General features: G+C 65.2%; 58 protein-coding genes and 2 tRNA genes (1 of these 60 running past the window's edge). 21 read left to right on the forward strand and 39 right to left on the reverse strand.

Annotated features, from left to right (window positions below):
• Nucleotides 1-244: 244 nt before the first annotated feature.
• The 5 genes from IAG41_RS21600 to infA all read right to left on the reverse strand — a co-directional run bounded on the left by IAG41_RS21600 (nt 245) and on the right by infA (nt 2330).
• Nucleotides 245-320: transfer RNA gene (locus tag IAG41_RS21600), tRNA-Phe, on the reverse strand.
• 31 nt (nt 321-351) lie between these two features.
• Entirely contained in the window at nt 352-534 is a 183-nt protein-coding gene (locus IAG41_RS21605; protein WP_187730773.1) for a DNA gyrase inhibitor YacG, read from the reverse strand.
• A complete protein-coding gene (locus IAG41_RS21610; RefSeq protein WP_187730774.1) occupies nt 524-1489 on the reverse strand; it encodes a ribonuclease in 966 nt (321 codons plus the stop codon). Before IAG41_RS21610 ends, IAG41_RS21605 begins: the two co-directional genes overlap by 11 nt.
• Complete coding sequence (locus tag IAG41_RS21615) at nt 1482-2051, reverse strand: Maf family protein (protein WP_187730775.1); 570 nt, start codon at nt 2049-2051, stop codon at nt 1482-1484. Before IAG41_RS21615 ends, IAG41_RS21610 begins: the two co-directional genes overlap by 8 nt.
• Before the next feature lie 60 nt (nt 2052-2111).
• Complete coding sequence (gene infA, locus IAG41_RS21620) at nt 2112-2330, reverse strand: translation initiation factor IF-1 (RefSeq protein WP_010162480.1); 219 nt, start codon at nt 2328-2330, stop codon at nt 2112-2114.
• Nucleotides 2331-2551: 221 nt separating this feature from the next.
• Here infA and IAG41_RS21625 point away from each other — a divergent pair, with 221 nt between their 5' ends.
• Both IAG41_RS21625 and IAG41_RS21630 read left to right on the forward strand, forming a co-directional pair.
• Nucleotides 2552-2758, forward strand: coding sequence for a molybdopterin-binding protein (locus tag IAG41_RS21625; RefSeq protein WP_187730776.1), 207 nt, complete (start codon nt 2552-2554; stop codon nt 2756-2758).
• Nucleotides 2755-3621: a TonB-dependent receptor gene (locus tag IAG41_RS21630; RefSeq protein WP_187730879.1), complete on the forward strand. Its 867-nt coding sequence runs from the start codon at nt 2755-2757 to the stop codon at nt 3619-3621. Before IAG41_RS21625 ends, IAG41_RS21630 begins: the two co-directional genes overlap by 4 nt.
• A gap of 10 nt (nt 3622-3631) precedes the next feature.
• On the opposite strand, the gene IAG41_RS21635 is transcribed toward IAG41_RS21630, so the two are convergent.
• The 6 genes from IAG41_RS21635 to hisG all read right to left on the reverse strand — a co-directional run bounded on the left by IAG41_RS21635 (nt 3632) and on the right by hisG (nt 11359).
• Nucleotides 3632-5602: an alpha/beta hydrolase family protein gene (locus tag IAG41_RS21635; protein WP_187730777.1), complete on the reverse strand. Its 1971-nt coding sequence runs from the start codon at nt 5600-5602 to the stop codon at nt 3632-3634.
• 154 nt (nt 5603-5756) lie between these two features.
• Nucleotides 5757-7937, reverse strand: coding sequence for a sodium-translocating pyrophosphatase (locus IAG41_RS21640; RefSeq protein WP_187730778.1), 2181 nt, complete (start codon nt 7935-7937; stop codon nt 5757-5759).
• 120 nt (nt 7938-8057) lie between these two features.
• Complete coding sequence (gene thiL, locus IAG41_RS21645; RefSeq protein WP_187730880.1) at nt 8058-8957, reverse strand: thiamine-phosphate kinase; 900 nt, start codon at nt 8955-8957, stop codon at nt 8058-8060.
• A complete protein-coding gene (nusB, locus tag IAG41_RS21650; protein ID WP_187730779.1) occupies nt 8954-9415 on the reverse strand; it encodes a transcription antitermination factor NusB in 462 nt (153 codons plus the stop codon). Before nusB ends, thiL begins: the two co-directional genes overlap by 4 nt.
• Nucleotides 9408-10712: a histidinol dehydrogenase gene (gene hisD / locus IAG41_RS21655; RefSeq protein ID WP_187730780.1), complete on the reverse strand. Its 1305-nt coding sequence runs from the start codon at nt 10710-10712 to the stop codon at nt 9408-9410. The genes nusB and hisD overlap by 8 nt, the downstream gene beginning before the upstream one ends.
• Nucleotides 10709-11359: an ATP phosphoribosyltransferase gene (gene hisG / locus IAG41_RS21660; RefSeq protein ID WP_187730781.1), complete on the reverse strand. Its 651-nt coding sequence runs from the start codon at nt 11357-11359 to the stop codon at nt 10709-10711. Before hisG ends, hisD begins: the two co-directional genes overlap by 4 nt.
• A 62-nt stretch (nt 11360-11421) precedes the next feature.
• Here hisG and IAG41_RS21665 point away from each other — a divergent pair, with 62 nt between their 5' ends.
• Entirely contained in the window at nt 11422-12504 is a 1083-nt protein-coding gene (locus IAG41_RS21665) for a DUF2332 domain-containing protein (RefSeq protein ID WP_187730782.1), read from the forward strand.
• A 1-nt stretch (nt 12505) separates the two neighbouring features.
• Nucleotides 12506-12886 carry a DUF6157 family protein gene (locus tag IAG41_RS21670; RefSeq protein WP_187730783.1) on the forward strand — a complete coding sequence of 127 codons (381 nt, stop codon included), beginning with the start codon at nt 12506-12508 and terminating at the stop codon, nt 12884-12886.
• Here IAG41_RS21670 and IAG41_RS21675 read toward each other — a convergent pair.
• The 4 genes from IAG41_RS21675 to IAG41_RS21690 form a co-directional block, all read right to left on the reverse strand.
• Nucleotides 12883-13782 (reverse strand): alpha/beta fold hydrolase, encoded by a 900-nt coding sequence (locus tag IAG41_RS21675; RefSeq protein ID WP_187730784.1) that lies wholly within the window; start codon nt 13780-13782, stop codon nt 12883-12885. The two genes, IAG41_RS21670 and IAG41_RS21675, sit on opposite strands and share 4 nt — an antisense overlap.
• 959 nt (nt 13783-14741) lie before the next feature.
• Nucleotides 14742-15641 carry a pirin family protein gene (locus IAG41_RS21680; protein ID WP_187730785.1) on the reverse strand — a complete coding sequence of 300 codons (900 nt, stop codon included), beginning with the start codon at nt 15639-15641 and terminating at the stop codon, nt 14742-14744.
• Nucleotides 15642-15723: 82 nt separating this feature from the next.
• Nucleotides 15724-16431, reverse strand: coding sequence for a glutathione S-transferase (locus IAG41_RS21685; RefSeq protein ID WP_187730786.1), 708 nt, complete (start codon nt 16429-16431; stop codon nt 15724-15726).
• Between the two features lies 1 nt (nt 16432).
• Nucleotides 16433-16717 (reverse strand): BolA family protein, encoded by a 285-nt coding sequence (locus tag IAG41_RS21690; protein WP_187730787.1) that lies wholly within the window; start codon nt 16715-16717, stop codon nt 16433-16435.
• A gap of 35 nt (nt 16718-16752) precedes the next feature.
• On the opposite strand from IAG41_RS21690, the gene IAG41_RS21695 reads away from it, so the two are divergent.
• Nucleotides 16753-17370, forward strand: coding sequence for a J domain-containing protein (locus tag IAG41_RS21695; RefSeq protein WP_316251203.1), 618 nt, complete (start codon nt 16753-16755; stop codon nt 17368-17370).
• Nucleotides 17371-17377: 7 nt separating this feature from the next.
• Here the strand turns inward: IAG41_RS21695 and IAG41_RS21700 are convergent, their stop codons facing one another.
• From IAG41_RS21700 to IAG41_RS21735, 8 genes are read right to left on the reverse strand one after another with little or no spacing between them, the layout of a single operon-like run.
• On the reverse strand, nt 17378-18016 hold the full coding sequence (locus IAG41_RS21700) for a glutathione S-transferase family protein (RefSeq protein WP_187730788.1): 639 nt from the start codon (nt 18014-18016) through the stop codon (nt 17378-17380).
• A gap of 5 nt (nt 18017-18021) precedes the next feature.
• Complete coding sequence (locus IAG41_RS21705; protein ID WP_187730789.1) at nt 18022-18804, reverse strand: VOC family protein; 783 nt, start codon at nt 18802-18804, stop codon at nt 18022-18024.
• 28 nt (nt 18805-18832) lie between these two features.
• Nucleotides 18833-19195 carry a DUF1428 domain-containing protein gene (locus IAG41_RS21710; RefSeq protein WP_187730790.1) on the reverse strand — a complete coding sequence of 121 codons (363 nt, stop codon included), beginning with the start codon at nt 19193-19195 and terminating at the stop codon, nt 18833-18835.
• A gap of 22 nt (nt 19196-19217) precedes the next feature.
• Nucleotides 19218-19871 carry a glutathione S-transferase family protein gene (locus IAG41_RS21715; protein ID WP_187730791.1) on the reverse strand — a complete coding sequence of 218 codons (654 nt, stop codon included), beginning with the start codon at nt 19869-19871 and terminating at the stop codon, nt 19218-19220.
• A gap of 17 nt (nt 19872-19888) precedes the next feature.
• Entirely contained in the window at nt 19889-20380 is a 492-nt protein-coding gene (locus IAG41_RS21720; RefSeq protein ID WP_187730792.1) for a VOC family protein, read from the reverse strand.
• A 26-nt stretch (nt 20381-20406) separates the two neighbouring features.
• Nucleotides 20407-20637, reverse strand: a complete 231-nt coding sequence (locus tag IAG41_RS21725; protein WP_187730793.1) for a DUF4287 domain-containing protein — start codon at nt 20635-20637, stop codon at nt 20407-20409.
• A 12-nt stretch (nt 20638-20649) separates the two neighbouring features.
• The gene (locus IAG41_RS21730; RefSeq protein WP_187730794.1) at nt 20650-21090 is read right to left on the reverse strand and encodes a VOC family protein; all 441 of its coding nucleotides are present in this window, start codon (nt 21088-21090) and stop codon (nt 20650-20652) included.
• Nucleotides 21091-21111: 21 nt separating this feature from the next.
• Nucleotides 21112-21804 (reverse strand): DUF899 family protein, encoded by a 693-nt coding sequence (locus tag IAG41_RS21735; RefSeq protein WP_187730795.1) that lies wholly within the window; start codon nt 21802-21804, stop codon nt 21112-21114.
• Nucleotides 21805-21963: 159 nt separating this feature from the next.
• Here IAG41_RS21735 and IAG41_RS21740 point away from each other — a divergent pair, with 159 nt between their 5' ends.
• Nucleotides 21964-22578, forward strand: coding sequence for a winged helix-turn-helix transcriptional regulator (locus tag IAG41_RS21740; RefSeq protein WP_262408823.1), 615 nt, complete (start codon nt 21964-21966; stop codon nt 22576-22578).
• Nucleotides 22579-22655: 77 nt separating this feature from the next.
• Complete coding sequence (gene cobS, locus IAG41_RS21745) at nt 22656-23660, forward strand: cobaltochelatase subunit CobS (RefSeq protein WP_187730797.1); 1005 nt, start codon at nt 22656-22658, stop codon at nt 23658-23660.
• 59 nt (nt 23661-23719) lie between these two features.
• Here cobS and IAG41_RS21750 read toward each other — a convergent pair whose 3' ends face one another.
• Both IAG41_RS21750 and IAG41_RS23385 read right to left on the reverse strand, forming a co-directional pair.
• Nucleotides 23720-24313, reverse strand: a complete 594-nt coding sequence (locus IAG41_RS21750; protein ID WP_187730798.1) for a PEPxxWA-CTERM sorting domain-containing protein — start codon at nt 24311-24313, stop codon at nt 23720-23722.
• Nucleotides 24314-24621: 308 nt separating this feature from the next.
• The gene (locus IAG41_RS23385; protein ID WP_262408824.1) at nt 24622-25326 is read right to left on the reverse strand and encodes a PEPxxWA-CTERM sorting domain-containing protein; all 705 of its coding nucleotides are present in this window, start codon (nt 25324-25326) and stop codon (nt 24622-24624) included.
• A gap of 315 nt (nt 25327-25641) precedes the next feature.
• Here IAG41_RS23385 and cobT point away from each other — a divergent pair, with 315 nt between their 5' ends.
• The 5 genes from cobT (at nt 25642) to IAG41_RS21780 (ending at nt 31903) form a co-directional block, all read left to right on the forward strand.
• Complete coding sequence (gene cobT / locus IAG41_RS21760; RefSeq protein WP_187730799.1) at nt 25642-27468, forward strand: cobaltochelatase subunit CobT; 1827 nt, start codon at nt 25642-25644, stop codon at nt 27466-27468.
• Nucleotides 27465-27713, forward strand: a complete 249-nt coding sequence (locus IAG41_RS21765; protein ID WP_187730800.1) for a ribbon-helix-helix domain-containing protein — start codon at nt 27465-27467, stop codon at nt 27711-27713. Before cobT ends, IAG41_RS21765 begins: the two co-directional genes overlap by 4 nt.
• A 250-nt stretch (nt 27714-27963) precedes the next feature.
• Nucleotides 27964-30519 (forward strand): TonB-dependent receptor, encoded by a 2556-nt coding sequence (locus IAG41_RS21770; protein ID WP_187730801.1) that lies wholly within the window; start codon nt 27964-27966, stop codon nt 30517-30519.
• A 101-nt stretch (nt 30520-30620) separates the two neighbouring features.
• Nucleotides 30621-31220, forward strand: a complete 600-nt coding sequence (locus IAG41_RS21775; protein ID WP_316251204.1) for a tetratricopeptide repeat protein — start codon at nt 30621-30623, stop codon at nt 31218-31220.
• Nucleotides 31220-31903, forward strand: coding sequence for a Fe2+-dependent dioxygenase (locus IAG41_RS21780; protein WP_187730802.1), 684 nt, complete (start codon nt 31220-31222; stop codon nt 31901-31903). The genes IAG41_RS21775 and IAG41_RS21780 overlap by 1 nt, the downstream gene beginning before the upstream one ends.
• A 126-nt stretch (nt 31904-32029) precedes the next feature.
• Here the strand turns inward: IAG41_RS21780 and IAG41_RS21785 are convergent, their stop codons facing one another.
• The 6 genes from IAG41_RS21785 to IAG41_RS21810 all read right to left on the reverse strand — a co-directional run bounded on the left by IAG41_RS21785 (nt 32030) and on the right by IAG41_RS21810 (nt 41262).
• The gene (locus IAG41_RS21785; RefSeq protein WP_187730803.1) at nt 32030-32923 is read right to left on the reverse strand and encodes an FAD:protein FMN transferase; all 894 of its coding nucleotides are present in this window, start codon (nt 32921-32923) and stop codon (nt 32030-32032) included.
• Between the two features lie 98 nt (nt 32924-33021).
• On the reverse strand, nt 33022-33903 hold the full coding sequence (locus IAG41_RS21790) for a DUF4198 domain-containing protein (RefSeq protein ID WP_187730804.1): 882 nt from the start codon (nt 33901-33903) through the stop codon (nt 33022-33024).
• 16 nt (nt 33904-33919) lie between these two features.
• Nucleotides 33920-34444: a DUF2271 domain-containing protein gene (locus IAG41_RS21795; RefSeq protein ID WP_187730805.1), complete on the reverse strand. Its 525-nt coding sequence runs from the start codon at nt 34442-34444 to the stop codon at nt 33920-33922.
• A gap of 13 nt (nt 34445-34457) precedes the next feature.
• Nucleotides 34458-35099: a PepSY-associated TM helix domain-containing protein gene (locus tag IAG41_RS21800; protein WP_187730806.1), complete on the reverse strand. Its 642-nt coding sequence runs from the start codon at nt 35097-35099 to the stop codon at nt 34458-34460.
• Nucleotides 35100-35290: 191 nt separating this feature from the next.
• Entirely contained in the window at nt 35291-39889 is a 4599-nt protein-coding gene (locus IAG41_RS21805) for an NAD-glutamate dehydrogenase (protein ID WP_187730807.1), read from the reverse strand.
• Between the two features lie 107 nt (nt 39890-39996).
• A complete protein-coding gene (locus IAG41_RS21810) occupies nt 39997-41262 on the reverse strand; it encodes a hypothetical protein (protein ID WP_187730808.1) in 1266 nt (421 codons plus the stop codon).
• Nucleotides 41263-41467: 205 nt separating this feature from the next.
• Here IAG41_RS21810 and IAG41_RS21815 point away from each other — a divergent pair.
• From IAG41_RS21815 to IAG41_RS21840, 7 genes are all read left to right on the forward strand, one after another.
• Nucleotides 41468-41543: transfer RNA gene (locus IAG41_RS21815), tRNA-Thr, on the forward strand.
• A gap of 152 nt (nt 41544-41695) precedes the next feature.
• The gene (locus tag IAG41_RS23520) at nt 41696-41917 is read left to right on the forward strand and encodes an Arm DNA-binding domain-containing protein (RefSeq protein WP_316251205.1); all 222 of its coding nucleotides are present in this window, start codon (nt 41696-41698) and stop codon (nt 41915-41917) included.
• A gap of 104 nt (nt 41918-42021) precedes the next feature.
• Nucleotides 42022-42912 (forward strand): site-specific integrase, encoded by an 891-nt coding sequence (locus IAG41_RS21820; protein WP_316251206.1) that lies wholly within the window; start codon nt 42022-42024, stop codon nt 42910-42912.
• A 250-nt stretch (nt 42913-43162) separates the two neighbouring features.
• Nucleotides 43163-43672, forward strand: coding sequence for an RNA polymerase sigma factor (locus IAG41_RS21825; protein WP_187730809.1), 510 nt, complete (start codon nt 43163-43165; stop codon nt 43670-43672).
• The gene (locus tag IAG41_RS21830; RefSeq protein WP_187730810.1) at nt 43669-44709 is read left to right on the forward strand and encodes a FecR family protein; all 1041 of its coding nucleotides are present in this window, start codon (nt 43669-43671) and stop codon (nt 44707-44709) included. Before IAG41_RS21825 ends, IAG41_RS21830 begins: the two co-directional genes overlap by 4 nt.
• Before the next feature lie 77 nt (nt 44710-44786).
• Nucleotides 44787-47360 carry a TonB-dependent receptor gene (locus IAG41_RS21835; protein ID WP_187730811.1) on the forward strand — a complete coding sequence of 858 codons (2574 nt, stop codon included), beginning with the start codon at nt 44787-44789 and terminating at the stop codon, nt 47358-47360.
• 67 nt (nt 47361-47427) lie between these two features.
• A complete protein-coding gene (locus IAG41_RS21840) occupies nt 47428-48984 on the forward strand; it encodes a M20/M25/M40 family metallo-hydrolase (RefSeq protein WP_262408825.1) in 1557 nt (518 codons plus the stop codon).
• Between the two features lie 5 nt (nt 48985-48989).
• Here IAG41_RS21840 and IAG41_RS23575 read toward each other — a convergent pair whose 3' ends face one another.
• Nucleotides 48990-49199, reverse strand: coding sequence for a hypothetical protein (locus IAG41_RS23575; protein WP_222950827.1), 210 nt, complete (start codon nt 49197-49199; stop codon nt 48990-48992).
• 52 nt (nt 49200-49251) lie between these two features.
• A complete protein-coding gene (locus tag IAG41_RS21850) occupies nt 49252-49449 on the reverse strand; it encodes a hypothetical protein (protein WP_187730813.1) in 198 nt (65 codons plus the stop codon).
• Here IAG41_RS21850 and IAG41_RS21855 point away from each other — a divergent pair.
• Nucleotides 49429-50331 carry a HEPN domain-containing protein gene (locus IAG41_RS21855; RefSeq protein WP_187730814.1) on the forward strand — a complete coding sequence of 301 codons (903 nt, stop codon included), beginning with the start codon at nt 49429-49431 and terminating at the stop codon, nt 50329-50331. The genes IAG41_RS21850 and IAG41_RS21855 overlap by 21 nt on opposite strands.
• A 21-nt stretch (nt 50332-50352) precedes the next feature.
• Here the strand turns inward: IAG41_RS21855 and IAG41_RS21860 are convergent, their stop codons facing one another.
• Together IAG41_RS21860 and IAG41_RS21865 are read right to left on the reverse strand one after the other, a co-directional pair.
• The gene (locus IAG41_RS21860) at nt 50353-50847 is read right to left on the reverse strand and encodes a MucR family transcriptional regulator (protein ID WP_187730815.1); all 495 of its coding nucleotides are present in this window, start codon (nt 50845-50847) and stop codon (nt 50353-50355) included.
• An 84-nt stretch (nt 50848-50931) separates the two neighbouring features.
• Nucleotides 50932-51267: a conjugal transfer protein TraD gene (locus IAG41_RS21865; RefSeq protein WP_262408826.1), complete on the reverse strand. Its 336-nt coding sequence runs from the start codon at nt 51265-51267 to the stop codon at nt 50932-50934.
• Between the two features lie 112 nt (nt 51268-51379).
• Here IAG41_RS21865 and IAG41_RS21870 point away from each other — a divergent pair, with 112 nt between their 5' ends.
• Nucleotides 51380-51724, forward strand: a complete 345-nt coding sequence (locus tag IAG41_RS21870; RefSeq protein ID WP_187730816.1) for a hypothetical protein — start codon at nt 51380-51382, stop codon at nt 51722-51724.
• Nucleotides 51725-51915: 191 nt separating this feature from the next.
• On the opposite strand, the gene IAG41_RS21875 is transcribed toward IAG41_RS21870, so the two are convergent.
• The 4 genes from IAG41_RS21875 to IAG41_RS21890 form a co-directional block, all read right to left on the reverse strand.
• Nucleotides 51916-52134, reverse strand: coding sequence for a hypothetical protein (locus IAG41_RS21875; protein WP_187730817.1), 219 nt, complete (start codon nt 52132-52134; stop codon nt 51916-51918).
• Nucleotides 52135-52159: 25 nt separating this feature from the next.
• On the reverse strand, nt 52160-53503 hold the full coding sequence (locus IAG41_RS21880) for a hypothetical protein (RefSeq protein ID WP_187730818.1): 1344 nt from the start codon (nt 53501-53503) through the stop codon (nt 52160-52162).
• A gap of 40 nt (nt 53504-53543) precedes the next feature.
• Nucleotides 53544-54719: a ComEC/Rec2 family competence protein gene (locus tag IAG41_RS21885; protein ID WP_187730819.1), complete on the reverse strand. Its 1176-nt coding sequence runs from the start codon at nt 54717-54719 to the stop codon at nt 53544-53546.
• Nucleotides 54720-55302: 583 nt separating this feature from the next.
• On the reverse strand, nt 55303-55838 hold the end of the coding sequence (locus tag IAG41_RS21890; protein ID WP_187730820.1) for a TonB-dependent receptor. 2227 nt of this gene lie beyond the right edge of the window; the window shows 536 of its 2763 coding nt (coding positions 2228-2763); the start codon falls outside the window, past its right edge; its stop codon occupies nt 55303-55305.

Below are 55838 nucleotides of genomic sequence, written 5' to 3' on the forward strand. Positions count from 1 at the left end.
GGCCAAAATAAGCCGCTTGCCGCCCGTTTTTGACGATGTGCGTGAAATCGGCCCAGGGGACTCAAGGTTTCCGGCCGACTCAGGCCGGTGCGACCGTCATTTCTCATAAGTGATGATTACGCGAACCACGGCTACCGAACTCCATCACTAGGGAACGTGCGGAGTTGACTGCTTTTGGGGACGAAGTTCACCTCTTATGAGCGAAACGACATCGGACGTCTGTGGATGTTGGCGGAGGGGTGGATGGTGCCCGGGGACGGAGTCGAACCGCCGACACTGCGATTTTCAGTCGCATGCTCTACCAACTGAGCTACCCGGGCATGACCCGGCGATCGCCGGGGAGGGGGCCTCTTAGTCGCGGCCCGCGCCTGTGTCCAGCCCGGTTTGTGCGTCCGGATCGGCGGGTTCTCCGGGCACGCGATAGCCCTCGCCCAGCCATTGCAGCAGGTCGCGATCCTTGCAGCCGCGGCTGCAAAAGGGCTTGAACTCGGTCTCGGGTTGCTTGCCGCAGATCGGGCAGGTGTCACGCTTCAAGATTCTGCTCCTTCGCGGACACGAATCGCGTCGTGCCGCCTGTGCGCCGCGCCAGTTCCTCGCTCCAGCCGGGTTGCTGGGCCATACGGCGGGCGATTCTCATGCTCACCATATGGGTATCGGGCGGCGGCGGGGGAAGCCGTTCCATCCGCCGAAGCTCGGCCCGCGTCTCCGCGCCGATCGGGTCCGCGCGCAGCAATTCGGGCAGCGAGGGCCGGGTGCGGCGCCGTACGATCTGGAGGAAACCGAAGCCGTTGACGGTGGTCCGCTCGAACGGCTGGGGCAAAGCCGCGTCGATCGCCTCGGCGATGGCATTGCGTGCCGCCTTGCCCGAAAGCGTCGGGAAGTCGATCCCGATCGAGCCGGCGATGCCGTGGCGCTCGATCGCCCGCGCGACGGCATGCGCGGCGGCCACCGCGAGCGGCTCCAACGGGGCCGGACCATCTACGTCGAACAGGGTCATCGCCGGCGTCGGCGAAAGCCGCAGTGCGCCGCCGGGAAAGACGATCTCGCCGGTCACAGCCTCTTCGAGCACTTCGCTCCAGCCCGCCTCTTCGAGCAGGTCTGGCTCATGCGCGCGCAGCATCCGGACGGGCAGTCCGGTGGCGTGGATGCGACCGAGCAGGTCGGGCCCGTCGCCCGGTGCGGCATCGGCGGGCGCCGGCACCGCCTTGGGCAGCTTGGCGCGGCCCGGCTCGGGGATCGCCTCGCGGACGATCTTCACGCGCAGCGTGCCGCCCTGGGTGATCCCCTTGGGCAAGGGATCGCATAAGGCCTCGCCGCCGCCCGCCAGCGCCACCTTGCCTGTGTTGCGGTCGACCAGCCTTGCGTCGAAGACGCCGCCGGTGCGCGGACCGCCGCCTTCCAGCTCGATCCGCGCCTTCCAGATAGTACCGCGCGAGACCAGGGCGGCGCGGTTCTCGCCGATCCCCGCCTCGTAGAGCCATTCAGCCAAGTTGGTACCCGGACGCCTCGAGCAGCGCGCGCGTCTCGAACACCGGCAACCCGACCACGCCCGAATGGCTGCCCGACAGGAAGCGCACAAACGCTTCGGCCTTGCCCTGGATGGCATAGCCGCCCGCCTTGCCCATGCCCTCGCCGCTGGCGACGTACCAGTCGATCTCGGCGTCGCTCAGCCGCTTGAAGGTGACGATCGTGTCAGAGACGCGCGTACGCGCCTTGCCCGCGGTATCGATCACGCAGACCGCGGACAAGCAGTGATGGCGGCGGCCGGAAAGCAGGCCGAGCATGCGGCGCAGATCCGCCTCGTCCTCCGGCTTGGCGAGGATGCGGCGGCCGACCGCGATAGTAGTATCGCCCGCCAGGACGATCTCGCCGGGGCCACGCTCCGCCGCGCGCGCCTTGTCGATGGCAATGCGCAGCACATAGGGGCGGGGGAGCTCGCCGGGGCGGGCAGCCTCGTCGATATCGGGCGCGGCGATGCGATCGGGCGCGGCGCCGATCCGAGTCAGCAGATCGCGGCGGCGCGGGGAAGTGGAAGCGAGGACGAGCTGCACGGGGAGCCTATTTGCCTGGATCCCGGCCTGCGCCGGGATGACCCGCTCCCATGGCGCGGGTCACTTGAAGCGGTAGGTGATACGGCCCTTGGTCAGGTCGTAGGGCGTGAGTTCGACGAGCACTTCGTCGCCCACCAGCACGCGGATGCGATTCTTGCGCATCTTGCCGGCGGTGTGGCCCAGGATCTCGTGATCGTTTTCGAGCTTCACGCGGAACATGGCGTTGGGGAGAAGCTCCACAACCTGTCCACGCATTTCAAGCAGTTCTTCTTTGGCCAAAAATATGCCTCTCTGGTGAGCGCCCGCGAAGTGGCGGTGCCTTTACTCCGGCGCGGCGCAAAAGGGAAGGTGGGTGAATCGCGCGAAGACATGCGGATTCCTCGATCTGATGTAGGGTGTTTCGGCCGGAAACGCCATGGGTGTTTGCATTGCCGGTGCTTGCCGGGTGATGCGTTCTTCACCCGCCATGCTATTCTCGTGCCGGAATCGGAAGCTTTCGGATGAAGATCAGTGCGCGCAATCAGCTGCCGGGGCGGATCGTCGCCATCCGGCCGGGCGCCGTAAACGGCATGGTGAAGGTCGATATCGGCGGCGGCATGACCGTCACCGCGAGCATCACTGAGGAGGCGATCACCGATCTGGCACTTGCCGAGGGGGATCAGGTCACCGTGCTCATCAAGGCAAGCGACGTCCTGATCGGCAAATAGGATGCGCGAAGGTCAACAATGGCAGCCTCACCGGCCGCGCCAACATCGCCTATCAGTTCACCGACAGCGTGCTCGGCTATGCGAGCTTCGCGCGCGGCGCCAAGTCGGGCGGGATCAACATGTCGGGCCTGCCGCTCGACAACCAGAACCTGCCCGCGCTCGGCACGGCAGTGGTGCGGCCCGAACAGAACACCAATTACGAGGTCGGGCTGAAGACGCGGCTGTTCGATCGCCGCCTGATCTTCAACATCGACGCCTTCTACACCCGCGTCACCGACTTCCAGTCCAACGTCACCGATACGCGCGCCGCTGCGGCGCTGCGCACCTATCTCGCCAATATCCCGCGCGTAACCGTGAAGGGGTTCGAGGCGGACGCGAACGCGTTCATCACCCGCGATTTCTCGCTGCGCGCCTCGGTCGCCTACGCCGATGGCAAATATGCCAGCTATCCCGCCGGCCCGTGCCCGATCGAGGCGATCGGCAACGCCACCACCGCCTGCAATTTGAGCGGTGTCGGCTTGCCCGGCTTGCCCAAATGGTCGGTCGCGTTGGGCGGCGACTATGCGGTGCCGGTCGCCCCGCTCGACGGCAGCCTGTTCCTCCATGCCGATTCCATCTCGAAGACCAGGCAGTTCGGCGATCCGACGGGTTCGCGCTACACGGTGATTCAGGGTTATACGAACGTGAACGCCAGCATCGGCTTCCGCGCCGCGCAGGGCTGGGAGCTGGCGGTGTTCGCCCGCAACCTGTTCGACAAGAACTATATCCAGAACGTCACGATCCAGGCTGGCAATTCCGGGCTGATCCTCGCCACACCCAGCGATCCGCGGGTCATCGGCGTAACGTTCCGCGCGCGGCAGTAACGCAGGACGGTCAGGGCGCCTTGGTCTCCGCGGTGCTCGCCGGGTTGTACTTGGCGAGGAAGGTTTCCAGCCGTGTCAGGAAGTCGGCCAGGTTCGCGGCCTTTCTCAGGCCGTGTTTTTCGTCCTTGTAGAATATCGGCACAACCTCGGGCTGCGTTCCTTTGCGCGCCGCGAGCGCCTCGACCATCTTGTGCGCCTGCCTGGGCGGGACATTGTCGTCGAGCTCGCCATGGCCGATCAGCACCGGGACGGTCATCCGCCTCGCCTGCGCCAGCGGCGACAATGCCTCGAGGTCGGTGTCCTTTTCCCCGCGCACGCGGCTTTCCCATTGCTTGAAATAGCGCGGCGCGTTGAAAGCACGGCGATCATATTTGAGCATGCCCGGAAGGTCGGTCACGCCGGACAGGCTGACCGCGCAGCGATATTTCTCCGGGTTGCGGATCGCTCCCCACAGTGCGGCATAGCCGCCATAGGAGGCGCCCATGATGCAGACGCGCTTGGGATCGACCGTCCCCTTCGTCACCAGCCAGTCGACGCCGTCGTCGACATCGTCCTGCATCTTGCGGCCCCATTGGCCATAGCCCTGCTCGACGAAATATTTGCCATAGCCGGTGGAACCGCGGAAATTCGGCTGGAGCACGGCATAGCCGCGACTGGCCAGAAACTGGACGAACGGATCATAGCGCCAGCTGTCGCGGACGAAGGGTCCGCCATGCGGCATGACGATCAGGGGCAGGCCGCGGTCCAGGCGGCCGGGCGGCAGGGTCAGATATCCCGGGATCGAAAGACCGTCGCGCGCCGCGAAGCGTATCGGCTGGACGGGCGCGAGCTTCACTTTCGCCAGTTTCTCGAAAGGCTGGACAAGCGGCTCGAGCCTGCGCGCGGCCAGGTCGAACAGATAATAGGTTCCCGGATCGGAGGCACCGCCCGACCAGATGAGCAGGCGATTGCCATCCATGCTGCGGTCGACGACCATGTTGTCGGCGCCCGGGAACGCCTTGTCCAGGCGCGCCTGGGTCGCCTGCATCGCCGGATCGGACCAGGCGACATGTACCCGATCGTCCTCATAGGAAACGCCGCCTACGCCGCGCGTGATCGGGTTCGGTACGATGCTGGTCACGTCGACCTGGGGGTGCTGGAAGATCACGTCGCCGATCTCCCCGGTCCGGAAATCGAAGCGATAGGCGGCGAAGCGATCGGACTTGGCGTTGGTGACGATCGCGCCGGAATCCTCGCCGGGAAAGAAGTACATGCCGTCTATCGTGCCCGCCAGGCCCTTGACGGTCGGCGACTTGACCTTGGCAAGCGGCGCACCCGGCTGGTTGCGGTACCAGATCGTCCAGCGGTCATCGTCATAGGCGATCCCGGCGCGCACCACGCCGTTGCCGTCGGCGAACCAGCTCCAGATGTTCGGCCGGGATTTCTCGACGATGGTCGTCTCATAGGTCTTCAGGTCGATCCGCCGCACCCATGGCGTGCCGCTTATCGTCTTCTGCGCCGCTATCAGCAGCCATTCCCCTTTGGGATCGGCGTACAGCACGCTTCCAGCGAAGAAGCTCTGATTGTCCGCGTCAAGATCGTGGTGCTGGTGCGTCTCCAGATCGATCGCGGTCAGGCGCGAGGTTGGCAGGACCACGCCGAACAGGTTCAGCGTCAGGGTGAGCTCGATCAGGACGTGGTTCGAGCCCGCCCATTCGATCGAGGTGATGCTGCGGCCGCCGACCTCATAATAATGCGGCTTGCGGTCAGCGCCGGTCGCCAGGAAGACGACCAGTCTTGAGCGGCCACCATTATTCTCCACCGCAGCGATGCGGGTGCCGTCCGGTGAAAGCGAAAGATTCTCGAACACCGGCTGGTCCGCGAAGGTCGCCGCTGGCACCGTGGCGGCGTCCGAGCCGGGGCTGGGCGGCCGGGTGGCCGCTGGTGCCGCCAGAAGAATCGACAGCGCCGCGCCTGCCGCAAGAATGGATGATGAGCGCATGGCCATGAACCCCCTTTGGCCGCCACGTCGTTTTGATGAGGCTAGGGCCAAGTTCGGCCAATGAGCAAGATGCACCGCATCTATCTGCACAAATAAAGAAAAGCCCCGCCCGGATCGCTCCGGACGGGGCCAGTTCTCTAGTCCGAAGCGATGATCACCCCGCGCCGTGCGCCGCCAGCGCCGCGAGCAGCAGCAGCGCCACGATGTTGGTGATCTTGATCATCGGGTTCACCGCCGGGCCGGCAGTGTCCTTGTAGGGATCGCCGACCGTGTCGCCGGTGACCGCGGCCTTATGGGCTTCCGATCCCTTGCCGCCGAAATTGCCGTCCTCGATATATTTCTTGGCATTGTCCCATGCGCCGCCGCCCGAGGTCATCGAGATGGCGACGAACAGGCCGGAGACGATCACGCCGAGCAGCATCGCGCCTAGCGCCGCGAAGCCCTCATGCTGGCCGGCCACCGCGGTGATGATGAAATACACCGCGATCGGGCTCAGCACCGGCAGCAGCGAGGGAACGATCATCTCCTTGATCGCCGCCTTGGTGACGATGTCGACGGTGCGGGCATAATCGGGGCGGCTGGTGCCCTCCATGATCCCCGGATTGTTCTTGAACTGGTTGCGGACGTCCTCGACTACCGAGCCCGCCGCCCGACCGACCGCGGTCATGCCGAACGCGCCGAACAGATAGGGCAGCAGCGCGCCGAGCAGCAGCCCGACAATCACGTACGGATTGCTGAGCGAGAAATCGACGACGACGTTCGGGAAGAACTCCTTCAGGTCGGTCGTGTACGCCCCGAACAGCACCAAAGCGGCGAGCGCCGCCGAGCCGATCGCATAGCCCTTGGTCACCGCCTTGGTAGTGTTGCCCACCGCGTCGAGCGCGTCGGTGCGGTGGCGCACATCGTCGGGCAGGCCCGCCATCTCGGCGATGCCGCCGGCATTGTCGGTCACCGGACCATAGGCGTCGAGCGCAACGACCATGCCCGCCAGCGCCAGCAGCGAGGTCGCGGCAAAGGCCACGCCCAATATGCCCGCGATCTGATAGGTCGCGATCACCGCCACCACGATCACCAGGGTCGGCAGCGCGGTCGATTCCAGGCTGATCGCCAGACCCTGGATCACGTTGGTGCCGTGGCCGGTCACCGAAGCCTTGGCGATCGACTTGACCGGGCGATAATTGGTGCCGGTGTAATATTCGGTGATCCACACCAGCAGGCCGGTCACCGCGAGGCCGATCATCATGCAGAGGAACAGGCTCATGCCGGTGAATTGCGGGCTGGCGATCAGGCCGGCGACCGCTTCGGCGCTGAAGCCTTCGGTCAGCGTGCTCGGATCGGCCATGCCGCCGATCGTCGCATGCATGTCGCCCAGCACATATTGGGTCGCGAAATAGATTGCCGGGATCGACAGGATCACGGTGGTCCAGAAGCCCTTGTAGAGCGCGCCCATGATCGACTGGCTCTTGCCCAGCCGGACCATATAGGTGCCGATGATCGAGGTGATGATGCACACGCCGCCGACGAGCAGCGGCAAGGTCATCAGCTTGGTCAGCATCTCGGTGCCGACATCCTTCATCAGCAGCGCGATCGAAACCATGGTGAGGCCGAGCGTCACGACATAGGTCTCGAACAGATCGGCCGCCATGCCGGCGCAGTCGCCGACATTGTCGCCTACGTTATCGGCGATCACGGCCGGGTTGCGGGGATCGTCCTCGGGGATTCCTGCCTCGACCTTGCCGACCAGGTCGGCGCCGACGTCGGCGGCCTTGGTGAAGATGCCGCCGCCGAGACGCGCGAAGATCGAGATCAAGGAGGCGCCGAAGGCGAGCGCGGTCAGCGCCGCGATCACGGGCCGGGCGTTGGGGGCATAGCCCGCCTGCGCGACCAGGTACCAGAACAGCACCGAGATCGAGAGCAGGCCCAGGCCGGCCACCAGCATGCCGGTGATCGCGCCCGAGCGGAAGGCGAGGGTGAGTCCGCCCTGCAGGCTGGTCCGCGCGGCTTCCGCGGTCCGCACATTGGCGCGTACCGAGATGTTCATGCCGACAAAGCCTGCCGCGCCCGAAAGGACCGAGCCGATGAGGAAGGACACGAGCGAGAGCGGCGCTCCCATCTGGTCGAGAAAGACCCAGATCAGCACCGCGACGATCACGCCGACAATGGCGATCGTGCGGTATTGCCGGCCCAGATAGGCCTTGGCGCCCTCCTGGATGGCGGCGGCGATATCCTGCATCTTCTCGTTGCCGGCGGGCGCCTTGAGCACCTGCTGGCTGGTCACGAAGCCATAGGCCACGGCAATCAGGCCGCAGACGATGGCGAGATAAACTATCGTCATCTGGTGAAGTCCTTCCCCTTGAACTTTCTGAGGTTCCGCGATGCCGGCCTTGCCACCGGTCTGTTGCGCGGGCGGAAGGTATAGGAATGCGAGGCGAGCGCAAGCCGCGCCGGGAACGCCTCAGCCGTGCTCGAAACCGAGGCGTTCGGGCAGGGGAACAGGGTTTTCCTTGTCGGTGAGGCTCAGGCCCGCGCCGGCGGCGAAGCTCCCGATCCGCGTGGCGGGGACGGGCGGGTCGAAATCCGGGGCCGCGGCGAAGAGTAGTTCATAGTCGTCGCCCGCTATTACCGCAGCCAGCCGCGCGTCGCGATCATTCCCGGCAAAGGCGATATAGCCGGCCGATAGCGGCACATCGGCGAGATCGATCGTCACCGCCAGCCCGCTGGCTTCGGCCATCCGTCGCGCGTCGATCAGCAGGCCGTCTGACACGTCCATCATCGCATGCGCCTGCGGGCCGAGCACCTGTCCTTCGCCCAGGCGCGGTGCGGGGCGGCGATAGTGCGCGAGAAGCTCGGGGGGACCCTCGGCGCCCAGCGCGATCTTCAGGCCCGCGCCGCCATCGCCTATCGTGCCCGTCACCCACAAGGCGTCGCCCGGCTTCGCGCCGGATCGCGCCGGCGCCGAAGCGCTGGTGCCGAGCGCCGTCAACGACAGGATGCGCGGCGCGCCTGGCGCAAGCGCAACCGTGTCGCCCCCCAGCAACGGGCAGCCGAACGCCGCCAGCGCCTCGCCCAGTCCTTCGAGAAACGCCGCGTCCCAGGCTCCATCGCCCGCCAGCGGATAGCCGAGCAGCACGCCGCGCGGTTTCGCGCCCTTGGCGGCCAGATCGGACAGATTCACCGCCACCAGCTTCCACGCCACATCCTGCGGCGGATCGCTGGCAAGATAATGCACGCCCTCGGCGAGCATATCGTGCGTCAGCACCAGCTCGCCCAGTACCGCCGCATCGTCGAGCAGCTCTCTGGCGCCCGGATCGAGCGGCAAAGTGCGCAACGCGGCGATGAACTCGGCTTCGTTCAGCTTCGCGCCTCCTTGGCGACGGCGTCGAGGATGCCGTTGACGAAGCCCTTCTCGCGGCGGTCGTAGAACGCATCCGTCACGTCGAGATATTCGCTGATTACCGCGCCTACCGGCACGTCGGGCCGTGCGAGCAGCTCATAGGTGCCCGCGCGCAAAATCTGGCGCATCGGCTTGTCGAGCCGGTCCAGCGCCCAGTCGGCGGTGAGCTTGTCGGCGATCAGCCGGTCGATCTCTTCGCGGCGCGCGTCCACGCCCTTCACGATATCGTCGAAGAACGCGACATCGGCGTCGGCATATTCGACTTCCTCGATCGTCGCGCCCAGCCGGTGCTGGTGGAATTCGTGGAGCAAAGCGACAATCTTCGTGCCCTCCATCTCCTGCTGGTACAGCGCCTGGACGGCGGCGAGCCGCGCGGCGGCGCGGGCCTTGGAACGGGAACGGGCTTTGGGGCTAGGCATGGTTCTTCTTCTGGTTAAGCCGGATCGCGACCGACTTTGCGTGTGCGGGGAGCCCTTCCGCCTCGGCCAGCGCGACGGCGGCGGGGCCGATCGCGGCAAGGCCAGCTTGGTCGAGCGACAGGAAGCTGGTGCGCTTCATGAAATCGAGCACCGACAGGCCCGAGGCGAAGCGCGCCCGGCGGCCGGTGGGAAGGACATGGTTGGGCCCGGCGACATAATCGCCGACCGCCTCGGGGGTGTACCTGCCGATGAACACCGAGCCGGCATGGCGCACCTGCTCGAACAGCGCCTCGGCGCGATCGCAGGCAAGCTCGAGATGCTCGGGGGCGAGGCGGTCCACCAGAGGCACCGCATCGTTCAGGTCGGCCACGAGGATGATCGCGCCGTTCGCATCCCAGCTCGCCCGCGCGGTCTCAGCGGTGGCAAGCTCCGCGATCTGCCGGTCGACGGTCTCGGCCACCGCATCGGCGAACGCTGCATCATCGGTGAACAGGATCGACTGGCTGGTCGGGTCGTGCTCGGCCTGGCTGAGCAAGTCGGCGGCAATCCATTCGGGATCGTTCTCCGCGTCCGCCACCACGACGATCTCGGACGGGCCGGCGACCATGTCGATGCCGACGACGCCGTAGAGCTGGCGCTTGGCTTCGGCCACCCAGGCATTGCCGGGGCCGGTGACGACATCGACTGGAGCGATCCGATCGGTGCCATAGGCAAGCGCCGCCACCGCCTGCGCTCCGCCGACGCGCCAGATCTCGTCCACCCCGGCGAGGTGCGCGGCGGCGAGCACCAGCGAGTTCACCTCGCCATTGGGCGTCGGCGTCACCATCACCAGCCGGCCCACGCCCGCGGCGCGCGCGGGCAGGGCGTTCATCAGCACCGAGCTGGGATAGGCGGCGCGGCCGCCCGGCACATAGACGCCCGCTGAATCCACCGGCTTCCAGCGCGCGCCCAGGCGGATGCCCTGCGCGTCGATCTCGTCGGTATCGGCCGGTCGCTGCTTGGCGTGATAGGTCGCGATCCGCTCGGCCGCGAGCTCCAGCGCGCCGCGCAGCTCCGGACTCAGCCCTTCCCAGGCCGCCACGCAGTCGGCGCGGTCGATCTTCCAGCCGGTCTGGTCGAGGTCGTGCTTGTCGAACAGCCGGGTCAGATCCTTCAGCGCCGCATCGCCTTCGTCGCGCACACGCTGGATGATGTGCGTCACGTTGCGCGCGACATCGTCGTCCGCCTCGCGCCGCGCATTGACCAGCGTGGTGAAGGCGTCGCCGAAGCCGGGCGCAGAGGCGTCGAGCCGGATCATGCGACCAGCTTCCGGAACGCATCGACCAGCGGCACGACTTCGCTCGCCCGCGTCTTGAACGCCGCACGATTAACGATCAACCGCGAGGTGACCTGCGCGATCACCTCGACCTCGACCAGGCCATTCTCCTTGAGCGTCTTGCCCGAGGAGACGAGGTCAACGATCCGCGGGGCCAGCCCCAATACCGGCGCCAGCTCCATCGCGCCGTTCAATTTGACGCATTCCGCCTGGACCCCACGCGCCTCGAAATGGGCGCGGGTGATGTGCGGATATTTGGTCGCGATCCGCACATGGCTCCAGCCGCGCGGATCGTCCTTCTCGGCCATGTCGGCGGGCTCGGCGACGGAAATCCGACAATGCCCGATGCCGAGATCGACCGGTGCATACAGCTCCGAATAGGCGAACTCGGCGAGTACGTCGGACCCGACGATGCCGAGCTGCGCGGCGCCATGCGCGACGAAGGTGGCGACGTCGAACGCGCGCACCCGGATCAGGTCGATCCTCGGGCTGTTGGTCTTGAAGCGCAGCGCCCGCGACGAGTCGTCCGAAAAGGCCGGCTCGGGCACGATCCCGACGCCCGCCAGCAGCGGCAGCGCCTCGTCGAGGATCCGGCCTTTCGGCACGGCAAGGATCAGCGGTTCATGCATGAGTGGCGGGGCTTTACTTGGGGGTGCCCCCGGGCGCAACAGACGCCGCGCAGGAGGTGGCGATGGCGGACGAGCAGGCGAACCGTGAGAGCTTCGATATCCAGGCCGGCTATTGTTCGGCGATGCAGGCGCCGATCACCGCGCGCGTCTCCACCGTGCTGGGCAAATCCATGACGCGCGACAGCGAGACCGGCCGCCGCGTGCTCGATTGGCCGGGCGAGCCGGTGGCCGATGCGCTGGTGCTGCGCCTGATCGGCGGACTGCACGCGCTGCACCGACGCGGCGTGCCCGAGCTTGCCCCAATCTTCACCGGCGGGGTCACCGATCCGGACGCCGTCGGCGCGATCCTTCAGGACGTGTTCGTCGCGCACGATGCCGAACTATTACCCTGGCTGGATGGTCCGCCTCAGACCAACGAGGCCGGCCGCTCGGCGGGCCTGATGACCGGCATCCTCCACCTCGCCCAGCGTTACGGCCCCAGGGTCGAGATACTCGAGATCGGCTCGAGCGCGGGCCTCAACCTGCTGATCGGCCGCTACCGCTTCGATCTGGGCGGCGTGCGCATGGGGCCGACCGCTTCGCCGGTCGAGATCAAGCCCGAATGGCGCGGCCCGCCGCCGCCCGACGTGCCGGTGGAGATCATCTCCTCGCGTGGCATGGACATCCAGCCGCTCGATCTGTCGGGCTCCCGCGACGCCGAGCGGCTCCAGGCCTATTGCTGGGTCGAGAATGTCGAGCGCCAGGCGCGGCTCGAAAAGACCATCGCGATGGTTCGCGCCGAGGGCGTAGATCTGGTCCAGGGGGACGCCGCCGACTGGGTCGAGGCACGCCTCGCCGAGCCGCAGGCGGAGGGCGTCATGCGCGTGTTGATGCATTCGGTCGTCTGGCAATATCTGCCCAACGCCACCCAGCACCGGATCGCCGATGCGATGCAGGCGGCCGGCACGCTGGCCACGGCGGAGCGCCCGCTCGGCTGGGTGATGATGGAGCCCAACCGCGATCTCCACCGCCACGAAGTCCGCGTGCGCGGCTGGCCGGGCGACACGCCGATGCAACTGGTCGCGCTCACCCACGCCCACGGCGCCTGGGTCGAAGCGCTCGAACCGCCCTACGAGACCCGGCCCTATGTGATGCGGGCCTATTGAGATGCACTCGACCAACTATCGCGATACCTTGGTCACCGTATCGGCGGATTGCCCGGTTGCCACGGGCACGATTCCCGAGAAGCACGGCACGATTGCGGCGGTCGAATATGGCCTGCTCGCCCAACCCTATGCGATGACGAGCGACGACCTGCTCTTCGAAACTCATCGTGCGCGCGGCGGGGATCAGAGCCGCGAGGAGTTCTTCGCCAGGCCCCAGGCCTGCCTGCGAGCCTCGCCGCTGGTCAAGCAGTTCGGCTGGGGCGTGCATCATGATGGCGAAGGCCGGATCGCGTTGGTCGGCATCGAAAGCGACGTCTATCGGCGCATGCTCGACGACCCCACCGTCGCCAAGACGCCGGGCATGCGGAGCAAGCGAGCCTAGCCGCCCCGCGCGGCCAGCCACTCCCGCATCGCGGCCGTCACCGCCTCGGGCTTGTCCCAGGGCACGAAATGCCCGCCATCCTCGACGCGGACGATTGTCAGGTCCGTCACCAGCGCATCCAGCCCGTCGAGTTGGCTCGGCAGCAGCGCCTTGTCCTGCATGCCCCAGATCACCAGCGTCGGCTGCGTGATCGGCGGAAAGGGCGCGTCGAGCCAGGCCGGGCGCTCCGGGTTTTCGTCGATCGCCGGCACCTGGATCGCGCTCGCGCGGTACCAGTTGAGCATCGCCGTCATCGCGCCCGGCTGGCTCCATTCGTCGATATAGGCGGCGCGTTCGGGCGCGAGCAGCGCCGGGTCGGCGTGTCGCACGAAGGTCGTGTCGAAAAACCCCTCCACGCCGAGCGCGGCGATATGCCGGTCGATATCGGGGTTGCGGAAGGCGCGGATATATTGGCTCGCCGCGCGCTGCTCGGCATCGTCGAACAGCGAGCGCTGGAAGACGAGCGGATGCGGCGCGTTGACGATGACCAGCCGCGAAATCCGATCGGGGTTCTGCAGCGCCGCCATCCAGGCGATCGCCCCGCCCCAGTCATGGCCGACCAGGGTGAACCGCCCGACGCCGATATGATCGGCAAGCGCGAGCAGATCCGCGACCGGCCTGGCCGGCGCGTAATTCTCGACCCCCTCGGGCTTGGACGACCGCGCGAACCCGCGCTGATCGGGCGCGATCACATAATGGTCGCGGGCCAGTGCCGGGATCTGGTGCCGCCAGGTGCGGTGCGATTCCGGAAAGCCGTGGAGCAGGATGATCGCGGGATTGGCTGGGCTTCCGGCAATCGCGACGTCGAGCTCGACGCCGGTGGGCAGGGGAATCCGCTGAAGTTCGAAGTCCGACATTCCCCATCTCCCTTCGCCCCGCGCTTGCCGGGGCTGGTTCTGTAGCGAGGATTAGGGCCTGGGCTCGAAAATGGGAATGTCTGCAATTGGGTGGGAAGCAGTCAGTCCGCTTCCAGCCCACAATGGAGAAAAGCGGAGATGGCTTTACGGCTGCGCAAGGGGTTTAACTAAACGCGCCGCTGGGCAGGCCCGAGACGCAAGCTCAAGCTTGATAATCTCACGCCGGCCGTACTCGGGGCTCAGGACGAAGCCAACTCGCACTCGTGAGTCCGCTCGGACTCCACCTCCAGCAGTCGAGACTAGGTGAAAGGCAGGCCGGACCTCTCCCGCTCCATAGCTGAACACGAGGCCATTTACGCTCCATTCCTCGTTGCCTGCGGTTGTCTTTGTCCCGTACGGAGTACCGGGACGGAAGTAATCTAAACAGCCTTCTACTTTTTGAATTTCACTACGTTCTACTGCGCTCCGTATGGCAGCCGTGTCCCGAATGTCGGCGACGATTATGTATGTGCAGATGACAGTCCATAAGGCCGCGAAGATCGGGAGTGAACGACGCCAACGCCAACGGTGCCGGACTGCCAACCACGCCAGAACGGCGAGGAGGATGCCAGCAGCGACGAAGATCCCGATGATCCAGTAGGCCGGATGAATTAGGTCGGTTTGCGACGTTAGGTCGAAAACCGTCTGGAAATTCGCACGCATGTGGCATGCCTATGCACCAGTATGAACGTCCGCAATTGGAATTCAGTCGAGGCGGCTTGGTCGGCGGAGATTGGGGCGCTAGCTGCCATTCGATCCATCCGTGCAAACCGCTGACAATGTAGGATTTCGCCTGCAACCCTTGCGCCGGCTCTTTCTCATCGTCGGATCGCTACGGTCGCCTCCGATCGCACCACCAGGCTTTTTGACATTGCAGGTGTCAGTTTTGTCAACTTAGACCGGCCGACCCCCCGCCGCCCTCACGGATAGCTCACCGTCCTGGGAACTTCGGGGATCGGAATCCATTCCTTGTCGTCGCCGGGCACCTTGGGGAAATTGCCCGCCGTCCAGTCTTCCTTGGCCTGGTTGATTCGGTCGCGGCTCGACGAGACGAAGTTCCACCACACATGCCGCGGCGTGGTGAAGGCCTCGCCACCGCACAGCATTACCCGGGCGCCGCGATCCGAGCGCAAAGTCGCGTGGATGCCGGGGCGCAGGATATAGATTGTCATCGGCAGCAGCGGCATCCCGTCCAGGCTCGCCTCGCCCATCGCGACGTAGAGCGCGCGCTCGTCGGCGCTCGGATCGATCGGGATCGATCCGCCCGGTGTCAGCGCGATATCGGCATAGATGGTCTGGGCGTAGGTGGTGGTCGGCGCCGAGAGGCCCCACAGATCGCCCATGATCACCCGCGCGGTCGCGCCATGCGCCTCGAGCACCGGCAGGTCGGCGGCGCCGACATGCTCGAATGCCGGATCGCTCTCCTCGATCGCCTCGGGCAGCGCGATCCAGGTCTGGATGCCCGAAAGCTCAGGACCCTTCGCGCGCTCGGCGGCCGGCGAGCGCTCCGAATGGACGATGCCGCGCCCGGCGGTCATCAGGTTCACCGCGCCCGGCTCGATCGTAGCGAAGGTGCCGATCGAGTCGCGATGGTCGATCGCGCCGGCGAAGAGATAGGTGACCGTCGCCAGGTTGATGTGCGGATGCGGGCGCACGTCAATGCCGGTGCCGACCTCCAGATGCGCCGGGCCCATCTGGTCGAAGAAGATGAAGGGTCCCACCATCGTCCGGGGACGCGAGGGCAAGGTGCGGTGCACCTTGAACCCGCCCAGGTCATGGGTGGTCGGTTCGATCGTCTGGATCACCAGGTCTTCGCGCATGGGGCTTCTCCGTTCGCATCCGGAATAGCGCGCCGGTGGAGGCCCGGACAATCATTCTATGGGGTGGTTTCGGGAAACGGACCTATTCCGCATCGAGCTCGGGATAGTGGCGGAAGATGCCCTGGGTGTTGAACGCGATGCGGCGGTCGCTGGCGAGATAGGCGCGGATGCCGGGCAGCTTCGCCACCGCGGCGTGGATCGCGCGGACGCCCGGATAATCTCGCTCGATCGCACCCATCCGCCGGGGGAACATGTAGCGCAGCCCCTCGACGATTTGGAACAGGCTGGTATCGCCATAGCTCCAGCGCTCGCCGACCAGCCAGGTGCCCGGGTTCGCGCTGGCTGCATCCTCGAAATAGCGCAGGAACTTGGGCATGCGCTCCTCGCGAAACTCTTCGGCGAAGCGCGCCGCTTCCGGCTTCTGGTCCTCGTAATAGAGGCCGAGACCCACCGGATGATGAACCTGGTGCACCTCGGCGATGAAGTCGGAGATGGTGAGCTCCACCTGGTGGAGCCACAGCCGGTCGGCCTCGTCCGAGGGGCCGAGCCCCTCATGCTCGCCGAGGAACAACAGGATCTCGGCCACCTGCGCGATCACCCGGTCGCCCGTCACCAGATAGGGTGGGGCGAAGGGCCGGCGCGGTACGCGCGCGTCCATGTCGGCCATCAGCGCGTCGTCGCCTTCCTCCCGGGCGCGGTCGCGATAGGCGATGTCGGCCGCCTCCAGCGGCAGCCTTATGAACTCGCCCCGGCCCTGGATCCCGCTCCAATACCAGAGGTCGTACGCCATCTCATTCTCCCGGCGCGCGGGCCTTGATCGCAAGCGCGTGGATGCGCTCGGCGAGCAGATCGGCGAGCGCGCGGTTCACCAATCGCTGGCGCTCAACGCGCGAAACGCCGGCAAAGGCCGCGCTCTCGATCGTGACGGTGAAGTGCGATTCGCCCGTGCCGTCGTCGCCCATATGGCCGCGATGCTGCGCGCTGTCGTTGCTGACATCGAGCTGCGTCGGGGCGAGCGCGGCGGTGAGGCGGGCGGCGATCAGATCGGCCAGCGGGCCGGTGGCGAGGTCGGTCATCGCGACTATATAGGGCGATTGTTCGAGAGAGTCGCGTGGCCAGCAGTCAACCCAAGAAGGATCGTCCAAATGCCCGTTTCCACGGTCGCGTGGAGGCGGAGGGGCGTAAGTGCGCCGAACCCGGCTGCGCCGAGGCCGGGGAATTCCGCGCGCCGCCGCTGGAGGGCACCGGCTTCACCGGCGACGGCCCGCCACAGTTCCGCTGGCTGTGCCTCGATCATGTCCGCGCCTTCAATTCGGGCTACAACTTCTTCGCGGGGATGAGCCCCGACGAGATCCACGACGCCCAGCGCCCGCTCGCCGGCTGGGAGCGCGAGACGCGCGCCTTCAACACCACCGGCGGCGCGGACCGCCCGCCGCGCTGGGCCGATTTCTCCGATCCGCTCGACGCGATCGGGGCGCGCTTCCGCGACCGGATGAAGCAGGAGGCCGGGCGCCAGGACGGCAAGCCGCTCTCGGGCAAGGATCGCGACGCGCTCAAGACGCTCGAGCTCGAAGTCGATGCCGATCGCATGGCGCTGCGGAAACGCTATTCCGAGCTGGTCCGCCGCTATCATCCCGACCGCAATGGTGGCGATCGCAGCCATGAAGCCCGGCTCCAGCGCGTGATCGAGGCGTACCAGCAGCTCAGGAGCTCGCCGGCCTTCGCCTGAACGTCGCTCAGCGTGTATTGACCGCCAGTTGCGCAGCGAAAGCCCGCTGGTAGGCGGGGCGCGCCTCGCCGCGGGCGACATAGGCGGCGAGGTTCGGATATTCGGCCAGGACGCCCGACGGCTTCACCCGGAGTAGCACCGACACCATCATCAGGTCGCCCGCGCTGAACGCGCCGTCGAGCCAGTCGGCAGTGCCGAGGCGCGCGGAGAGCTGCTTCAGCCGGTCGCGGATGCGATCCATGACCAGGGGCAGGCGCTCCTCGGCCCAGGGCTTGTTGCCCTCAACGAACTTGGCAGTGGTGAGCTCGAGGATGGGAGGCTCGACAGTGTTGATCGCGGCGAAGATCCAGGTGATCGCCCGCGCCCGCGCATCGGCATCGTCGGGCAGCAGGCCAGCATGCCGCTCGGCAATGTGGAAGACGATCGCCCCCGTCTCGAACAGGGAGAGATCGCCTTCCTCATAGGTCGGGATCTGGCCGAACGGATGCAGCGCCAGATGCGCGGCTTCCTTCATCGCGTCGAAGGAAACGAGCCGGACCGAATAGGGCTGGCCCGCTTCCTCAAGCGCCCAGCGCACCCGCGTGTCGCGCGCCAGTCCCTTGCCGCCATCGGGCGACCGCTCGAAGGCCGTGATGGTGGCTGTCACCCGCCTCAGCCCTCGTTGCCGGGTGCGACCAGGCCGAAGGTGACGCCTTCGGGATCGGTGGCGTTCAGCACCCATTCGCCCCCCGGCACTTCCATTGGCCCCTGGCGGACCGTGCCGCCGGCGGCCTCGATTTTCGCCTTGGCGGCGTTGATGTCGGGCACGCGGAAATAGAAGCCCCAGCCGGACTTGGCGCCCGGCGGAGTCTTCATCACGGCGCCGATCTGCGGGTCGTTGCCGTGCGCAATGAAGCTGTAATCGCCCATCTCGCCCATCGGCATCGCGCCGATCTTCTTGATGTTGAACTGCTTGTCGTAAAAGGCCAGCGCCGCCGCGTCGTCGGGGGTCAGCAGCTCGTTCCAGCTGACATGGCCCATGCCCCGACGCTGATAGGCGGTGCTCGATTCTGGGCTCGCTCCGCGCATAACATAGAAGGGCACGCCCTGCGGATCGGTGACCATCGCGATGCGCCCGACATCGGGAATGTCGAACGCGGGGAGGTGCACTTGGCCGCCGGCTGCGACGATCGAGGCGACCGAAGCATCGACGTCGTCGACGCCGAAATAGCCAAGCCACACTGGCTGTGCGCCATTCGCGAGCATATCGGCATTGAGGCCCATAACGCCACCGACATTGCCATCCGGCGCGACGATCATGCGGTAATCCATGTCGTCCGACGGCCGTTCCGCATCGATGTTCCAGCCGACGACATCATCGTAGAAGGCCTTGGCGGCCTTGGGGTCCTTGGTCAGCAGTTCGTACCAGATGAAGCTTCCGTGCGGGTTCGGCATGATGTCTCTCCTTGGATGCGGAAGGGCTTCAGCCCTGGCCTTCGTCGACGATCGGCTCGAACCCGCCCCAGAACATGCGCTTACCGTCGAACGGCATGTTGGCGAAATCGGGCTTCATCCGCTCGTCGGCCATGACCTTTTCCCAGCCCGTGTCACGGGCTTCCTTGGAAGGCCAGATGATCCACGAGAACACCGCGACCTCGCCGTCCTCGGCCTTGGTCGCCTTGTAGAAATCGGTGTTCTCGCCCTTGGGCACGTCATTGCCCCAGCCTTCCATCACGCGGATCGCGCCATATTCCACGAAGACCTTGGAGGCCTTGGCCGCCATCTCGCGATAGGCTTCCTTGTTGCCCTCGGGCACGGCCACTACGAATCCATCCAGATACGCCATCGTCTCTCTCCTTCGTGTTGGTTCAGGCCGCGGGGGCCAGATCCTCGAACGCGCTCATCTGCGCATCGAGCGCCCGGCCAAAGGCCGGCCGGGCTTCGCCGCGCGCCTTGTAGGCGGCGAGGTTCGGATAGTCGGCCAGGATGTCGGTCTGGCGCAAATTGCGCAGCACCGTGACCATCATCAGGTCGCCGGCGGTGAAGCGGTCTTCGAGCCACTCCTTGTCGCCCAGCGCCTCGGCGAGCTGGCCCAGCCGCTTGCGAACCATTTCCTCGACCTTCGGGCGCTGTGCCTTGGCCCAGTCCTCCTTTGCGTAGAACAGGTCTAGCGCAGCGAGTTGCTGGACGAACGGCTCGATGCTGTTGAGCGCGGCGAACACCCAGCTGGTTGCGCGGGCGCGACCCTCGGTATCGTGCGGTACCAGCGTTTCGCAGGTCTCGCCGATATGCAGCAGGATCGCGCCGCTCTCGAACATGCGTACCTCGTCGTCGGAATAGCTCGGCACCTGGCCGAAGGGCTGTTCCTCCAGATAGTCCGCGGGACGTGCGGTACGGGCGTCGAGCAGGCGCACGGAATAATCGCGTCCTGCCTCTTCCAGCGCCCACCGCACGCGGAGGTCGCGGACCAGCCCGCGGGCAAATTCTGGCACCCAGTTATAGGCACTGACGGTGATGCTCATCTCAGGTGCGCTCCGGTTCAGGTGTGGGCGGGAACGCCGTCGGCGGCGGCTTCGATCGCGGCGATGTCGATCTTTTTCATGGTCATCATCGCCTCGAACCCGCGCTTGGAGCGGCCGGCATCGCTGTCGGTCAGGAGTTCGAGCAGCAGGCGTGGCGAGATCTGCCAGCTGAAGCCCCATTTATCCTTGCACCAGCCGCACATGCTCTCGGCGCCGCCATTGCTGACGATCGCGTTCCACAGTCGGTCCGTCTCTTCCTGGTCCTCGGTGACGATCTGGAACGACACCGCCTCGTTCGGAGTGAAGTGCGGACCGCCGTTGAGCCCGGCATATTTTTGACCGGCGAGCGTGAAATCTACGAGCATCGCATAGCCTTCCTCGCCGCTCGGATTATCCGCTGGCGCGCGGATGATGTTGTCGACATGGCTGTCGGGCAACAGCGAGACATAGAAATTCGCGGCTTCCTCGGCGTTCATGTTGAACCAGAGGACAGGGGTGATCTTCTGCATCGAAACTCTCCTCGATTGTGCGACGATCAGGCGTCGCCTTCCTTCTTGATGCCTTTCAGCAGCGCGACGATCGCCATTGCATGGCCATGGCCGAGCTCGAATTCCTGCTTCAGGGCGGCGACGATCGTGCCGGCCTTCACGTCCGGACGCAGGCTGCCCCCGGCGAGCCAGTCCTTGGCGGTGGCATAGGCGCGGAAATCGGCAGGGCTCTTGCCGGTCTTCGCCTCGATATTGGTGAGATAAGCCTGGAACGACACGGTAGTTCCTCCTCAAGCGGAGACATGCTGACTGTCGTCGGCGAACGCCGCCATCGCGGCATCGACGTCCATGTACATCGGCTCGAAGATATGGCCGTCCGGATCCTCGAAGCTGCGGCCGTACATGAAGCCCATGTCCTGCTTCTCCCGGATGTCTGCCTTGCCGCCCGCAGCCGCCGCCTTCTCGACGATCGCATCGACCTCTGCGCGGCCGTCGCGCGAGATGCAGATCAGCACCTCGGTCGTCGCATGGGCATCGGCGATAGGCTTCGGAGTGAAGCCCTTAAAGAAATCGTGCGACAGGATCATGAACACGATCGTGTCGCTCAGCTGCATCGCCGACGCGTGCTCGTTGCTGAACCGTTCGTCCTTGGTGCAGCCGATCGCCTCGTAGAATGCCGTCGACTTGGCGACGTCTTTGACGGGCAGGTTGACGAAGATCATCTGCGGCATGGTTTCTCTCCTTGATTGCGATCAGTAGGTGAGGGACGGGTACCAGTCTGCGCCGCGTCCCTCGGGCGTGGAATCGAGAATCGTCCAAAGCGGCATCAGATCGGGTGCGCCGCGTGGATCCTGGCCGGGATCGGCGCTCGCTTCGCCCATCTCGCCGCCCCAGAAAAGCCGGATCGTCCCATCCCGCCGGGTGAAGACCATGAATTGCGGGATGTCGCCGCCATCGTCGGCGAGCGCGTGATAATCGCGGCTGAACGCCTGATCCGTGTCCGAATAGAGCGGAATATGCTGCCAGCCGCGCTCCTTCTTGAAGGCGACGAGCTTCTCGATCGGAGACCGCGCAGTAACCGCAAACGCCACACGCTGCTGCAGATCGAGCACTTCTCCGTCCCAGGCCGAAAGCAGCGAGGTGCACATCGGGCAGGGCCGCTCGCGCTGCGGGCCGAACATATAAGTGTAGACGACAAGCGTATCCTTGTCGCCGAACAGCTCGGCGAAAGAGGTCGGGCCGTTCTCGCCGGCGAAGCGATAGTCGCCGTCTACCAGCGGCCCAGGCGGGAGCGCGCGGCGCTGCTCGGCGACGCGCTCAAGGTGGCGGCGGAGTTCGATCTCCTCGGCGAGCAGCGCGGTGCGCGCTTCGCGATATTCTGGGCTCTCATTGGGCCAGCGCGCGATCTCGCGGGCGGCCAGCTCTCCTGCAGGTACCAGTGCCATCGGATTAAACCTCCGGTTGGAGCGACTTGCGAATCGCTTTCTTGATCTTGATGCCCCGTCGAGTTACAAAAAGCAACCATGGAGTCACAAAAAATAACTAACTCTGATTTCGGAAAGTCGCGCCGCTGGTATCAGGATGCCTGCGGGACGGCGCTGGCGATGGATCTGGTGGGCGAGCGCTGGGCGCTGCTCATCATCCGTGAATTGCTGCTTGGGCCGCGTCGTTTCGGCGAGATCCGCGGCGCGCTGGTCGGCCTTAGCGCCAACATCCTCACCCAAAGGCTGGAGGGCTTGGAGAAGGCCGGCATCCTCGAGCGGCGCCAGTTGCCGTCCCCTTCGAATGCCCAGGTCTATGGGCTGACGAAATGGGGGCAGGCGGCGGAGGAGCCGATCTTCGCGCTGAGCCGCTGGGCAGCGGGTTCGCCGGCGCACGATACGACGCTGCCGCTCAGCAACACCGCCTTCATGCTCTCGCTGCGCACGATGATGAACCGGGAGGGCGCGCGGACGATGCCGTCGGTCGACCTGGGCTTCCGCGTCGGTGGCGAGCCTTTTCGCGCTAGGATCGTCGAGGGGATGCTGGAGATCGACCGCGTCGATCCTGATGGCGCCGACCTGGTCCTTATCGGCCAGCCTTCGCCGCTCGCCTCGGTCTTCTATGGCCGGGATTCGCTTGCCGAATCCCAGCGACTGGGCAAGGTCGCGGTCTCGGGAGATATGTCGCTCGGCCAGCGTTTCGTCGATCTGTTCGCGCTTCCGACGTTCGGGGGCTGATCGCGCATCGCGTGTTGCGACGCAGCGGCTCAGCGCCTAGTCGGGTGCCGACTCATTTTGATGCGACCGGATTGATTATGGCCGATATCCCCAACACCCAGCCCGACAGCCGGGAAACCACGATTCTCGACGCGCCCGACCGTACGGTCAAGGTGCGCGAACTGTTCGGGCTCGACACCGACATGGAATGCCCCGCGTTCAGCGAGGCGGACGAGCGCGTGCCCGATCTCGATCCAGCCTATGTGTTCGATGCGGACACCACGCTCGCGATCTTGGCGGGCTTCGCCTATAATCGTCGGGTGATGGTGCAGGGCTATCACGGCACCGGCAAGTCGACGCATATCGAGCAGGTCGCGGCACGGCTCAACTGGCCGTGCATCCGCATTAATCTCGACGCGCACATCAGCCGCATCGACCTGATCGGCCGCGACGCGATCGTGCTCAAGGACGGCCAGCAGGTCACCGAATTCCGCGAAGGCCTGCTCCCCTGGGCGCTACAAACCCCGACCGCGCTCGTCTTCGACGAATATGACGCAGGACGGCCCGACGTCATGTTCGTGATCCAGCGCGTGCTCGAGACCGAAGGCAAGCTGACCTTGCTCGACCAGAACCGCGTGATCAGGCCGAACCCCTGGTTCCGCCTGTTCTCCACCGCCAATACGGTGGGCCTGGGCGACACCAGCGGCCTCTATCACGGCACCCAGCAGATCAACCAGGGCCAGATGGACCGCTGGAACGTGGTGGTGACACTCAACTATCTGCCCGCCGCGGTCGAGGCGCAGATCGTGCTCGCCAAGTCTGGCGAGTATGACAGCCCGAACGGCAAGGAGACGGTCGAGAACATGGTCCGCGTCGCGGACCTGACCCGCCGCGGTTTCATCAACGGCGACATCTCGACCGTAATGAGCCCGCGTACCGTCATCACCTGGGCGCAGAATGCGTTGATCTTCAAGGATGTCGGCTTCGCGTTCCGTCTGTCGTTCCTCAACAAGTGCGACGAGGCCGAGCGAGCGCAGGTGGCTGAATATTACCAGCGGGTGTTCGGTAAGGACCTGCCCGAGAGCGTCGTCACCAAGGCCTGAAGAAAAGAAAGGAGCGGCACCGCAGGTGCCGCCCCGATCGTTTCCAAATCCCGAAAGGTTCAGGCGAAGGTGACGGTGCGCACGCGGCGGCGCATCGCCATGCCGGCCAGGCCGAAGCCGCCGATCATCATGCCCCAGGCTGCAGGCTCGGGAACCGCGGCGCCCGTGCCGAAGGTGAGGTTGTCGAGATTATAGGTCTCGACGCCGTTCGCCTGGGTGCCAGCGGTCAGCAGCAGCGACGAGAAGTTGTTGGTGGTGATGAAGCCCCAGAACTGGCCGCTATAGGTGCGCGGTAGTTCCACGGTGAGCGTGCTGCCGGGCGCCGGCGTGAAGGTGATGCCGACACCGGCGCCGCCCGGGGTCAGATCCCAGAAGCCGCCGAACGCGTTGATCGCGCCGCCGAACGAGAAGGTGGTGGTCTGCGAGGACGGAGCAAGCTGATCGTTGAACAGGCCGCCGCCGATCGAGCCGACGGTCGAGACAAAGGTGAGGCCGGGGACGAGGGTAGTGTCCTCGAAGCCCTCAGTAACCGCGGTGCCGCCCAGTGCGGCCAGAAAGGCAGCCTGGTCGGTATAATAGGTGACCTGGGCCTGAGCCGAGGTTGCGACGAACGCGCTGCTGGCGAGCAGCGCCGTAATGATGAACTTGCGCATCTTTGATCCCCTAATTGCGAAATGGTGCAACGACTTAGATCGGTAGTTTGCGACTTATCAGGCTATTGGCGCGCGAATCACATTTCGCAGTCGCGATATGGTCAATAAATTAACCATTGTTGTCGGACAAGTGTTAGAAATAACCCATGACGTTATAGAAATGACACAGGATAATATTTGACAATATTGCTACAGAATCGCGGATGTTCGGCTACAAAATTATTTCACGGCCGGCAGTGTTCTTGCCGAGATGCAAAACGAGATGGGCGACCCCGAAGAATCGCCCATCTGTTGTTCCGAATTCTCGATTAGGCGTAACGGACGGTCGTCCGCACGCGGCGGCGCATCGCCAGGCCGGCCAGGCCGAAGCCGCCGATCATCATGCCCCAGGCAGCAGGCTCCGGAACCGCGACGACCGAAATGTCGTCGAGGCCGAAGTCGTTGCCCGATGCTTCCGGCGTGCTGTTGTAGATCGACAGATTCATCGACGACGCGGTCGCGACGAAGCTGCCGCTGAACTGCGTCCACACGCCGGTCTGGCTCGTATCGACGGTGGTCGAGGCGATCAGGATCGAGTTGGGCAGCGGCTGCGAGCCGTTGACCGAGACCAGGAACGGCGAGCCGTTGGTGCCGGTGAAATCGGCATTGCAGCAGGTGTTCGTCGCCCAAGCGCTGAACAGATAGGTCTGGCCGACGGCGAGGCCGGTGAGCTGCTGCGAGAACACGTTGAACGCGGCGGCATTGCCGTTGGCGACGCCGTTGGCGATCAGGAAATTGCCCGAACCACCATGGCCGAGCACGCTGGCCCAGAGGTTGTGATAGTCGGCCGAGTTGGTCCCGACCGTGTAGGTCGACTCGGCATAGAGCGCATTCGGCCCCGGAGCGCCGACATAGGAATATTCGCTGGTGAAGCCGGTGTTGCCGGCTTCGAAATCGCCATTGGTGACGGACTCCTGGGCCAGCGCCGGAAGCGGCGCGAGAAGTGCCGCGGCGAGCGCGAGATGCTTGATCATTATGGATAATTCCCCTCAAGGGCGCGGATGCGCCGGACGTGTTCACGACCCTTGTTATTTCCTTGAATTTACCGAAAATTAGTCATTCCCGGCACGACTTGCGACGAAAGTGCAGACGATGCGACCAAGTTGAATAAGTGCGCATTTTCAACAGGATGCAGGTAAGATTTTGTGTCTCGTATGTTTCCCGTGCCATCCGTGTTCCGAAATGATCCACTTTGAACATGACGGGGGTTGCAAGCTTAAATCCCGAGTCGCGCAGGGCCAATAGGGCGATATCCTTGACATCCGCGAGCCGCTGCCCATGCAGGAATCATGGTGCAGGACACTCCCATCGAACGCTTGCGCAATGTGTTGGGCGGCGCCGCCCGCGCGCTTTCGGGTGACGCGGAAGCGGAACTGAGCTTCACCTCGGATGCGCCGGTCCAGTCCGGGCGGCAGATCCGGGTGCCGATGCCGTCGCGCACGATGCCCGCCGATCAGGTGGCCGAGGCGCGCGGCTTTGCCGACAGCTTCGCGCTCCGCATGCGACACCACGACAATGCTCTGCATTTGCGCGGCGCGCCCAAGGAGGCGGTGGCGCGCGCGGTATTCGACGCGGTCGAGACGGCGCGGGTCGAGGCGCTTGGATCGCGCGGCTATGCCGGCATCGCCGACAATCTCGACCATGCGCTCGGGTTGAAGCTGCGATCGGACCCGATCGCGCGGGCGCGCAACCGCGACGAGGTGCCGCTTTCGACCGCGTTGGGGCTGATGGTGCGCGAGCGGCTGACCGGCCGCGAATCGCCCGCCGCCGCCGCGATGGGCCTGGCGCTGGTCCGCGACTGGATCGAGGAGCGCGCCGGCGCCGATCTCGATGCGCTGTCGATGGCGATTGACGACCAGAAGGCCTTTGCCACGCTCACCACGCGACTGCTCCAGGATCTGGAGTTGGTCGAGGGCGAGTTGCTGCCCGACGAGAGCGACGAGAACGGCGGCGACGACGAAGGCACCGAGGACCAGGACGAGTCCGGCGAGGACGAGGGCGACAGCGAGTCGCAGCAGGGGGAAGGTCAGACCGAGGCGCGCGGCGAGCAGCGCGAGTCCGACCAGGGCGAGGACGGCGAGCAGCAGGCGTCCGACTCGATGGACGATGGCGACGGCGAGCCCGGCGACGAAGGCGAGGACGGCATGATGCCCGTCCGCCCGAACCGCCCGTGGAGCGACCTGCCGCCGCAGTTCGAGTACAGGCCGTTCACCACCCAGTTCGATGAGGTCGTCGCGGCGACCGATTTGTGCGACGCCGAGGAGCTCGACCGACTGCGCTCCTATCTCGACCAGCAGCTTGTCCATCTGCAGGGCGTGGTGACCAAGCTCGCCAACCGGCTGCAGCGGCGGCTGATGGCGCAGCAGAACCGCAGCTGGGACTTCGACCAGGAGGAAGGCATCCTCGACGCCGCACGGCTGGCGCGGGTGGTGGTCAATCCGATGCTGTCCTTGAGCTACAAGGTCGAGCGCGACACCGATTTCCGCGATACCGTGGTGACGTTGCTGATCGACAATTCGGGATCGATGCGCGGGCGGCCGATCTCGATCGCGGCGATCAGCGCCGACATATTGGCGCGCACGCTGGAGCGTGTCGGCGTCAAGACCGAGATATTGGGTTTCACCACGCGCGCCTGGAAGGGCGGGCAGTCGCGCGAGAAATGGTTGACGGACGGGCGCCCCGCGCAGCCGGGCCGGCTCAACGACGTCCGTCACATCGTTTACAAACAGGCCGACGAGCCATGGCGCCGCGCCAAGAAGTCGCTCGGGCTGATGATGCGCGAGGGGCTACTCAAGGAGAATATCGACGGCGAGGCGCTGCTCTGGGCGCATCAGCGGCTGATCGCACGACCCGAGGACCGCAAAATCCTGATGGTGATCTCCGACGGCGCGCCGGTTGACGATTCGACGCTTTCGGTGAACTCGGGCTCCTATCTGGAGCGGCATCTGCGCCAGGTGATCGGCTGGATCGAGACGCGCTCGCCGGTCGAGCTCGTCGCGATCGGCATCGGCCATGACGTGACGCGCTATTATGCGCGTGCCGTCACCATCATGGACGCCGATCAGCTTGCCGGCACGATGGTCGAGCAGCTCGCCGCGCTGTTCGACACCGAATGATCGCGCCGCCGCCCGGCGGCTTCCGGCCCGTCCTCAAGCGATCGGTGACGATCGCGGGGCACCAGACCTCGATCGGCCTCGAACCGATCTTCTGGGAGGCGCTGGAGGCGGCGGCGGCCGAACGCGCGCTGCCGCTCAACGCGCTGATCGCGGCGATCGACCATGCGCGGATCAGTGCGGAAAATCCGCCCAACCTCGCCAGTGCGATCCGAATCTGGCTGATGGCGGAGCGCAGCCGGGGCTGACCAGCGGCGCAAAGGTAATGAAGGTAACGGACCTGTCGGCGAAAATGTCGCTTTCGGCGATGCAAGCGACGTCCACATTGAGAAAGAGGCCGGACGGCGTCGCAGGCCAAATCCTACATTGCAAGCGCCACACCAAGAGGCGCGCGACCCCCCGCGCTTGACCGATTTTTTGCAAACCGTTCGCATTAGCGTTGACTCTGCGAACGCCTCGCAATAGCTGGACGCGAAACGACACCATAAGGGGATTATCGTGAAGCGTTCTTCCACCGCCGCCCAGCCCGGGCGCGCGCCTGCTTTCCTTGCGCTGGCTTGCGTGGGCTTCATCGCCTCGGCGCCGATCGCGCATGCCGCAGGGCCCGATACTGCTCCAGCCGATGCCTCGGACGACGACAAGGCTGCCCAGGACCGCACCGCGCAGGACCGCAACGAGCAGATCATCGTCACCGGCGAACGCGGGGAGGAACTCCAGGGCCCCAAGGCAACCGCCAGGGTTGTCAACACGCCGCGTTCGGTGGTGGTGCTTCCGGCCCAGGTGATCGAGCAGACCGGCTCGGCCTCGCTCGCCGATGCGCTGCGCACGGTGCCGGGCATCACCTTCGGCGCGGCCGAAGGCGGCAACCCGATCGGCGACCGTCCGTTCATCCGCGGCTTCGACAGCCAGGGCAGCACTTTCGTCGACGGCGTCCGCGACGTCGCCGCACAGACCCGCGAGGTGTTCGCCACCGAGCAGGTCCAGATCGTCCGCGGCTCGGATTCGACGCTGGGCGGGCGCGGCAGCGCCGGCGGCTCGATCAACATCATCTCCAAGCTCCCGCAGGAGACGGACTTCATCCGGGCGACCGGCAGCTATGGCACTGACGATTACAAGCGCGTCACGCTCGACGTGAATCGCAAGCTGACCGACACGATCGGTTTCCGCGTCGCGGCGATGTGGCACGATCAGGACTTTGCCGAGCGCGACGCGATCTGGGCGCGCCGCTGGGGCGTGGCGCCGTCGCTGACCTTAGGGCTCGGCACCGACACGCGGCTGACGCTCTCTTATTATTATCTCGAAAGCCATGAGCTGCCCGACAGCGGCATCCCGTTCCTCTACACGATCGGCAACGCGCCCGGCACCGGCGAGATCTGGACCACGCCGGCGCTGGGCGACATCACCACGGCCGGCGGCACCAAGGGGCATGTGAGCCGCGACACCTTCTACGGCCTGAAAAGTCGCGACTTCCGCGACGCCACGACCAACCAGGTCACGATGCGGGTCGAGCATGATTTCGGCACGGTCACGCTGCGCAACACCTCGCGCTTCACGCGCAACGACCAGAGCTATATCTTCCTGCTGCCCGACGACAGCCAGGGCAACGTCTATGGCACCGCCGCGACCAACCCGACGACCGGCCCAGCCGGCACGCGCGGCGACGTGCTGACCGGCGGCTATGTCTGGCGCCGCGGCAACACGCGTTACGGCTATACCGACGCGCTGACCAACCAGACCGACCTGTATGGCACGTTCGACACCGGATCGGTGAAGCATAGCTTCGCAGTGGGTGCGGAATTCAGCTTCGAGAAGGCGCGCCGCGGCGCGTTCGTATCGGCGAGCGGATCGACTGTCAGCCCGCGCTGCAACGCCGCGACGATCGCACGCTATTACTGCACGAGCCTGTTCAATCCGAACCCGAACGATCCCTGGGTCAATTATTCCAGCGACACCTCGACGGTGCAGACGCCGATCGTGAAGGGTCTGCCGAGCAGCGAGACGCAGAACGAGGCGGAGACCATGTCGGTCTATGGCTTCGACTCGATCACGCTGATGCCGTCGCTGATCCTGAACCTCGGGCTGCGCTACGATCACTTCAAGTCGAAGGTGACGCCACCGATCGTGGCGCCCGCAACGACGAGCTTCAGCCTCGAGCGCACCGACGACCTGATCAACTGGCAGGCGGGCCTGGTGTTCAAGCCGACCGCGAACACCAGCCTCTATGCCAGCTATGCGACCGCGGCGACGCCGCCGAACAGCCTGCTCGGCGAAGGCCAGGAACCGAACAGCCTCGGCACCACCAACACCGCGGCAGCGCTGGCGCTGCTCGACAGCCTCAAGGTCGAGAAGACCAAGTCGTACGAAGTCGGCGCCAAGGCCAACCTGTTCGACGAACAGCTCGCGCTGAGCGTGGCCGCGTTCCAGACCGATACCGACAATGCCCGCACCACCGGCCCGGACGGCAATATCGAATTCATCGGCAGCCGTCGCATCCGCGGCATCGAGGCGACGTTCAACGGCAACATCACCAAATGGCTGACGGTGTTCGGCGGCTACACGCACCTCGATCCCAAGATCGTCGATGGCGGCTTCACGGCGCTAACCGCGCCCGCAGTGGTAGTCGGCGGCGCGACCATCCAGCCGGCCAAGACGGTGCTCGTCCAGTCGGTCACCACCGGGCGCCAGGCGACCCAGACCGCCAAGGACAGCTTCACGCTCTGGGCCGACGTCAAGCCGATCGAGCGGCTGAGCTTCGGCGGCGGCGCCTTCTATTCGGGGCGCCAGTTCGGCGGCTATGCCGACAATCGCAGTGCGACGCAGAACGCGGCGGGCGTGGCGACGGTCAATCCGGCGACCAAGGTGCTTTCGCGCACCATTCCGGGCTATTGGCGCTTCGATGCCCGGATGAGCTACAAGGTCACAGACAATATCGACCTGAGCGTCAACGTGAACAATTTGACCAACGAGACCTATTTCACCCAGGTCTATAGCTCCCATTATGCCTCGATCGCGCCGGGCCGCTCGGCCTTCGCGACTGTCGGAGTGAAGTTCTGAACCAGTCGATCGACTCGCTTTCGGCCGACGAAATCGCCGCCCGCCTGTCCGGTTCGCCGGACGCGCGGGCGGCGCTGATTCGCGACGGCGCCGAGGCCGGCGTGGCGGAAGCGCAGGCGGTGTACGGCCAGATGCTGCTCGATGCGGGCGATGCGCGGACCGGTTTCGGCTGGTTCAACAAGGCGGCGGCGCAGGGCCATCTGATGGCGCTCAACATGGTCGGGCGCTGCTACGATCTCGGCTGGGGCATCGCCATCGACAAGGCGCGTGCGGCCGAATGTTTCCGCATCGCCGCAGAGCGCGGGCTCGAATGGGGCATGTACAATTACGCGACCGCGCTGGCGCTGGGCGATGGATTGACCGAGGACAAGGCGGCGGCGCTCGCCTGGTTCGAGAAGGCGGCGGCGATGGGCAATGCCAAGGCCACCAACTATATCGGCAGCTTCCACGAGGATGGCTGGGTGGTGCCGAAGGACATGGCCAGGGCGGCGATATGCTATGCGAGAGCCGCCGAGGGCGGCGATTTTCGCGGCGCCTTCAACCATGCCCGGATGCTGGCGGAGGCTGGACGGCTGGACGAGGCGCGCGAATGGCTCGCGCGCTGCGCGGAGACGGCGACGCCGGCCTTTGTCGGCAAGGCACGGGCGTTCCTCGCGGCCTCGCCCTGGCCCGACCTGCGCGATGCGATGAAGGTGGCCTGATGTTGATCGCAATCCCCGACCTGCTTTCCGCCGACCAGGTCGCGCGGCTGCGCGGGATCATCGATGCCGCCGAATGGGTGGACGGCAATGTTACCTCGGGTGCGCAATCGGCGCTGGCCAAGAATAATGAGCAATTGCCCGAGGGCGGCGCGGCGCATGTCCAGGCCGGGGCGATGATCCTCGATGCACTGGCGCAGTCGCCCTTGTTCGTCGCTGCGGCGCTGCCGCTCAAGGTGTTTCCGCCCCTGTTCAACCGCTATGCCGGCGGGCAGGCCTTCGGCGCGCATGTCGACAATGCGGTGCGCATCCAGCGGGGCAGCGATTTCCGCATCCGGTCCGACCTGTCGATGACGGTCTTCCTCGAGGATCCAGACGCCTATGACGGCGGCGAGCTGCGGATCGAGGGGCAGTTCGGCGAGCAATCGGTCAAGCTGCCGGCGGGGCATGCGATGCTCTACCCTTCCTCCAGCCTACACCTTGTGACGCCGGTGACGCGCGGGCGGCGGGTGGCGAGCTTCTTCTGGATCCAGTCGATGGTCCGCGACGATGGCGCGCGGCGGATATTGTTCGATCTCGACCAGGCGACGCAGCGGCTGGCGGGCGAGCTGGGGCAGGGGCATGCGCAGGTGGTGGAGTTGACCGGCGTCTACCACAATCTGCTCCGGAAATGGGCTGACGCCTGAGAGCTTTCTCGTCACCCCGACCGAAGTGCCGGGGTCCATTGGGCGCTTGGGCGAGTTGTTGGAGCCTCTAGCGGCTCGTGCGCGGATGAGTGGACCCCGGCACTTCGGCCGGGGTGACGGAAGAGGTTAGGCCAGCATCGTCTGCAAAGCGGATGAGAGGCGCTCCGTGAAGTGTGTCCCTTCGCGTACGACCATGTGCGCCGCCAGCCCTTCCCGCTCCGCCAGTTCCATGCTTTCCGAACCCAGCACTGTCAGCGCGGTAGCCCAGGCATCGGCGTACATCGCCTGCGCGTGGAGGACGGTGACCGAGGCGACTCCGTTCGCCAGCGGGCGACCCGTGCGCGGGTCGAGGGTGTGGGCAAAGGTCTTGCCCTGATGCGTGAAGGCGCGGCGATAGTCGCCTGAGGTGGCGACCGCGAGACCGTGGAGCGCGACGCGGATCGGGGCGAGGCCCGCGCCGGGGATCGCTTCCAGATCGACCCACCAGGGCTGGCCGTCGGGTTTGATGCCTTCGCCGCGCAGCTCGCCACCAATCTCGACCAGGAAATCGGTCAGCCCTACGCCGAGCAGGCGTTCGGCCATGGCATCGACGGCAAAGCCCTTGGCGATTCCGGAGAAATCGAGCTGGGCGGCGGCGAGACGCCGTGCGCGCCGCATCGACGGATCAAACTCGATATGCTGGCGGCCGGAAACCGCAAGCGCCTCGGCGATCGCATAGGCGCCCGGAACGTCCTGGCGCGCGCCGGCAGGGCCGAAACCCCAGATATCGGCGAGCAGCCCTATCGCGGGATCGAATGCGCCGCCGCTGGCCTCGGCGATGTCGAGCGCGGCCGACAGCACCTGCACGAATTGCGGCGGCAACGGTTGCCAGCGTCCGACGATGCTGCGGTTGAAGCGGTCGATATCGGAGTCCGGCTCCCAGTGGCTCATCTCGTCGACGATGCGGGCGAGCACGCTGTTGATATCACGGCGCAGCCGCCTGGGCGCATCGACGATATGCGCCGACCAGCTCGTTCCCATCGTCTCGCCGCGGAGCTTAGCGATGGGCGCGCCTTCGCGCCGGCGGTAAAAGGCCGCCGGCGCGAGAGTGGCCGGAATGGCGATCCGCGGCTCGGCACTCAGGGCGCGAGAACCTCAAGCGTGGTGACGTAGCTCACGCGGCGCTGTTGCGGGCCGGCGGGCATGGCGCGGGGCGCGCCTTCGCCGCCCTGCGCACCCATCTGACGCTGGCCGCCCTGGCCTTCGCCCTCGGGACGCGGCGCGGTCGGCGTGACGTTCAGCCAGTACATGCCGGGGGTGGGCCAGGTGATCGCGACCTTGCCCTGGGCATCGGTCTTGAGATCCATCTGATTGAGCGTGTCGCGGTAGCGGTTACCGCCCGGCACGACCGTGACGAACATGCCCGCCGCCGGCTTGCCGTCGAGCAGAAACTGGAAGGTTGCCGCCTCGCCCGCGACCAGGTCGTTCGGATGGGTGACGGGGACCAGCTCGATGCCCTTGCCGCTGGTTTTGAACACCGTGCTGGTCGGTGCGCCCTGGGTCACGAAGATCTCGTTGCGGGTCATGTTCTCCGAGGTGACGACATCGGTCGCGCCCGCGGGGATGGCTGCGGCGAGCGTCGCCTTGGTGGTGCCGCGCGGGATCATCCTGGTCTCGCCGCTCAGCTTGTAGCTGCCGAACACGCCCTCGTTGATCACGGCGATGCGATAGGTGCCCTGCTGGGTCAGGTGCACGTCGAAGGTCGCGCGGAACTTGCCGACATTATGGTTCTCGACCTGGCCCTGGCTGCCATCGGGCTGGGTCACCACCGGCACGATGCGCAGCGGCTGGTGATCGAAGAAGAACAGGTCGTTCGACACCGCGGCATCGACGGTCACCCAATTGTCGGTGCCCGAGACGGTGGTCGAGGAGGGCAGCATCCACATGCGGTGGGCGAGCGCGGCGGGAGCGGCGATCGCCGCGACGGCGGCGATGGCGATCAGCGGCTTGCGTAGGTTCATCACTCGATCTCCCGGATCAGCGCTTGAGATTGAAGGAAACAGCGCCGAGTTCGCTGGCGCCCTTCGCCGAGCCGGAGGCGACGCTGCCGTTCCAGGCGAAGGGCAGGCGCACGACCTCGCGGCCGCCGACTTCGCGGGCGGCCTCGACTACCAGGGTGTAATTGCCCGGGGTCAGCGCGGGCATGCCGCCGCGGCCGGCGACGAGGCGCAGCTTCTGCGGGCCCGGCGCGCGGGTAGCGCCGCTGATCCCGTCGGCCGGGAAGCTCATCGTCCGGCCCGAGGCGCGCCACCATTGGCGCACGTCGCGCAGCCATTTGGTACCTTCGCCCTTGGCCTTGTTGACGGCGTACCAAACCGCGATCGTGCGGGGGGCGACGCCCTCTTTCTCGAGCCACACCGCGACATAGGGGCGATGATATTCAGCGACGCTCAGCTTGGGGATGTCGACCGACAGGTCGAGCGTCTGTGCAACCGCAGTGGCGGGGAACAGGCTGCCGGCGCCGATCGCGGCGGCGGTCAATCCAGTCAGGCGAAACTGCATGTCGACCTCATTCTCAATGGATCAGGAAAATTGCGATGAGCGCCGGGATGACGAGGCCCATCGCGACGATCGGCCAGGTGCTCTTGCGGTGTTTCGAATGCATCCAGAGCAGCACGAGCCCGGTCAGCGAGAAGATGATGCAGGCGAGCACGAAGACGTCGAGGAACCACTTCCACACGGCGCCGGCGTTGCGGCCCTTGTGGAGGTCGTTGAGGTACGCGATCCAGCCGCGCGAGCTGGTCTCGCTGGTGACGGCGCCGGTCTCGCGGTCGATCGAGATCCAACCGTCACCGCCCGGTCGGGGCTTGGCCAGGTAGATCTCGTCGGCGGACCATTCGGCGACGCCATCGGCCGTCATCGGCAGCTTGGATTCGATGAACTTCGCGACCGGGTCGGGGAAAGGTCTCTTGCTGTCGGGCTTGTCGTCGGGCTTCACCTGCGCGAGCAGCGGGGCCGGGAGCTGGGTGGCGCGCTCGACTGATTTCGGCGCGGCCTCGATATCGGCGGCATGATTGAGCGTGAAACCAGTGATCGCGAACAGCAGCAGTCCGATCAGGCTGATCGCTGAGCTCATCCAGTGCCAGGTATGCAGCTGCTTCAGCCAGAAGCTCTTCCGGCTGCGCTTTCGGGTAGCCGGAGGGACGGTGCCGTGCATGGGGATGGGACTGTCTCGGACGATTCGGGTTGGCCGGCGATAACGCGAACGATTCGCAATTGCAAACGCTTGGGTGGAGCAATCTATCTTGTCATCCCGGCGAAGGCCGGGATCCAGAGCACAAGCGACACGGCGGGGTGACCCTGGATCCCGGCCTTCGCCGGGATGACGAGGAAGGCGTGTTCGTCCGCTTATTCGCGCCCGAGCAGCACCCGCGCCTGGCCGGCGATCTGGGCCAGCATCGCTGCGTTGGGGACGGCGGCCTGGCGCGCGCGTTTCACCAGATTGGCGAATTGGGCGACGCGGTCGCTGTTCTGCGCCAGCCAGGCATCGACCGCGGCCTGCGGATCCTTGTCCGATACGCGACCGAGGAATTCGAGGCGGAGCTGCTGGAAGTCGCGCGCGAGGCCCGCGATCAGCAGCCGTTCCCACACATCGCCGGTGGTGATGCGCGCGGCGGTGGACTGGGCCCAGTCAAGGCCGAGCGCCTGGCCGAGCGAGGTGAAGGCGCGGGTCAGCACCGTCTCGTCCACGCCGCGGCGCTGGCAGAGATCGGCAAGGCCGACGGCACCGTCGAGTTCGAACAGGCGGATGACCTTGGCGACCAGCTCCTTCGGCGCGCCGGCGGCTTCGAGCTTGCCCGAGATGCGGCCGCTCTGTGCCTTCACTTCGTCGAGCAGCAGCGCCTTGGCCTGGCGATCGAGATTGTCGATGCCGGGCTTGAGGCGCGCAATGACTTCGGCGGGGCTGGCGCCGGGGCGGCAGACGCGCAGAAGATCTGCGACCTGGCCGCGCGCGGCGACCGCGACTTCGTCGAGCAGTGCCAAGCGGGCGTCCTCGCCGATCTCGGCGGTTTCCACAGCGTGCCAGATCTGCGGCAGGCAGAAGAGCCGCTCGGCGACGACGAACATCGCTGCGATGTCGGTCATCGAGGCGCCTTCTTCTTCGGCAAGCTCGAAGGGGTGGAGCACGCCGAGGCGGTTGATCACGCGGTTGGCGAGCTTGGTGGCGACGATCTCGTTGCGCAGGCGATGCTCGTCAATCGCCTTGCCGAAGCGCTTCTGCATCGCCGCCGGGAAGGCTGCGCGGAGATCGGTTTCCAGCTCCGGATCATGGCCGAGATGGCCCTGCTCGATCGCGTCCTGGAGCGCGAGCTTGCACGAGGCAAGCAGCACCGCGAGCTCGGGCCGGGTAAGCCCGCGACCTTCCTGCGCGCGGCGGAGCATGTCCTGGTTCGAGGCGAGGCCCTCGACCGCGCGGTCGAGACGGCCGGCGCTTTCTAGGATCTCGATGACGCGGACGTAGCTGGGCAGCGCCACCGCGCCATCGGCCTCCATGAAGGAGAGCGCGAGCGTCTGGAGGCGGTTGTCCTCCAGCACCAGATGCGCGACGTCGTCGGTCATCTCGGCGAGGAAGCTGTTGCGGTCCTCGAAGGCGAGGCGGCCTTCGATCATCTCGCGGTTGAGCGCGATCTTGATGTTGACCTCGTTGTCCGAGCAATCGACGCCGGCCGAATTGTCGATGAAGTCGGTGTTGATGCGGCCGCCATGCGACGCGAAGGCGATACGCCCGGCCTGGGTGACGCCCAGGTTCGCGCCTTCGCCGATCGCCTGGGCGCGGACTTCCTCGGCATTGACGCGCAACCGGTCATTGGCGGGATCGCCGACCTCGACATGATTCTCGGACCCGGCCTTCACATAGGTGCCGATGCCGCCGAACCAGAGCAGGCCGACCTGGGCCCTGAGGATCGCCGAGATCAGGCTGGTCGGGTCGATCTCGGTGACCGCGAGGCCGAGCACGGCCTGGATCTCGGGACTCAAGGGGATGCTCTTTTCCGTGCGCCGGAAGACGCCGCCGCCCTTCGAGATCAGCTCTGGATTATAATCCGCCCAGCTCGAGCGGGGCAGCGCGAACATGCGGTTGCGCTCTTCCCAGCTCTTCGCCGGATCCGGATTGGGATCGAGGAAGATGTGGCGGTGATCGAACGCGGCGACCAGCTTGATCGCCTTGCTCAGCAGCATGCCGTTGCCGAAGACGTCGCCCGACATGTCGCCGCAGCCGGCGACGGTGACGGGCTCGGACTGGATGTCGACGCCCATTTCGAGGAAGTGGCGGCGGACCGAGACCCAGGCGCCGCGTGCGGTGATCGCCATCGCCTTGTGGTCATAGCCGTGCGAGCCGCCCGAAGCGAAGGCGTCGCCCAGCCAGAAGTTGCGGTCGATCGCGATGGCGTTGGCGACGTCGGAGAAGGTCGCGGTGCCCTTGTCAGCGGCGACGACGAAATAGGGGTCGTCGCCGTCGAGCACGGTGACGCTCTCGGGATGGACGACCGTGCCCGCGACGATGTTGTCGGTGACCGATAGCAAGGCGCGGATGAAGATGCGGTAGCTCTCGGTGCCCTCGGCGAACCAGGCGTCGCGATCGGTGGCGGGGGAGGGGAGCTGCTTCGGATAGAAGCCGCCCTTCGCGCCGGTCGGCACGATCACGGCATTCTTAACGCGCTGTGCTTTCATCAGGCCGAGGATCTCGGTGCGGAAATCGTCGCGGCGATCGGACCAGCGCAGGCCACCCCGCGCGACCGGGCCGGCGCGCAGATGGATACCCTCGACGCGCGGGGAATAGATCCAGATCTCGCGCCAGGGCAGCGGCTGGGGCAGACCGGGGACGAGCTTGGAATCGAGTTTGAACGCCAGCGCTTCCTTCGCGGCGGGCGCATAGGCGTTGGTGCGCAAAGTCGCGGTGACCACGCCGCGCAGCGTGCGCAGGATGCGGTCGTCATCGATCGCCGAGACCGCGTCCAGGCCGGTATCGATCGCCTTGGTCGCGGCTTCGACTGCCTCGGCATTGCCCACGCGCGAGGGATCGTGCGCGGCGGCGAAGCGCTCGATCAGCGCAGCGGCAACGGCAGGGGCGCGGCGCAGCGCGTCGACCACGGTGCTCATGCCATATGTCAGGCCGGTCTGGCGCAGATAGCGGAACCAGGCGCGGAACAGCACGACCGATTCCGGGCGCATGCCGCCCTCGACGATCAGCCGGTTGAACGTGTCGTTCTCGGCGGTGCCTTCGAGGACCGCGGCGATCGCATCCTCGATGACCGCGACGTCGCCCGAAAGCTGAGGCGTGGAGACTTCGAAATCATGGACGAAAATGCCGCCGGCGAGTTCGGCCGGGACTTCCTCGATCACGCGAAAGCCGAAATTCTCGAACACGGGCACGGCATCGGACAGCGTGAGCGCGCCGCCCTGGGCATAGAGCTTGATGCGATATTCGCCCGGCTTGCGCTTCACCGAGGTGATGCGGACCGAGCGGTCGCCGGGCTTCTCCAGCGTGGCGATCCGGACGATGTCGCGCGCGGCTTCTTCGGGCGTGCTGGTGGCGCGATAGGCGACGGGAAAGGCCTGGGCGAAGCGCAGCGCGAGGCGCGTCGAGGCGGCGCCGGTCTGCTCGACCAAAGCGGCCTCGACCGCGGGCACCCAGCCGCGCACCATCCGCTCGAGCTTTTGGTCGAGCGCATCGGCATCGGGCATCGTGCCGCCCTCGCGAAGATCAAGTGTGTAGCGAAACAGCGCTACGACGCCGTCCTCGAGCGCGATCGACCAGTTGATGATGCGGGCATTGGAGGCGTCGGCGAGCATTTCGCCAATCGCCTCGCGGCGGCCGGTCGAGACTTCGTCGCGTGGCAGCCAGACGAAAGCGAACAGATGCCGACCGAGCAGGCTCTTCACCAGCACCAGCTTCGAGCGCGGGCGATCGGCGACCGACATCGAAGTGAGGACAAGATTCTCGAGCGAATCGGAATCGAACGCGGTCGTCAGGTCGTGTGGCAGCGCAGTGAGCGCGTGCGTCATCGCCTTGCCGGTATGGCCCTTGGGATCGAACCCGAACTTTTGCTCGAGCCCATTGAGGCGTGCGCGGAGCACCGGCACTTCCTCGGGCGCGGCGAACAGGGCGGCGCTGGTCCACAGGCCCGCGTGGATCGAGAGGCCGATCACGTCGGCGCCGGTCAGGATCGGCAGGACGACGATATCGAGCGGCACTCGGCGGTGCACGGTCGAGATCGAATTGGACTTGAGCAGCAGCGGCGCCTCGCCGCCCTTGCGGAAATATTCGACCGCCGCCTTGCGCGACGCTTCGGCGAGGATCGGCGTCTCCAGCGTGTAGCGGCACAGGCCGAGTTGCTCGCTGGTGGTGCCGTCGGTCCGCCAATTCTCATGCGCGAGCAAGGTCATCGCGCCGTCGTGGAACCAGCGGAGCAGCTTGGCGCCTTCGCGGGAATTTACCGCGGCGGCATCGGCGGCCATCGCGGTCTGCAGCGCGCGCCAGTCGTCGACGGCGTCGCGGACCTGCTCCAAAGTGCGCTCGAGTTCGGCGATCAGCGCGCGGCGGCCCTTCGCGTCGGCGCGTTCCAGTTCGATATAGACCATCGATTCGCGTCGGCCTTCGCCAATCGAGACGAGCTTGCCGTCCGAATCGCGCTCGACGGGGATGACGGGGTGGATGACGCGCAGGACCGAGATGTCGTGCGCGGCGATGGCGCTGGAGATCGAATCGACCAGGAAGGGCATGTCGTCGTTGACGACCGCCAGTCGCATCCGGCGGCGCTCTTCATCGAGATAGGTCTCAAGGGTGATGCGCGGCGTGCCGGGCGGGCGGACCGCGGCGGTCTCGGCGACAAAGCTCGCCGCCTCCGCACGCTCGGCCTCGCCGAAATCTTCCAACTCTCCCGGCAGCGCTCCCTCGAGCAACCGCGCCTCGAACGCCTGCGTCAGCGACGTCATCATGTTCTTCATGGAAACGCCGCCTACGCCTGTGAGGTTGCGACCTCAAGACTCGAGGCGGCATAAAAGTAACAGATGAGACTATCGGACTCGCTTGCGCTCCGCTGGTGCCGCTTGACCTAAGAGGCAGCCTGCCGGATCGCGCGTTCGGTAAGCGGGCTGTCCTCCAGCCGCGCGACGATATCGAGCCCGGTCGCGCCGGCGCGGGCGAGCAGGACCACGAAGTCGCCTTCGTTCGCTTCGGCCTCGATCGAGACATGCGCGAGCGGTGCGCGGGTACGGAGTTCCCTGGTGGCCTCGGCGAACATGTCGGGCTTGGGCGCGGGGCGGCGGAGCTCGCGCTCGGCCTTGACCACGCCCTTGATGCCGCCCTCGGAGATCTCGAGGAACGCGTCGAGCCCGCCCTGCGGCACGTGGCGGCGCTTGGCATAGCTCAGCACCGCGGCGAATTCGGTGATCCGCGTCTTGTCGTACTGCACGCCGAAGACGAGCTTGACCGCCGGCGTCATCGGGGCACGCGCCTGGATGGTCAGGCCGGCATCGGCGAGGAGCACCGCATAGGCCTCTTCGTCCTGCTCGGCGGCCAGCGCGAAATCATAGGCGCGGTCGAGCGCGCGATAGAGCGCGGCGCGGCTGCGCGTATCGGCGGCGAGCGCGGCATTGGCCGATTCGCGCGCCAGTGTCAGGCGATCGGCGAGATTGGTGTCGTCACCCGCTTCGGCGACGATCGGCTCGGACGGCGAATCGAAGCCGGCGCTCGGTCCATCGGCCCAGACCGCCGCGGCGACCGGATTGTGCGGCACCGAGCGGCGCGATTCCTCGATCTCGGCGTTCAGCCGGGCCTGGGTCTCGGCGTCGACCAATTCCTTCCAGTTGATCACGCCGTAGATGAAGTCGATGCCTTCCTCGTCCGACGAGAAGGGCATCAGGATGCCGCGATACAGCGTGTTGTGCCCGCGCTGGCCGACGAACTCGGCCTCGAAGCCGATCGGCGCGCGATTCGCGATGATCTGGAGATAATGGTCGGTGAGGCGCGACAGCAGCGAGCGAGTCGGCACCTGGCCGACATGGGTGATCGACTGATCGACGCCGCATTCCTCGCGGAGCGCGCGGCCGAGATAGCGGATCGCGGGATCCTCGATCCCCTTGGAGAAATCGAGCAGCACGCTGTGCGGGCCGAAATCGGCGATATTGCCCGGATCGAGATCCTCGATCGACGGATAGGCGCGTCCTCGCAGCAGCGACACCCAGTGATTATAGGCGCGCACATGCATGCGGCGCTCATCGGTGCCGATATCCAGCGGGCGATCCGAGACCGCATTGTCCTGCTCATCATTGTCGACGAGCGAATCAAGCGGGTCGTTGATGCCGCGAGCCATGTCCATGCGCGTGCTCCACTACGGGCCATTGCCCGATACCAAGTGGAACGCTTTTGCACCCCACATGGTAAACGACGCGTAAAAGCCGAGTTCAGGATCGGCCCTGCGCTGTGGAAGGCGCAAACGGCGAAAGGCTTTCGCAACGCTTGTCAGCTAAGGATCATGCTGGTAAGCGCGCCGCTCTTCCGGGCGTTCCACGCGCTTCGGACGGGCCGCCTTAGCTCAGCTGGTAGAGCATCGCATTCGTAATGCGGGGGTCACAGGTTCGAGTCCTGTAGGCGGCACCAGTACATACCGAGAACAGGTCTAGAAAACCGCAGAAATCTGCGGTAAATTGACTCTTGTCGGTCCCACGAAATCTCACTTTGTTCCACTGTGGCCCACCAAAAATGGGCCAAAAAACGGGGGGCCACGAACGTCTAAGGAGGCGTGGCCCATCATGCTTACAACGGTGCAGATTCGAGCGCTGAAACCCGCGGCGCGCCCGTACAAGGTTCCCGATTCGGTCGGGCTGTTTTTGCTGGTACAACCGAGCGGTTCGCTCCTCTGGCGGTTCCGCTACAAGGTCTTCGGATCCGACCGGAAGATGGCAATCGGTACTTTCCCCGATGTGTCGCTGCAGGAGGCGCGCAAGAAGCGTGACGAGCTGCGCGCCCGGTAGTCGATGGCATCGATCCCGTTCAGGAGAAGCGGTAGAAGCGGATCGAGGCAGAGCTCGCGGCCAAGACCACCTTCAAGCTGGTCGCCGAGGAATTCATCGAGAAGATGGAGCGGGAAGGGAAGTCGCCCGCCACAATCAAAAAGGCCCGGTGGTTTCTCGAACTTCTCGGCGGCCTCGCAAAGCATTCGATCGCTGCCATTACGCCATACGAGTTGCTCGACGCGCTCAAGCGTGTCGAGCGGCGAGGTTACTACGAAACGGCGCTGAGACTAAGGGCATTCGCCGGCCGCGTGTTCCGCTATGGCTTTGCGACCCTGCGAACAGACCGCAATCCGGCCGACATCCTTCGCGGGGCGCTCATCGTCCCGAAGGTCAAGCACCTCGCCGCAATCGTCGAACCGGCAAAGGTAGGCGACTTGCTTCGCAACCTGGAGACCTACGAGGGACGACCGGAGACCGTCCTGGCGCTTCGATTGGCGCCGCATGTGTTCCTGCGACCCGGCGAGTTGCGGCAGGCGAAATGGACCGAGATTGATTTCGCCGACAAAGTCTGGCGGGTCCCGCCCGAGCGCATGAAGATGAAGCAGCCGCACGCGGTGCCGCTGTCGCGACAGTCAATCTTCCTGCTCAATGAATTGCGGGCGCTCGGCAACCGCAGCGAATTCCTGTTTCCCTCGCTGCACACCAGCAAGCGGCCAATTTGCGAGAACACGTTGAATGTCGCACTCCGACGTCTGGGTTATGAGCGCGACGAAATGACGAGTCACGGCTTCCGGGCTATGGCCAGCACACTCCTCAATGAATCGGGGCTGTGGCATCCGGATGCAATCGAGCGCGCACTTGCCCATGGCGAGAAGAACAAGGTCCGCGCTGCATATCATCGCGGCGCACACTGGGCCGAGCGTGTGCGGATGGCGCAGTGGTGGTCTGACTATCTCGATCAGCTTCGCGTTGGCGGCAAAGTGATCAGGGGGAAATTTCGCAAGAGGGCCTAGGATGACTGCAATTGGCCGCTTTCGGCCTCGCAGGTTTTCGGATTGGAAGCGGGATAGCTGCCTTTCGCAAGATCGCTTGTTGGACGATCGCCGTCATTCATTGGATCAGGCGGCCGATGGAACCGCGAGGGCGCGCAGCCCAGGATGCCCGATAACGTCCATCTCGTCTCCTCCGGCCGGTGGGGCTCTGCGACTCTCCCTTTTCGGATTTCGCCAAGCTGCGCGTTAATGTTGTGCGGAGGGAGGTTTTTTGACCGAGGCGGACCATGAAGAGTTGACTGCAATCGACCGGCGCTTGCGCCGGGCATTGATCGCATTCTTCGCGCGGCGCGTTCAAACCCTCTCCGAGGCCGAGGATCTCACTCAGGACGTTTTCGTGCGCATCGCGCGTAGCGGCAAGACCGATGCGCCGATGGCGGATGCCTATGTCTTCCGGATTGCAGCAAATCTTTTGCGCGACAAGGGGCGACGAGAAAGGGTCCGCGCCGGCTACCGCGAAGCACGGGCACTCGAAGATTTTCTGGGAATTGACCCGCTCGATCCGCATCGTGTTGTCGAGAGCCGGGAGAATCTCAAGCTCGTCGCTCGCACGCTCGCCGAGTTACCCGAGAAAACCCGAAGGATCTTCACGCTGTATCGCATCGAGAACATCGACAAGCGCGCCATTGCGGAAAGCTTCGGCTTGTCGGTCCGCATGGTCGAGATCCATGTGCAGCGCGCGCTGGTGATACTTGCCAGCCGTGTGGAGAAGGACCGGTGAGCGCCGAAACCGATCCGCAAACCGCCCGCGAACAAGCGGCGGCATGGTTGATGCGGCTCCATGAAGGGCCGGTCGGCTTGGAGGAAGAGCTTGAGCTCGAGCTGTGGCTGGAGGCGCATCCCGCCAATCGTGAGGCGATGACGAGAGTTGCGCGGGCATGGCGCATGGCGGGCGAGGCCGCGGATCTTCCGGGGCTGATTGCAGCGCGCGCGGATGCGCTGAAAGCGATGGGCGACGCCGGCCGCCGCGCTTCGCAGGGGCGCCAGTTGGGGTTGCCCTACGCGTTGGCGGCACTGGCCGCCTGCCTGTTGCTGATCGTCACCGCCACATTCTATTTCTACTCCGGCGGCGAGACCTATCGGACCGGGGTCGGCGAGCGGCGCGTGATCGTGCTGGACGACGGATCGCAACTCTCGCTCGACGCGGCCAGCGCGGTCGAGGTGCGTTATGACGGCGAGCGCCGCGCGCTCCGCCTGCTCGCTGGGCGCGCGCGGTTCGAAGTCGCCAAGGATCCGCGGCGCCCCTTCACCGTTACCGCCGGCGGCCGGGTGGTGGTCGCGACGGGCACTGCGTTCAGCGTCGAGCTGCTCCATGCCGAGATGCGCGTAGTGCTCTACGAAGGTTCGGTCTCGGTGCTCGAGGATAGCCCCGCGGATCAGGCACCGCGTCACGTCCTGCTACCTGGAAAGAGTCGGATACCGGCGGACCGGATGCTGACGCCGAGCACCGCGCTGATCGTTCCGGCCGGCTCATCCGTTGCGGCGCGGCTCGAAACCGTCGACGTGGCGCGCAGCGCGTCCTGGGAACAGGGCCAGCTCGTCTTTTCGGACGAGCCGCTCGGCGTGGCTGTCGAACGGGTCAATCGCTATTCCGACGCCAGGCTCTTGATCGAAGACCCTGCCACGGCCGCGCTACCGGTAAGCGGCACGTTCAACGCAGGCGATACCGAGGGCTTCGTCGACGGAGTCGCCACACTCTACGGCCTGCGCAAGCTGCGCCACAACAACAGCATCGTCCTCGAACCTGCTGCGCGATAGGCATTTCGCGATATCGCCGCTCGTGCGTCTTTCTTTCCAGGCGCTCCCGTCAAGTAGGAGCGAAAAGGGGGACGGGGATGATGAGTTCCATCACGCTGCTTCGTATCGGCCTTGCCATGACGATGCTGTGCGGCGATCTCGCACCGGCATCGGCGCAAGGTCAGGCCAGCTATCGGCTGGACATTCCCGCGCAGGATATGGAATCCGCGCTCAAGGCGCTCGCGAGCGCGACGCACGAGCAGATCGTGTTCCGCAGCGACGTCATGCGCGGCAAGCGGAGCAACGCGCTGCGCGGCTCCTATACGCCCGACGCGGCGATCGCCGCGCTGATCCGGGGCTCGGGCCTCAGCGTCTCCCGCAGCCCGCGCGGGATATTCATCGTGGTTGCCGTGATTGCTACGGCGCAGGTCGCCGAGTCCGATCCGGACGAAGCCATTCCGCCTGAACAGGATATCGTCGTCACCGGCACGCACATCGTCGGCGCCCCCGTCGCTTCGCCGGTGATGCGGATCACCGAGCGCCAGATGCGCGAAGCCGGCCAACGCGACCTGGGCGAGGTGATCCGCAACATCCCCAGCAACTATAATGGCGGCCAGAATCCAGGCGCGCGATTTCAGGCGGGTACGACGGGAAACACCAATGCTTCCGGCTCATCCGCGCTGAATCTGCGCGGGCTCGGTCCGGATGCGACGCTGACGCTGCTGAACGGCCGCCGGCTGCCCTATGACGGCGCCGCCCAGGCGGTCGATGTCTCGGCGATCCCGCTCGATGCGGTGGCCGAGATCCAGGTCATGCCCGATGGTGCGTCGGCGCTATATGGATCGGATGCGGTCGGCGGCGTCGCCAACATCATTCTGCGGCGCGACTTTGACGGGATCGCCACCTTGCTGCGTTTCGGTGCGGCGACCGAAGGCGGCGGGTTCCTTCAGGAATATAACGCCGTCGGCGGCAAGCGCTGGGGCAATGGCGGGGCGCTTGTCGCGCTGCAATATGACCGGCAGAACACGGTGCGTTCTGACCAGCGCGACTATACCCGATATGTCGTGGGGCCCAACACTTTGCTCGACGCCCATGAGCATTTCAGCGGCCTCGTCACCGCGCATCAGGACGTCACCGCCAATCTCGGCGTCAGTATCGATGCGCTGTACAGCTGGCGCTACAGCAACGGCGCCGAATATTCGACCCAGGATTACGCCGCGACGACGCGCTTCAGCAACGAGAATTACGCGATCTCGCCCACCGTGACGTTGCGGCTGCCGGGCGATTGGACGGCCTCGCTCAGCGGCTCCTACGGCGCCAACGACACGTATCGGTTCGACGATTTCATCGACAAGGCGACCGGCGAGAATCTGGGTGGCGACAGCATCTACGAAAACTACGCCTATGGCGGGGAACTGGATCTGGAGGGCCGCCTTTTCGCCATTCCCGGTGGAGACGTGCGCCTGGCTTTCGGGGGCGGCTACCGCTTCAACCATCTGCAAGTCCATTCCGCCGCGACCAGCGGGACGGGGGGAGGGCGCGGCAATTCCTATGGCTTTGGCGAGCTCTCCGTGCCGCTGGTCTCGTCCGCCAACGCCATGCCGCTGCTTCGCCAGCTTTCGCTTTCCGCTGCGCTGCGCCACGAGGAATATGACCGCTTCGGCGGCGTCACCACGCCCAAGCTCGGCCTGGTCTATGCGCCAGCCCCGGACTTGAACCTCAAATTCTCCTGGGGCCGCTCGTTCAAGGCACCGACGCTGCGCAACGAGTATCAGTTGTTCGCCGTCGTGTTGCAGCCGGCCTTCTATTTTGGCGGCAACTATCCGGCCGACGCGACGGTCTTGTTCACGTCGGGCGGCAATCGCAACCTGAAGCCGGAACGCGCGCGAACCTGGTCGACAACGCTCGACCTGCACCCGCGCCCGTTGCCCGGGCTGAAGCTGTCGCTGAGCTATTTCGACATCGACTATACCGATCGCGTCGTCCAGCCGGTCAGCAACGCCACGCTCAGCGTGCTGGACAATCCGGCGGTACAGGAATTCATCGACTATAGTCCCACGCCCGCCGAGCAGGCCGCTGTGATCGCCCGCGATGCCAATGGCCTCGGCAATTATCTCGGCGTTCCCTATGATCCCGCCAAGGTGGTGGCGATCGTCCGCAACCAGCTGGTCAACGCGGCGCGCCAGCGGATCAGGGGCGTCGACCTGGTCGGCAGCTACCGGATCCCGGTCTCGACCGGCGACGTGACGCTCTCGGGGCAGGCGAGCTGGCTGCGCAGCAATCAGCGCAATACCACAGAGGCACCGCTTATCACGCTAGCCGGCACCAACTTCAATCCGCCGCGCTTCCGTGCGCGCGGTGGCGTGACCGGTCATTTCGGAGCTTTCACGCCCGTATTGTTCCTGAACTACACCGGACCGATCACCGACCTGAATGTGGCTCCGCCGCTGCAGAGGGGCGATATGACCACGCTAGATTTGTCGCTGATGTGGAAGGCGCCGGCGTCCCGTGGGCCGCTGAAGGGCTTCGAGATCGGGCTCTATGTGACCAACCTCACCGACGCGCGGCCGCCCTATCTCGCACCGTTCGACGACACCACGATCAACTATGATTCGACCAACTATTCGCCGCTGGGTCGCTTCGTCAGCGTCTCGCTGCGCAAGGCATGGTGACGACATGAACCGCAAATCGATCCTTTCCGGCCGGTGCGCCAGCGCAGCGCTCGCTCTGGCGCTCGGGATGCTACAATCTGGGGCGCATGCCCAGGCGGTCGATCTCGGCATGACCGATCGCATCGTCGATGAAGGCCAGCGCCGCAGCGAGGTGATGGCGATCGCCCAATATCTGAGCGACGAGATCGGCGGCCGGCTCACCAATTCGCCCGCCGCGCGCAAGGCCGAGGCCTGGACCCAGGAGCGATTCCGCGGCTGGGGCCTCTGGAACGTCCGCAAGGAAGGCTTTTTCTTCGGGCGCGGCTGGTGGATGGAGCGCTCGAGCGTGCGGATGGTCACGCCGCGGCCGCTGGCACTCAACGCCATCCCGATCAGCTGGACGCCGCCGACAAACGGCACGATCACCGCGCCGATCGTCTTCGCGCCGATGCGGACGCGGGCGGATCTCGCGCAATGGAAGGGCAAGCTGGCGGGCAAGATCGTCCTCATCTCGCCGACTGACGGCGTCATGACGCTCCCGGCCGCGTCACGACTCTCCGCGGACGAGTTCGCCAGGATGGAGAAATATGAACCGCCTAAATTCGCTTCTGACAGCGCGGCGATGCTAGACAGATCCTATTTCTTCCCGCGCCAGACCGAGGACTTCCTAAAGGCCGAGGGCGCGCTCGCCTATGCGCGGATCACCAAGCGGGACGGTAAGATCGTCATGGGCGACGGCTATCGCTACGCGCCCGGCGACGAATCTCCCTTGCCCGGTGTCGAGATCGCCGCGGAGGACTATCGGCGTCTCGCTCGTTTCGCCGATGCCGGGCGGGAGCCGACGCTCGCAATCGAGAGCGTGGTCCACTATGACGACAGCGATCCACAGGCCTACAACATCTTCGCCGAGATTCCCGGCAGCGACCCCAAGGCGGCCTATGTGATGGCGGGCGCACATCTCGACAGTTCCCCGGCGGCAGACGGCGCGGCGGACGACGGCGCCGGTGTCGCGATGGTGATGGAGGCCGCCCGCATCCTGTCCAAGATGCCGCGTCCCCACCGCACGATCCGCTTCGCGCTATGGGGTGCGGAGGAACAGGGGATGATCGGCAGCTCGGCCTATGTCGAGCAGCGCCTGGGAAAGCGCGTGCTTCCCACCGAGCCCAAGGTGACTTCCAACGGACGATTCTGGTTCCAGTCGAGCAGCTGGCCGATCGTCCTGCGGCCGACCTGGAACGAGTTGTCGGTCTATTTCAATCTCGACAACGGTTCGGGCAAGATCCGCGGCATCTATGCCCAGCGCAACATGGCGGCCATGCCGATCTTCCGCGAATGGCTCGCACCCTTCGCGTCGATGGGTGCGACGATGGTAGCTGCATCGGAGAGCACCGGCGACGACAATGAATATATGCAGCTGATCGGCGTGCCCGGGTTTCAGTTCATCCAGGACTGGAACGATTATGGCCGCATGCACCACACTTCGATGGACACGTTCGATCATCTCGATCCCGACGATATGCGCCAGGCTTCGATCATTCTCGCAAGCTTCCTCTGGAACGCGGCGAACATGGACAAGCGCTTCCCGCGTCGCCCAATGCCGACTGAACCCGGAGGGCCAGGCCGGGAGAATGATCCCGGGAGCTAGGCTGATCATCCTGCCGAACGACAGTGACAGCGGACTCCAGCAGGACCCGGAGGGCTGTCATCGAGGGGTCGCGGCGCGCTCCTTGTTCGCTTCCGGGTAGAAAAGCGTGGCGTCGCCAAAGGCAGGGCGACGGCATGCACGTTCGCCGGGTTCTTCATCAGAAGAAATCCGAGATCGGTCGCGGGGCGGTGCGTGGTGGTGGTGGTCAGAAGCACATGCGGATCCAGATATGAAAAAGCCCCATCGAGGGCTCGACGGGGCTGCGGGTCATGGTCGGGGGAGCTTATCTTTCGCGCGGCGAGCGCTGCCAGCAAGGCGGCGGACTATCTGCTCGGGCTCGCCCTGGCCGATCAGCACCAACGCCAGCAATGAAACCAGGCGCATAAGCTGCGGATCGGATTGGTCTTGCCATCCGGTCCGCGCCTGCCACAGGTTATGGGTCCCATGCGAAACGATCTCGATCATCTGCCGCAAGCCAAGCAACGCGAGCTGGCCCATGTCGTGCGCATCCTGTTCGAGGAGTTCGCGGAGATCACCGCGCGGACTACCGACCCGAAGAAGAAGGCGGCAAGGATCCTCAAGCTGGTACTGTTCGGCTCCCATGCTCGCGGCGACTGGGTCGACGATCCGATCGGCGGCTACACTTCCGACTATGACATCCTCGTCGTCGTCAACGACGAGCGGCTGACCGATGTGACCGAATATTGGGGCGCGGCCGACGATCGGCTGATGCGCGAGGTAACGATCGCCCAGACGCTCAGCGCACCGGTCAATTTCATCGTCCACACGCTCACCGACGTGAACAAGCAGCTCGAGCGCGGACGGCCTTTCTTTGTCGATATCCTGAAGCAAGGGATCGCGCTCTACGAGGCTGAGGGGTTTCCATTCGTTGCACCGCAGAATCTTCCGCCTGAGGAGGCGAAGGCAGAAGCGCAGGAGCACTTCGACTACTGGTTTCCGTTAGGCGAGCACGCAATCAAGCTCGCACATACCAGTGTTGAGAATGGGGTTTTTAGAGACGCCGCGTTCATGCTGCATCAGGCGGCGGAGCGTTTCTATCACTGCACGTTGCTGGTCTTGAATCTCTACAGCCCCAAATCACATAAGCTGAACTTCCTGCGCTCGCGCGCAGAGGACATCGCGCCGTCACTCATTGAGGTATGGCCGCGCGATGACAAGGACAGCCGTAGGCGATTCGAATTGCTCCGTCAGGCCTATGTGAACGCGCGCTACTCGCCGCATTACAAAATCACTGCCGAGGAGTTGGCCTGGCTTGGCGAACGGGTTGCAGTGTTACGCGATCTGGTCCGTGCCGTGTGCGAGGAGCGGCTCGCGCCGCGCGACTGACCGCGCGGCGCTCGTAATAGATCAGGCGGGCTTTGCGGTACGACGCAGCGCGCGCTTGGGCGCTGGTGTCGCGGCGGCGGCCTTGGCCTGCCGGCCCTTCGAGCCCAAGCCGATTTTGTGCGCCATCGCACGGCGCGCGGCCGAGTAATTCTCAGCAACCATCGGATAATCGGCCTTCAGATTGTAGCGCGCGCGATAGTCTTCAGGGGTCATGCCATGCGTGGAAAGATGGCGGCGCAGAGTCTTGTACGGCTTTCCGTCGATCATCGAGATGATGTGATCCTTGGACGCCAGGGATTTGCGCACCGTCACCGCCGGCGTAAATTGCTCAGCTGGAGTATCTTCGCTTACCTCGGCCGGGGCCGAAGCAGCGGTTGAAAGCTCATTGATCGTCGCATGCATCGTGCGCAGGAACGCCGGTACGTCTTCAGCGGCAACGCGGTTGTTCTGATTGCCCAGCCAGGCGATCGTGAGTTCGGTGGCCAGTTCAACCGAGTTTAGATTTTCGTCCGACATCCTGCACTCCCAGTACTTGTGGGCGAGAAGTTCAACCCGCAGCTTCCTTTCCTCCAAAATGGATCAAAAGCAACTAGCGGGCTGTTAGCCAGTCTTCGTGTCAGCATTGGATAGTGACTCGTCGAAGGCGCGCCTGCCGCGCCGCCGCCAAACAACCAGAGCTTGCTCGCGAGTTTCGCTGCGCAACGTCGCAGCGGCCTGGACCAGAATACCGAAGATCACGGCGCGATCGTCTTCGGTCAGGTCGATCAAACTCGCCTTTGCAACCAGCCCGCCCAGCTCGATCAGTTGGCGCGTGCGCTCCCGACGCTTCATGACCCAGGCCCGCTTGTTGTCACGCGCGATCTTCGCTTGCAGAGGGTGCCGGGCCGCCACCGCGCGCTGGGTTTCCGCCAGATTCTTGCGGACCAGCTCCGCCATTCTTGCGTGCCCTGCTTTGAAAGAATGCGACGCCGCGTTTGCGCCAACTCTCCTTTGTCGAATTGTCGCTCACCTCGACAGCAGCGATAAGGGTGCGCGGATCGCAGAGCTGGTGGCGCTCGGCAATGACGGGCGCGGCGAAGATCGGTTCACCAGCCGCGACATGATCGAGACCGAGCAGCGCCTCGCGCGGGAGACGCAGGCGCTCGCGGATCGCGAGCACCATCGCGTCGCCGAGAGCGGTCGCGAGCATGCCATCGTCAGCGCCGAGCGGCGCGGGCTGGCGCTTTCCGCCGAGCAGCGATCGGCGTTCGAGCATATCACCGACGCCAAGGGTCCAGCGCTACGCCTGCGCTCCAGGCGCGCGCGGGGCATTGGCGCGTCGCGCAGGAAGCGGCCTTTCGCCAGCACTAGTCCGTCGAACTCGAACCTGAGCCGGGCCGGCACGATCCGGTAGGGCAGCCGCGCCTCGAACTGGTGGCCGGCGAAGCCGCCCGAGCGGCCCGCCGGGTCGCGCACGCCGGTGGCCGCCTTCATCGAAGTTCAGGCAAAGGCTGCGCCGCGGCGCATACGAATGCGCGGCCGTGACGCCCGGCACGTGTTTCGTCACGCCGGCCGAACGACCGCTATCCGCCGCCGCGGCCGGTTCTAGCTGCAGGCTTGCCCCGGCCCCTTCCATCCGCCTTCCTTGCAGACCCAGATGGCGTTCTTGTAGCAGATCTTGTCATTCAGATAGTAGGTCTTTCCCAGGAACTGGCAGGTCACATTCGACAGTTCCTGTTGTTCGGGAGTCAGCGCGTCCGGATAGGCTTCCGGAGTCTCCGCTTCGAAGACAAAGTGTTTTGGGAATTTCACTAGCCGCGGCATTGCAAATCTCCTTGATTTGTCTCGCTCACTGAATGACCTGCACCGGGGTCGTGAACGGCTTATCCGACGACTCTTTCTGCAAATTGATCAGCTGCTGCGCTATGGCGATGATGCGCATATAGTCCGCGCGATCATCGTCGTCGGCGATATAATAGTGCTTGCCGAGCAGCTTGGTGCTCACCACGGACTTGAAGGATCGGCCCTGCGTGACCGCGAACAGCGGATGCGTGCCGAGCTTGTAGGTGTCCGTGGGATATTTCTCGCTGCCTTCGAGATATTGGCCCAGGAACCGGATGACGCTTTCCGGAGAGCGGAAATAGACCTGCGCATCGACATTGACCCAGATCTCCTGGTCATAGTTCTTGCCGGGAAGCCGTCCCGGGATCGCGAGCTCTCCCGGCTTGTAGATGGGAGACGGTGGCGGCCCATCCGGCAGTGCGCCGGGCTTCGGGGACATGACCGACGGCGCAGGAGGCTTGGCTTTGATGGGCTCGACCGTGTCGCATTTCGCCTTGGGCACCAGGCGAACCGCGGATTTCTCGCTCGCCGGGCGCACGATGAACAGTTGATCGTCCCCATGCGAGTCGCTGCCGACCGGCGCGCTGACGTCGAATTTTTGCCCATCCAGCAAGGCGAGCGTTGCCGGTGCGACGGGGATCGCCTTTCCGTCTGCACCCAGCGTCAGGCGCGACAGGGCCATGACCCGCTTGCCGTCGGGCTTGGTCGTGGCACCGTCCAGAGAATAGCAGGCGATGTTGCCGGCAAAGCCGGCCGCATCAGCACCCCAGGGCCGATTGCGAATGGTGCCCACCACGTCGCCGACTTTGAAGGGGACACCCGTTTTCGTCTCCTTGAGCACGAACTCGACACGTTCGATGAGCAAGCGCATCACGAGCTGGCTATCGAAACCCTGGTCGAGATAGTTTTCCACCGTCGATGCCGGAACCGCGCTCAATACCCCCTGGTAGAACTTCTGCGTGTCGAAGATCCCGACCTGGAAGGTGGGCCCGGACGACACCTCGCCGCCTACCGTTGGCGAGAAGAAGTCGACGCCTTCGGCAACCTGCTTCGTCACCTCGGTCGTCGTCGCGGTGGCGGTCGTCGTCTTGTTCGTGTCGGTCACGCCGGAGCCGCGAAACTGGCCGTTCAGGCTGCCCGATGCCTTGACCGAAAGCGACCCGCTCAGCTGACTGATCGAGGTATAGTGCAGCGGCATGCCTTCCTTGGCGCGGACGATGTTGAGCAGGGTCAGCTCGTTCGCCATTCCCGACACGGCGCTGTTATAGTCCACGCTGATCCGCTGGATCGTATGCGGGAACGAGCAGCCGCCGAGCGCTGCGATGACCAGGAGCGAAGCGAACCTACGCATCAATTTCCCCCTTCTTGCTGACGCGTCTGATGCGCATGCCTCAGCAGCTATGCTTCTCGACCCGATAGTTGACGCGAACAGAGGCCGCGGGATCGCTTGGAAGCAGGATCTCGACGTCATCATCACCGATGGGATCAACGCAGCCCTTGAAGCTGCCATAGACCCATTCCTGATCGCCCCATGTGGTGCCCTTTGGAGGCTCGCTGTCCCCGCGATCGGTGCGCAGGATATTGTCCGGTCCGAGCTTTGGCTGCAGATCGGCCTCAAGGAGTCGCCGGATCACCGAGTTGCGCGGATGGCGATAATCTTTGTGGCCGGCGGAAAAGACGACGTAGCGCGGGCTGACCGCCTCGATGAAGCATTGTGAGGAGGCATTGTCGGCGCCGTGGTGCTGGCCAATGAGCACGTCACTGTCGACCAAGGCCGGGTTCGCGCTCGCGACCGTGATGCGTTCGGCGAACTTGCAGGCGTTCCTCGGATCTCGAATATGTCGACCCACCGTATCGCCGGTCAGCAGGACCGAATGCCCGGCATATTCGAAGCGGACGATCAGGCTCACGGCATTATTGTGTTCACCGTCTTCCAATGCCGCGCGTACCCGCGATTGCCCGTCTTGGCCCGCCTTCTCCTCCTGTGGGCCAACCACCCAGTCCGCATCGCCCCAGCCGGCTAGTAGCGTGACGGTGGCGTCTCCCAGGGGCACGACCCGAATTGCATCGATGTTATTGGGACCCGCCTGTTCCGCATATTGTCCTGGGCCTGAGAGCGTGAAGCGGTCGCCTTGAAGCTTGCGCAAGTCATGGACCACGGCGCCGCTGTGATCGATCGCGTTGCGCGCCTGCTTGATCAAGGTTGCGTCCGGGTTTGGCCGATGCGCGTCCCCAGGATGGAATATCTCCAAGGCGCCACGCTTGAGAATGTAGCCCAGCTCTCCGATATGATCGCCGTCCGAGTGGCTGAGAACCACAAGGTCGAGCGGCCTGTGCGGTGCAATCTCGTCCAAGGCCGCAATGCAATATCCCTGGCCCGACACGCGACCCGGATACTTCCAATCGCCGGCGTCGAAGAGCATGACCCTGCCGTCGGGTGTCCGCGCAATCACGCACAGCCCGTTGCCGACATCGACAACGCGCAGATAGGCGCCGTCCGGCTGCGCCAAGGCGGCATTGCCGGTCGGCGCCATGCCGAGCAGCATTCCCAAAGCGATTGTGCGCATAGACGTCCCGCTCATTGTCCTTCCCCCGAATAGCAACGAGGAACGCGCGACTCATCGCGGCAAGAGCGATTTGTTGACGATAGTTTATCTCTGCCCGATCACGAACAATTTCGTGCGAATATATCCGAAATGGACACGGTTGGATCGGAAGTATCTGCGAGTGCTATGCGAGCATTTCATTCGGGATCGAAGGCGAGTTGGGTGGCGTCAGAGGATGGCGGCGGTACGAAGGTCGGTCGCAATTTCGAAGAGCCGAAGGGGGGCCAGCTTGTTTCGAATCCCAAGCGTGGAGCTGGGCTAACCACGCCAGTGCCGTCGTCGAGTAGCTGACCGGTCGGCGCCCCATCCAAGTCAAACTGCGGCGGATTGGGTTGTAACGAATCGGCCCACGAAATCCCGCAATGTCGCAGTTCGAGTCGAGCATGGGACCAACTCTTGGGGGTGGACCTATGCGGACTTTGAATATTGGGTCTAGAAGTTAAGTGATTTGCTTCAATAGCTTATCCAGGGTTGTCGGGTTCTATAGGCCTGGAAAGCGGCGCCGACGCCCGTCCTCCGAACAGTGGAGGGCGCCGGCGATGCGTCAGAAGCGAAAGCGGACGCCGCCGGTCAGGCGCCGGCCGGTCTGGCGGTACTCCTTGGTGCGGTCCGGGGTCACCGAATAGATGAACTCCTTGGCGTTGTTCAGGTTGGTGCCCTCCGCGAAGAAGGTGAATTGCGGCGTCACGTCATAGGACAGGCTGGCATCGAGCTGGCCATAGGCGTCGAAATATTCCGGCTCGCCGTTGCGGCCTGAAGCCACCTGCAGGAAGTTGTCGCGCCAGGTATAGGCGACGCGGGCCTGGACGCCGTATTTTTCGTAATAGCCGACGGCGCTGTACGACCACTTCGACAGCCCCTCGAGCCCGAAGCTGACATTGGCGACCGTGTTGCGGTAGTTGGCGTTGGAGTCGGTATAGTTGAGGCTGGTCTGGACGCCGAAGCCGCTCAGCGCGCCGGGCAGGAAGGTGAGCGCCTGGCGATAGCCGACCTCGAAGCCCTTCACGGTCGCGCCCTGGCCATTGTCCGGCACGGTCACCTGGAAGGTGACCTGATCGACCAGCTGCGGCGTCGTCACCA

This window comes from Sphingomonas sp. JC676 (genome assembly GCF_014489075.1).
Lineage (GTDB): Bacteria > Pseudomonadota > Alphaproteobacteria > Sphingomonadales > Sphingomonadaceae > Sphingomonas.

What these genes read in the sequence shown, in the direction of transcription:
- IAG41_RS21790 (WP_187730804.1), bottom strand. Translation starts at nt 33,903, where the DNA reads ATGAACCTACGCAAGCCGCTGATCGCCATCGCCGCCGTCGCGGCGATC.
- IAG41_RS21705 (WP_187730789.1), bottom strand. Translation starts at nt 18,804, where the DNA reads ATGCCGAACCCGCACGGAAGCTTCATCTGGTACGAACTGCTGACCAAG.
- cobT (WP_187730799.1), top strand. Translation starts at nt 25,642, where the DNA reads ATGGTGCAGGACACTCCCATCGAACGCTTGCGCAATGTGTTGGGCGGC.
- IAG41_RS21750 (WP_187730798.1), bottom strand. Translation starts at nt 24,313, where the DNA reads ATGCGCAAGTTCATCATTACGGCGCTGCTCGCCAGCAGCGCGTTCGTC.
- IAG41_RS21880 (WP_187730818.1), bottom strand. Translation starts at nt 53,503, where the DNA reads ATGCGTAGGTTCGCTTCGCTCCTGGTCATCGCAGCGCTCGGCGGCTGC.
- nusB (WP_187730779.1), bottom strand. Translation starts at nt 9,415, where the DNA reads ATGCCTAGCCCCAAAGCCCGTTCCCGTTCCAAGGCCCGCGCCGCCGCG.
- IAG41_RS21635 (WP_187730777.1), bottom strand. Translation starts at nt 5,602, where the DNA reads ATGCGCTCATCATCCATTCTTGCGGCAGGCGCGGCGCTGTCGATTCTT.
- IAG41_RS21885 (WP_187730819.1), bottom strand. Translation starts at nt 54,719, where the DNA reads ATGCGCACAATCGCTTTGGGAATGCTGCTCGGCATGGCGCCGACCGGC.
- IAG41_RS21690 (WP_187730787.1), bottom strand. Translation starts at nt 16,717, where the DNA reads ATGACCGACCTCGCCACCGGCCCGCTGGCCGATCTGATCGCCGCCCGC.
- IAG41_RS21680 (WP_187730785.1), bottom strand. Translation starts at nt 15,641, where the DNA reads ATGCGCGAAGACCTGGTGATCCAGACGATCGAACCGACCACCCATGAC.
- IAG41_RS21860 (WP_187730815.1), bottom strand. Translation starts at nt 50,847, where the DNA reads ATGTCGGACGAAAATCTAAACTCGGTTGAACTGGCCACCGAACTCACG.
- IAG41_RS21855 (WP_187730814.1), top strand. Translation starts at nt 49,429, where the DNA reads ATGCGAAACGATCTCGATCATCTGCCGCAAGCCAAGCAACGCGAGCTG.
- IAG41_RS21675 (WP_187730784.1), bottom strand. Translation starts at nt 13,782, where the DNA reads ATGTCGGACTTCGAACTTCAGCGGATTCCCCTGCCCACCGGCGTCGAG.
- hisG (WP_187730781.1), bottom strand. Translation starts at nt 11,359, where the DNA reads ATGCATGAACCGCTGATCCTTGCCGTGCCGAAAGGCCGGATCCTCGAC.
- IAG41_RS21670 (WP_187730783.1), top strand. Translation starts at nt 12,506, where the DNA reads ATGCACTCGACCAACTATCGCGATACCTTGGTCACCGTATCGGCGGAT.
- IAG41_RS21665 (WP_187730782.1), top strand. Translation starts at nt 11,422, where the DNA reads ATGGCGGACGAGCAGGCGAACCGTGAGAGCTTCGATATCCAGGCCGGC.
- IAG41_RS21735 (WP_187730795.1), bottom strand. Translation starts at nt 21,804, where the DNA reads ATGGCACTGGTACCTGCAGGAGAGCTGGCCGCCCGCGAGATCGCGCGC.
- IAG41_RS21835 (WP_187730811.1), top strand. Translation starts at nt 44,787, where the DNA reads ATGATGAGTTCCATCACGCTGCTTCGTATCGGCCTTGCCATGACGATG.
- IAG41_RS21795 (WP_187730805.1), bottom strand. Translation starts at nt 34,444, where the DNA reads ATGCAGTTTCGCCTGACTGGATTGACCGCCGCCGCGATCGGCGCCGGC.
- cobS (WP_187730797.1), top strand. Translation starts at nt 22,656, where the DNA reads ATGGCCGATATCCCCAACACCCAGCCCGACAGCCGGGAAACCACGATT.
- IAG41_RS21640 (WP_187730778.1), bottom strand. Translation starts at nt 7,937, where the DNA reads ATGACGATAGTTTATCTCGCCATCGTCTGCGGCCTGATTGCCGTGGCC.
- IAG41_RS21740 (WP_262408823.1), top strand. Translation starts at nt 21,964, where the DNA reads ATGGATCTGGTGGGCGAGCGCTGGGCGCTGCTCATCATCCGTGAATTG.
- IAG41_RS21720 (WP_187730792.1), bottom strand. Translation starts at nt 20,380, where the DNA reads ATGCAGAAGATCACCCCTGTCCTCTGGTTCAACATGAACGCCGAGGAA.
- IAG41_RS21785 (WP_187730803.1), bottom strand. Translation starts at nt 32,923, where the DNA reads ATGGGAACGAGCTGGTCGGCGCATATCGTCGATGCGCCCAGGCGGCTG.
- IAG41_RS21865 (WP_262408826.1), bottom strand. Translation starts at nt 51,267, where the DNA reads ATGGCGGAGCTGGTCCGCAAGAATCTGGCGGAAACCCAGCGCGCGGTG.
- IAG41_RS23520 (WP_316251205.1), top strand. Translation starts at nt 41,696, where the DNA reads ATGCTTACAACGGTGCAGATTCGAGCGCTGAAACCCGCGGCGCGCCCG.
- IAG41_RS21625 (WP_187730776.1), top strand. Translation starts at nt 2,552, where the DNA reads ATGAAGATCAGTGCGCGCAATCAGCTGCCGGGGCGGATCGTCGCCATC.
- IAG41_RS21685 (WP_187730786.1), bottom strand. Translation starts at nt 16,431, where the DNA reads ATGGCGTACGACCTCTGGTATTGGAGCGGGATCCAGGGCCGGGGCGAG.
- IAG41_RS23385 (WP_262408824.1), bottom strand. Translation starts at nt 25,326, where the DNA reads ATGATCAAGCATCTCGCGCTCGCCGCGGCACTTCTCGCGCCGCTTCCG.
- hisD (WP_187730780.1), bottom strand. Translation starts at nt 10,712, where the DNA reads ATGATCCGGCTCGACGCCTCTGCGCCCGGCTTCGGCGACGCCTTCACC.
- IAG41_RS21805 (WP_187730807.1), bottom strand. Translation starts at nt 39,889, where the DNA reads ATGAAGAACATGATGACGTCGCTGACGCAGGCGTTCGAGGCGCGGTTG.
- IAG41_RS21810 (WP_187730808.1), bottom strand. Translation starts at nt 41,262, where the DNA reads ATGGACATGGCTCGCGGCATCAACGACCCGCTTGATTCGCTCGTCGAC.
- IAG41_RS21780 (WP_187730802.1), top strand. Translation starts at nt 31,220, where the DNA reads ATGTTGATCGCAATCCCCGACCTGCTTTCCGCCGACCAGGTCGCGCGG.
- IAG41_RS21710 (WP_187730790.1), bottom strand. Translation starts at nt 19,195, where the DNA reads ATGGCGTATCTGGATGGATTCGTAGTGGCCGTGCCCGAGGGCAACAAG.
- IAG41_RS21765 (WP_187730800.1), top strand. Translation starts at nt 27,465, where the DNA reads ATGATCGCGCCGCCGCCCGGCGGCTTCCGGCCCGTCCTCAAGCGATCG.
- IAG41_RS21850 (WP_187730813.1), bottom strand. Translation starts at nt 49,449, where the DNA reads ATGATCGAGATCGTTTCGCATGGGACCCATAACCTGTGGCAGGCGCGG.
- IAG41_RS21800 (WP_187730806.1), bottom strand. Translation starts at nt 35,099, where the DNA reads ATGCACGGCACCGTCCCTCCGGCTACCCGAAAGCGCAGCCGGAAGAGC.
- IAG41_RS21715 (WP_187730791.1), bottom strand. Translation starts at nt 19,871, where the DNA reads ATGAGCATCACCGTCAGTGCCTATAACTGGGTGCCAGAATTTGCCCGC.
- IAG41_RS21730 (WP_187730794.1), bottom strand. Translation starts at nt 21,090, where the DNA reads ATGCCGCAGATGATCTTCGTCAACCTGCCCGTCAAAGACGTCGCCAAG.
- IAG41_RS21820 (WP_316251206.1), top strand. Translation starts at nt 42,022, where the DNA reads ATGGAGCGGGAAGGGAAGTCGCCCGCCACAATCAAAAAGGCCCGGTGG.
- IAG41_RS21840 (WP_262408825.1), top strand. Translation starts at nt 47,428, where the DNA reads ATGCTACAATCTGGGGCGCATGCCCAGGCGGTCGATCTCGGCATGACC.
- IAG41_RS21875 (WP_187730817.1), bottom strand. Translation starts at nt 52,134, where the DNA reads ATGCCGCGGCTAGTGAAATTCCCAAAACACTTTGTCTTCGAAGCGGAG.